Source organism: Bacteroides faecichinchillae JCM 17102 (assembly GCF_000614145.1).
Taxonomy (GTDB): domain Bacteria; phylum Bacteroidota; class Bacteroidia; order Bacteroidales; family Bacteroidaceae; genus Bacteroides; species Bacteroides faecichinchillae.
Map to the genome: position 1 here is coordinate 1 of NZ_BAKK01000014.1, position 57,671 is coordinate 57,671.

General features: G+C 39.5%; 44 protein-coding genes, 1 tRNA gene and 8 pseudogenes (1 of these 53 running past the window's edge). 26 read left to right on the top strand and 27 right to left on the bottom strand.

The window, feature by feature from the left end; translation table 11 throughout:
- Positions 1 to 446: 446 nt before the first annotated feature.
- A complete protein-coding gene (locus tag JCM17102_RS09025) occupies positions 447 to 2,939 on the top strand; it encodes a glycosyl hydrolase family 95 catalytic domain-containing protein (RefSeq protein ID WP_025074878.1) in 2,493 nt (830 codons plus the stop codon).
- A 423-nt stretch (positions 2,940 to 3,362) separates the two neighbouring features.
- On the opposite strand, the gene thrC is transcribed toward JCM17102_RS09025, so the two are convergent.
- The 3 genes from thrC to thrA form a co-directional block, all read right to left on the bottom strand.
- Positions 3,363 to 4,664, bottom strand: a complete 1,302-nt coding sequence (thrC, locus tag JCM17102_RS09030) for a threonine synthase (protein ID WP_025074879.1) — start codon at positions 4,662 to 4,664, stop codon at positions 3,363 to 3,365.
- Positions 4,665 to 4,751: 87 nt separating this feature from the next.
- The gene (locus JCM17102_RS09035; protein ID WP_025074880.1) at positions 4,752 to 5,960 is read right to left on the bottom strand and encodes a cofactor-independent phosphoglycerate mutase; all 1,209 of its coding nucleotides are present in this window, start codon (positions 5,958 to 5,960) and stop codon (positions 4,752 to 4,754) included.
- A 29-nt stretch (positions 5,961 to 5,989) separates the two neighbouring features.
- Complete coding sequence (thrA, locus tag JCM17102_RS09040) at positions 5,990 to 8,425, bottom strand: bifunctional aspartate kinase/homoserine dehydrogenase I (RefSeq protein WP_025074881.1); 2,436 nt, start codon at positions 8,423 to 8,425, stop codon at positions 5,990 to 5,992.
- A gap of 407 nt (positions 8,426 to 8,832) precedes the next feature.
- Between thrA and JCM17102_RS09045 the strand changes: the two genes are divergently transcribed.
- From JCM17102_RS09045 to JCM17102_RS26925, 6 genes and pseudogenes are all read left to right on the top strand, one after another.
- Positions 8,833 to 9,870 (top strand): asparaginase, encoded by a 1,038-nt coding sequence (locus JCM17102_RS09045; RefSeq protein WP_025074882.1) that lies wholly within the window; start codon positions 8,833 to 8,835, stop codon positions 9,868 to 9,870.
- A 158-nt stretch (positions 9,871 to 10,028) separates the two neighbouring features.
- Positions 10,029 to 11,396 (top strand): DNA repair protein RadA, encoded by a 1,368-nt coding sequence (gene radA, locus JCM17102_RS09050; RefSeq protein ID WP_025074883.1) that lies wholly within the window; start codon positions 10,029 to 10,031, stop codon positions 11,394 to 11,396.
- Positions 11,397 to 11,442: 46 nt separating this feature from the next.
- A pseudogene (locus tag JCM17102_RS26920) lies at positions 11,443 to 13,100 on the top strand (NAD(P)/FAD-dependent oxidoreductase).
- A 39-nt stretch (positions 13,101 to 13,139) separates the two neighbouring features.
- Positions 13,140 to 13,529 (top strand): hypothetical protein, encoded by a 390-nt coding sequence (locus JCM17102_RS09060; protein ID WP_033886659.1) that lies wholly within the window; start codon positions 13,140 to 13,142, stop codon positions 13,527 to 13,529.
- Between the two features lie 8 nt (positions 13,530 to 13,537).
- Entirely contained in the window at positions 13,538 to 14,140 is a 603-nt protein-coding gene (locus JCM17102_RS09065) for a helix-turn-helix transcriptional regulator (protein WP_025074885.1), read from the top strand.
- Between the two features lie 161 nt (positions 14,141 to 14,301).
- A pseudogene (locus JCM17102_RS26925) lies at positions 14,302 to 16,672 on the top strand (TonB-dependent receptor).
- 603 nt (positions 16,673 to 17,275) lie between these two features.
- On the opposite strand, the gene JCM17102_RS09080 reads toward JCM17102_RS26925, so the two are convergent.
- Positions 17,276 to 18,175, bottom strand: coding sequence for a helix-turn-helix domain-containing protein (locus JCM17102_RS09080; protein WP_025074886.1), 900 nt, complete (start codon positions 18,173 to 18,175; stop codon positions 17,276 to 17,278).
- A 181-nt stretch (positions 18,176 to 18,356) separates the two neighbouring features.
- On the opposite strand from JCM17102_RS09080, the gene JCM17102_RS09085 reads away from it, so the two are divergent.
- The 6 genes and pseudogenes from JCM17102_RS09085 to JCM17102_RS31470 form a co-directional block, all read left to right on the top strand.
- Positions 18,357 to 19,418 (top strand): efflux RND transporter periplasmic adaptor subunit, encoded by a 1,062-nt coding sequence (locus JCM17102_RS09085; protein WP_025074887.1) that lies wholly within the window; start codon positions 18,357 to 18,359, stop codon positions 19,416 to 19,418.
- A complete protein-coding gene (locus JCM17102_RS31460; protein WP_275564349.1) occupies positions 19,418 to 21,232 on the top strand; it encodes an efflux RND transporter permease subunit in 1,815 nt (604 codons plus the stop codon). The genes JCM17102_RS09085 and JCM17102_RS31460 overlap by 1 nt, the downstream gene beginning before the upstream one ends.
- An 8-nt stretch (positions 21,233 to 21,240) precedes the next feature.
- Positions 21,241 to 22,587: an efflux RND transporter permease subunit gene (locus JCM17102_RS31465; protein ID WP_275564350.1), complete on the top strand. Its 1,347-nt coding sequence runs from the start codon at positions 21,241 to 21,243 to the stop codon at positions 22,585 to 22,587.
- Between the two features lie 35 nt (positions 22,588 to 22,622).
- On the top strand, positions 22,623 to 23,897 hold the full coding sequence (locus JCM17102_RS09095) for a TolC family protein (protein WP_025074888.1): 1,275 nt from the start codon (positions 22,623 to 22,625) through the stop codon (positions 23,895 to 23,897).
- Between the two features lie 771 nt (positions 23,898 to 24,668).
- On the top strand, positions 24,669 to 25,850 hold the full coding sequence (locus tag JCM17102_RS09105) for a TlpA family protein disulfide reductase (protein WP_025074889.1): 1,182 nt from the start codon (positions 24,669 to 24,671) through the stop codon (positions 25,848 to 25,850).
- A gap of 102 nt (positions 25,851 to 25,952) precedes the next feature.
- Positions 25,953 to 26,080 (top strand): annotated as a pseudogene (locus JCM17102_RS31470) (helix-turn-helix domain-containing protein); the annotation flags it as partial.
- Positions 26,081 to 26,186: 106 nt separating this feature from the next.
- Here the strand turns inward: JCM17102_RS31470 and JCM17102_RS09110 are convergent.
- The 4 genes from JCM17102_RS09110 to metA all read right to left on the bottom strand — a co-directional run bounded on the left by JCM17102_RS09110 (position 26,187) and on the right by metA (position 30,531).
- A complete protein-coding gene (locus JCM17102_RS09110) occupies positions 26,187 to 26,702 on the bottom strand; it encodes a GNAT family N-acetyltransferase (protein WP_025074890.1) in 516 nt (171 codons plus the stop codon).
- A 44-nt stretch (positions 26,703 to 26,746) separates the two neighbouring features.
- Positions 26,747 to 27,691 (bottom strand): zinc ribbon domain-containing protein, encoded by a 945-nt coding sequence (locus JCM17102_RS09115; protein WP_051572870.1) that lies wholly within the window; start codon positions 27,689 to 27,691, stop codon positions 26,747 to 26,749.
- 86 nt (positions 27,692 to 27,777) lie between these two features.
- Positions 27,778 to 29,607: a peptidase U32 family protein gene (locus JCM17102_RS09120; RefSeq protein WP_025074892.1), complete on the bottom strand. Its 1,830-nt coding sequence runs from the start codon at positions 29,605 to 29,607 to the stop codon at positions 27,778 to 27,780.
- A 6-nt stretch (positions 29,608 to 29,613) separates the two neighbouring features.
- Positions 29,614 to 30,531, bottom strand: a complete 918-nt coding sequence (gene metA, locus JCM17102_RS09125) for a homoserine O-acetyltransferase MetA (RefSeq protein ID WP_025074893.1) — start codon at positions 30,529 to 30,531, stop codon at positions 29,614 to 29,616.
- A 182-nt stretch (positions 30,532 to 30,713) separates the two neighbouring features.
- Here metA and fdxA point away from each other — a divergent pair.
- A pseudogene (fdxA, locus tag JCM17102_RS26935) lies at positions 30,714 to 30,883 on the top strand (4Fe-4S ferredoxin).
- Between the two features lie 146 nt (positions 30,884 to 31,029).
- Here fdxA and JCM17102_RS09135 read toward each other — a convergent pair.
- The 4 genes from JCM17102_RS09135 to JCM17102_RS09150 all read right to left on the bottom strand — a co-directional run bounded on the left by JCM17102_RS09135 (position 31,030) and on the right by JCM17102_RS09150 (position 35,892).
- Positions 31,030 to 32,223 (bottom strand): pyridoxal phosphate-dependent aminotransferase, encoded by a 1,194-nt coding sequence (locus JCM17102_RS09135; RefSeq protein WP_025074894.1) that lies wholly within the window; start codon positions 32,221 to 32,223, stop codon positions 31,030 to 31,032.
- An 82-nt stretch (positions 32,224 to 32,305) separates the two neighbouring features.
- Positions 32,306 to 33,520 (bottom strand): bifunctional 3,4-dihydroxy-2-butanone-4-phosphate synthase/GTP cyclohydrolase II, encoded by a 1,215-nt coding sequence (locus JCM17102_RS09140; protein WP_025074895.1) that lies wholly within the window; start codon positions 33,518 to 33,520, stop codon positions 32,306 to 32,308.
- 5 nt (positions 33,521 to 33,525) lie between these two features.
- On the bottom strand, positions 33,526 to 35,424 hold the full coding sequence (locus JCM17102_RS09145; protein WP_025074896.1) for an LptF/LptG family permease: 1,899 nt from the start codon (positions 35,422 to 35,424) through the stop codon (positions 33,526 to 33,528).
- A gap of 81 nt (positions 35,425 to 35,505) precedes the next feature.
- Positions 35,506 to 35,892 (bottom strand): START-like domain-containing protein, encoded by a 387-nt coding sequence (locus tag JCM17102_RS09150; RefSeq protein ID WP_025074897.1) that lies wholly within the window; start codon positions 35,890 to 35,892, stop codon positions 35,506 to 35,508.
- A 224-nt stretch (positions 35,893 to 36,116) separates the two neighbouring features.
- Between JCM17102_RS09150 and JCM17102_RS09155 the strand changes: the two genes are divergently transcribed.
- Positions 36,117 to 36,189 (top strand) — tRNA-Met (locus JCM17102_RS09155).
- A gap of 387 nt (positions 36,190 to 36,576) precedes the next feature.
- Here the strand turns inward: JCM17102_RS09155 and JCM17102_RS09160 are convergent.
- From JCM17102_RS09160 to JCM17102_RS09170, 3 genes are all read right to left on the bottom strand, one after another.
- Positions 36,577 to 37,455, bottom strand: a complete 879-nt coding sequence (locus JCM17102_RS09160) for an Rpn family recombination-promoting nuclease/putative transposase (protein ID WP_025074898.1) — start codon at positions 37,453 to 37,455, stop codon at positions 36,577 to 36,579.
- Between the two features lie 81 nt (positions 37,456 to 37,536).
- Positions 37,537 to 37,854 carry a helix-turn-helix domain-containing protein gene (locus JCM17102_RS09165; RefSeq protein WP_025074899.1) on the bottom strand — a complete coding sequence of 106 codons (318 nt, stop codon included), beginning with the start codon at positions 37,852 to 37,854 and terminating at the stop codon, positions 37,537 to 37,539.
- Between the two features lie 4 nt (positions 37,855 to 37,858).
- Positions 37,859 to 38,203, bottom strand: a complete 345-nt coding sequence (locus tag JCM17102_RS09170) for a type II toxin-antitoxin system RelE/ParE family toxin (RefSeq protein ID WP_025074900.1) — start codon at positions 38,201 to 38,203, stop codon at positions 37,859 to 37,861.
- A 529-nt stretch (positions 38,204 to 38,732) separates the two neighbouring features.
- Between JCM17102_RS09170 and JCM17102_RS30890 the strand changes: the two genes are divergently transcribed.
- From JCM17102_RS30890 to JCM17102_RS09225, 9 genes and pseudogenes are all read left to right on the top strand, one after another.
- The gene (locus tag JCM17102_RS30890; RefSeq protein WP_004292428.1) at positions 38,733 to 38,897 is read left to right on the top strand and encodes a hypothetical protein; all 165 of its coding nucleotides are present in this window, start codon (positions 38,733 to 38,735) and stop codon (positions 38,895 to 38,897) included.
- Positions 38,898 to 39,084: 187 nt separating this feature from the next.
- Positions 39,085 to 40,122: a DUF3871 family protein gene (locus tag JCM17102_RS09190; protein WP_025074901.1), complete on the top strand. Its 1,038-nt coding sequence runs from the start codon at positions 39,085 to 39,087 to the stop codon at positions 40,120 to 40,122.
- A 96-nt stretch (positions 40,123 to 40,218) separates the two neighbouring features.
- Positions 40,219 to 40,371, top strand: a complete 153-nt coding sequence (locus tag JCM17102_RS30635) for a hypothetical protein (protein ID WP_159106313.1) — start codon at positions 40,219 to 40,221, stop codon at positions 40,369 to 40,371.
- A gap of 28 nt (positions 40,372 to 40,399) precedes the next feature.
- Positions 40,400 to 40,681, top strand: a complete 282-nt coding sequence (locus JCM17102_RS09200; protein WP_025074902.1) for a hypothetical protein — start codon at positions 40,400 to 40,402, stop codon at positions 40,679 to 40,681.
- Positions 40,682 to 40,786: 105 nt separating this feature from the next.
- Positions 40,787 to 42,393 (top strand): annotated as a pseudogene (locus JCM17102_RS26940) (hypothetical protein).
- Positions 42,362 to 43,354: a zinc-binding metallopeptidase family protein gene (locus JCM17102_RS09210; protein WP_025074903.1), complete on the top strand. Its 993-nt coding sequence runs from the start codon at positions 42,362 to 42,364 to the stop codon at positions 43,352 to 43,354. Before JCM17102_RS26940 ends, JCM17102_RS09210 begins: the two are co-directional and overlap by 32 nt.
- Entirely contained in the window at positions 43,339 to 43,692 is a 354-nt protein-coding gene (locus JCM17102_RS09215; RefSeq protein WP_022401803.1) for a hypothetical protein, read from the top strand. The genes JCM17102_RS09210 and JCM17102_RS09215 overlap by 16 nt, the downstream gene beginning before the upstream one ends.
- A gap of 160 nt (positions 43,693 to 43,852) precedes the next feature.
- Positions 43,853 to 44,536: a recombinase family protein gene (locus JCM17102_RS09220; protein ID WP_022401802.1), complete on the top strand. Its 684-nt coding sequence runs from the start codon at positions 43,853 to 43,855 to the stop codon at positions 44,534 to 44,536.
- A gap of 4 nt (positions 44,537 to 44,540) precedes the next feature.
- Positions 44,541 to 44,774 carry a hypothetical protein gene (locus JCM17102_RS09225; RefSeq protein ID WP_022401801.1) on the top strand — a complete coding sequence of 78 codons (234 nt, stop codon included), beginning with the start codon at positions 44,541 to 44,543 and terminating at the stop codon, positions 44,772 to 44,774.
- Between the two features lie 335 nt (positions 44,775 to 45,109).
- On the opposite strand, the pseudogene tnpC reads toward JCM17102_RS09225, so the two are convergent.
- From tnpC to tnpA, 3 genes and pseudogenes are all read right to left on the bottom strand, one after another.
- Positions 45,110 to 46,695 (bottom strand): annotated as a pseudogene (gene tnpC, locus JCM17102_RS26945) (IS66 family transposase).
- Between the two features lie 80 nt (positions 46,696 to 46,775).
- Positions 46,776 to 47,141, bottom strand: coding sequence for an IS66 family insertion sequence element accessory protein TnpB (gene tnpB, locus JCM17102_RS29590; RefSeq protein ID WP_004294670.1), 366 nt, complete (start codon positions 47,139 to 47,141; stop codon positions 46,776 to 46,778).
- A pseudogene (gene tnpA, locus JCM17102_RS26950) lies at positions 47,125 to 47,558 on the bottom strand (IS66 family insertion sequence element accessory protein TnpA). The gene tnpB and the pseudogene tnpA overlap by 17 nt, the downstream one beginning before the upstream one ends.
- Positions 47,559 to 47,665: 107 nt before the next feature.
- On the opposite strand from tnpA, the pseudogene JCM17102_RS30300 reads away from it, so the two are divergent.
- Together JCM17102_RS30300 and JCM17102_RS32205 are read left to right on the top strand one after the other, a co-directional pair.
- Positions 47,666 to 48,102: pseudogene (locus JCM17102_RS30300) on the top strand (recombinase family protein).
- 3 nt (positions 48,103 to 48,105) lie between these two features.
- Positions 48,106 to 48,288: a helix-turn-helix domain-containing protein gene (locus JCM17102_RS32205; RefSeq protein WP_139262176.1), complete on the top strand. Its 183-nt coding sequence runs from the start codon at positions 48,106 to 48,108 to the stop codon at positions 48,286 to 48,288.
- Between the two features lie 223 nt (positions 48,289 to 48,511).
- Here JCM17102_RS32205 and JCM17102_RS09255 read toward each other — a convergent pair whose 3' ends face one another.
- The 9 genes from JCM17102_RS09255 to JCM17102_RS09300 form a co-directional block, all read right to left on the bottom strand.
- Positions 48,512 to 49,165 (bottom strand): WecB/TagA/CpsF family glycosyltransferase, encoded by a 654-nt coding sequence (locus tag JCM17102_RS09255; RefSeq protein ID WP_004295192.1) that lies wholly within the window; start codon positions 49,163 to 49,165, stop codon positions 48,512 to 48,514.
- Between the two features lie 1,262 nt (positions 49,166 to 50,427).
- On the bottom strand, positions 50,428 to 50,907 hold the full coding sequence (locus JCM17102_RS26955) for an acyltransferase (protein ID WP_275564355.1): 480 nt from the start codon (positions 50,905 to 50,907) through the stop codon (positions 50,428 to 50,430).
- A 395-nt stretch (positions 50,908 to 51,302) separates the two neighbouring features.
- Positions 51,303 to 52,046 (bottom strand): glycosyltransferase family 2 protein, encoded by a 744-nt coding sequence (locus JCM17102_RS26960; RefSeq protein ID WP_275564356.1) that lies wholly within the window; start codon positions 52,044 to 52,046, stop codon positions 51,303 to 51,305.
- Positions 52,047 to 52,086: 40 nt separating this feature from the next.
- Entirely contained in the window at positions 52,087 to 52,809 is a 723-nt protein-coding gene (locus JCM17102_RS09275; RefSeq protein ID WP_004295188.1) for a glycosyltransferase family 32 protein, read from the bottom strand.
- The gene (locus JCM17102_RS09280) at positions 52,806 to 53,786 is read right to left on the bottom strand and encodes a glycosyltransferase family 2 protein (protein WP_004295187.1); all 981 of its coding nucleotides are present in this window, start codon (positions 53,784 to 53,786) and stop codon (positions 52,806 to 52,808) included. The genes JCM17102_RS09275 and JCM17102_RS09280 overlap by 4 nt, the downstream gene beginning before the upstream one ends.
- A 23-nt stretch (positions 53,787 to 53,809) precedes the next feature.
- Positions 53,810 to 54,454 (bottom strand): DUF1919 domain-containing protein, encoded by a 645-nt coding sequence (locus JCM17102_RS09285; protein WP_004295186.1) that lies wholly within the window; start codon positions 54,452 to 54,454, stop codon positions 53,810 to 53,812.
- Positions 54,451 to 55,986: a polysaccharide biosynthesis protein gene (locus tag JCM17102_RS09290; protein ID WP_004295185.1), complete on the bottom strand. Its 1,536-nt coding sequence runs from the start codon at positions 55,984 to 55,986 to the stop codon at positions 54,451 to 54,453. Before JCM17102_RS09290 ends, JCM17102_RS09285 begins: the two co-directional genes overlap by 4 nt.
- 2 nt (positions 55,987 to 55,988) lie before the next feature.
- Positions 55,989 to 57,041, bottom strand: coding sequence for a polysaccharide pyruvyl transferase family protein (locus JCM17102_RS09295; RefSeq protein ID WP_004295184.1), 1,053 nt, complete (start codon positions 57,039 to 57,041; stop codon positions 55,989 to 55,991).
- Positions 57,038 to 57,671 carry the 3' portion of a Coenzyme F420 hydrogenase/dehydrogenase, beta subunit C-terminal domain gene (locus JCM17102_RS09300; RefSeq protein ID WP_017141482.1) on the bottom strand. It continues 491 nt past the right edge of the window, so 634 of the gene's 1,125 nt are visible here — the last part of the coding sequence; its start codon lies beyond the right edge, outside the window; it ends in the stop codon at positions 57,038 to 57,040. The genes JCM17102_RS09295 and JCM17102_RS09300 overlap by 4 nt, the downstream gene beginning before the upstream one ends.

A 57,671-nucleotide genomic window follows, 5' to 3' on the forward strand; every position in this document is an offset into this window, starting at 1 on the left:
GTATTTGCTAACCATACGCGTTATTACAATGTAAATATACTAACTATATTATGAATACCAAATATAATATTAGTATTTTATACTATTTAACTAATAACTATTAGCTAGACAATAGCATATGTAAGCATAATACGCCAGCAAATCTAAAGGAATTGTAATCACAATAATATGATTACTAACAGAAAGACTAACAATTATAAATGGACCGAAGCGTGAGAATAAGAATCTGTTTTGAGTTTATTTACTAAGTTTTGTAAGCATAATCTAGCAGCATATAATTTGTAGCATCGCATTAAGCTGTTATTTTATAATTCGTATACCAGAACCTTCATACTGAAAAGAGAGGGAGGGATCATGATTTTTCTTATATCACCAGCTTATAAATCAAAGCATTTATTTAACTTTGTACAGTTTATAAAGTAAAACAGACTTTTAATACTATGAAAATGAAAAAACTCTATCTGCTTCTTATCAATGCGTGTCTATCTTTCTCCGGGCTTCAGGCAGAAGAACCCGACTACACACAGGGACTTTCTATTTGGTTTGACACCCCTAATACCTTGCAAGGATATGCCGTCTGGTACAATGGAAGACCAGATATATCGAGAACTCAAGATGAACTGGAAGTAGCTGGAAACACCAATACGAATCAAGACCCCAGCTGGGAATCAAAATCATTGCCTATTGGAAATGGTAACATTAGTGCGAATATTATGGGCTCTGTTGAAGCGGAGCGCATTACTTTTAATGAGAAAACACTTTGGCGGGGAGGCCCTAATACAGCGAAGGGAGCAGATTATTATTGGAACATCAACAAACAGTCTGCCCATGTTTTAGACGAAATACGGAAAGCATTCACAGAAGGAGATCAACAAAAAGCAGAGAGACTGACTCAACTCAATTTCAACAGCGAAGTAGCCTACGAACCCGGTGGAGAAAAGCCTTATCGCTTTGGTAGTTTTACAACTATGGGAGAATTTTATGTAGAAACCGGATTGAATACCCTCCATATGAGCGAATATAAGCGTATCTTATCTTTGGATTCTGCTTTGGCGGTAGTGCAGTTTAAAAAAGATGATGTGGCTTATCAACGTAATTACTTTATTTCTTATCCGGCAAACGTAATGGTGATGCGTTTCAGTGCAGACCATCCGAGAATGCAGAATCTGATTTTCAGTTATGCTCCTAATCCGGTCTCCAGTGGAGAAATGAAAGCGGACGGTAAAAACGGTTTAGTGTATACTGCTGCTTTGAATAATAATGGTATGAGATATGTAGTTCGGATCCAAGCAGAAACCAAAGGCGGGCAACTGACAAATGAGAATGGAAAGCTGATCGTCAAAGAAGCAGACGAAGTTGTGTTTTATATCTCAGCAGATACTGACTACAAGGCTAACTTTAATCCGGACTTTAAAGATCCGAAAACGTATGTCGGGGTTAATCCGGCTGAAACCACCCGTCAATGGATAGACAATGCCACAGTTAAAGGATACACAGCTTTGTTTAAACAACATTATGAGGATTATGCCGCTTTATTCAACCGGGTTAAGCTTAGCCTCAACCCTGCCATGAAAACAGATAATTTACCAACCGGACAACGGTTGAAGAACTATCGACAAGGACAACCGGATTTTTATTTAGAAACTCTGTATTATCAGTTTGGCCGTTATTTACTTATTTCCAGTTCCCGCCCAGGCAATATGCCGGCTAATCTACAAGGAATCTGGCATAATAATATAAGTGGACCTTGGTCTGTAGATTATCATAATAATATCAACATACAGATGAATTACTGGCCTGCCTGTTCCACTAATCTGAACGAGTGTATGCTACCTTTGGTAGATTTCATCCGTACATTAGTGAAACCAGGTGAGAAAACAGCACAGGCATACTTTGGAGCAAGAGGATGGACAGCTTCTATCTCCGCCAATATCTTTGGATTTACCACCCCGCTGGAAAGTCAGAGTATGTCGTGGAACTTCAATCCCATGGCAGGGCCTTGGCTAGCTACCCATATCTGGGAGTATTATGACTATACGAGAGATCTGAAATTTCTAAAAGAGACAGGGTATGAACTGATAAAAAGCAGTGCGAATTTTGCTGCCGATTACTTGTGGCACAAACCCGACGGTACTTATACTGCTGCTCCATCTACCTCTCCCGAGCATGGTCCCATTGATCAGGGAGCCACCTTTGTACACGCTGTAATACGTGAAATTTTATTAGATGCCATCGAAGCAAGCAAAGTATTAGGAGTGGATAAAAAGGAACGGAGACAGTGGGAACACATTCTAGCCAATCTGGCACCTTACCAAATCGGACGCTACGGGCAGTTGATGGAATGGTCGGTGGATATCGACGATCCGAAGGATGAACATCGCCATGTGAATCATTTGTTCGGACTACATCCGGGCCGTACCCTTTCACCAATTACTACTCCGGAATTGGCAAAAGCAGCTAAAGTAGTACTTGTACATCGGGGTGATGGTGCTACTGGCTGGAGCATGGGATGGAAACTGAATCAATGGGCACGTTTACAAGACGGAAACCATGCATATACTTTATTTGGCAATCTGCTAAAAAACGGGACATTGGATAATTTATGGGATACTCATCCCCCTTTTCAAATTGACGGAAATTTTGGCGGAACAGCGGGAATTACTGAAATGCTGCTGCAAAGTCATTTAGGCTTTATTCAGCTGTTGCCAGCTTTACCGGATGCCTGGAAAGATGGTTCTATTAGCGGTCTATGCGCAAAAGGAAATTTTGAGATAGCTATGGTATGGGAAAATGGTAAATTGAAAGAAGCTACTATTCTATCAAAAGCCGGAGGTAACTGTACTATAAAATATGCAGGCAAAACACTGTCCTGGAAAACAGTAAAAGAGCGTAGTTATCAACTTAAATATGACGAAATCAAAGGTTTGTTCAGAATCTAATGGGATTCATAAAGTAGAGCAAAATATTTTCTTTGATACTTAATATTTTGATTTAGATTGCAACAAACTATTCTACGTTGCGTATACTTATATTTTTTCGGAGCGAAAAGCTATATAATGGGGGCTTCAGAAGATTCATTTTAGCATCAGTACGAAGCAATTTACAATTGATTATTTTCTCAAAGCATTCTTATCGCTATGAGAAAAAATTCTCACCACTATGAGAAAAAATACTCATTGCATTGAGAAAAAATTCTCGTTACTATGAGTATTTATTCTCATTGCGGTGAGAATAATACTTTGTCCTTATAGACTGTTTTTTGCTACCAACTACTAAGTTTTTAGCTAAGTGACAGTCAATAGTTTCTTGTTATTCAGAGGAGTAAAGTGACGAAAAATTTCCTCCTTATGTATCAGAAGATATCAGATAGAAAGCAAATACTGCTTAAAGCCCACAAACTCCTTCGTCATCGGCAAACTCTTCTTTTCTCCATTCATAAAAGCCTGTAGCTTAGCCGGAATTTCGACAGTCTCCCCAATGATACCCTCTACTGTCTCAAGGAATTTGGCAGGATGAGCCGTTTCAAGAAATACTCCTGTTTCTCCCGGTTTCAATACTTCTGTCAAAGCACGATATCCGCAAGCTCCATGAGGATCGAGCAGATAATGATGTTCTTTCCAAGTAGTTTTCACAGTTTCACGAATTTGCTCATCATTGTAAGTCGCGCCGGAGATTTCAGCAGTAATATCCGCATGAGAATTTCCGTATAAATCAAGAATACGGGCAAAATTACTAGGATCACCTACATCCATTGCATTTGCAATCGTTGCAACAGACGGACGAGGTTTATATTCACCCGTTTGCAAATATTGATAGAAAATATCGTTGCGATTATTAGCAGCAATGAAGCGTTTTACAGGCAATCCCATTTTCTTTCCAAATAGGCCGGCAGTGATATTACCAAAGTTTCCACTAGGCACACAAATGATGGCATTATCAGCTTTTCCGACACGCTTCAACTGAGCGTATGCATAGAAATAATAGAATGCCTGGGGCAGGAATCGGGCAACGTTGATGGAGTTAGCCGAGGTCAGAGATAAATGCTCGTTCAGTTCTTTATCCATGAAAGCAGCTTTCACCAATGCTTGACAATCATCGAAAGTTCCATCTACTTCAAGAGCCGTAATATTCTGTCCTAATGTAGTAAATTGCTTTTCCTGAATCTCGCTAACTTTTCCTTTTGGATAAAGTACATATACATGAATTCCCTCTACCCCCAGAAAACCATTAGCCACAGCACTTCCCGTATCACCGGAAGTAGCAACTAATACATTCACATTTTTCTGTCCTTCTTTCCTGATAAAATAACCCAGTAAACGAGCCATGAAACGCCCACCTACATCTTTGAAAGCAAGTGTCGGTCCATGAAATAACTCTAACGAGTAGATATTCTCCGTAACTCTCACTAAAGGGACATCAAAGTTCAATGTATCATATACAATCTGCTTCAAAACATCTGCCGGAATATCTTCACCAAAGAAAGCATCGGCTACCCGATAAGCTATTTCCTGAAAAGATAATGTATCAATTGTATCGTAAAACTCCTGCGGCAGAGGTTTTATAGTCATAGGCATAAAAAGTCCTCTGTCGTCAGCAAGTCCTTTCACCACAGCTTCTTGTAAAGAAGCCATCGGTGCTTGTTTATTTGTACTGTAATATTTCATTATACTATATTTTAGAGTTCAACACAAATTATACAGATTTACACAGCTACCAAATAGCTGAAAATAATCTAGATAACCCGTTGTGAATCATTTCATAAATTCTTTTATAAACTCGTCTTCTTTCATAATTCCGTAACTACCATTACAAGCAGCCGCTTCATCAAAAGTCTCTACTTCATCAGGTTCAATTCCCGGATACCAAATAAAGAACGGAACTGGTTCGGCAGTATGAGTACGAAGCTCGCAAGGAGTCGGATGGTCGGGCAATACAGCAATGGCAACCGGTTCATCCCAATCCTTCACAGCCTCATAAATAGGTCCAACAGCACGTTTATCCAGATTCTCAATCGTCAGAAGTTTTAAGTCGATATCTCCTTCATGACCAGCCTCATCGCTGGCTTCAATATGTAGATAAACAAAATCATCGGTCTTCAAAGCCTCCAATGCAGCAGCTACCTTATTTTCATAATTCGTATCATAAAGTCCGGTGGCACCTTCTACGGTAATACGATGTAGTCCGGCATAATAACCAATTCCATTAATCAAATCCACAGCTGAGATAACAGCTCCTTTCTTTATCTGTGGAAAAGTCTCGGAAAGTTTAGACATCTGCGGACGATACCCAGGACTCCAAGGCCAGATACTGTTTGCAGGATCTTTGCCTTCTGCTATCCTTTTCTTATTCAATGGATGATCTTTCAGCAACTCCTGAGACTTTAGAATCAAATCATTAATCAAGTCTGCTGTTTCCTTGGCCTCCGAAACTAAAGGCTTTACCATCAACGGGCGGAAAGGTTTCAATGGAACATCATGTGGAGGCGTACAATCCAATTCCTTATTCCCTCCTTTAATCACTAACAAATGACGATACTGTACCCCCGTATGAAAGCGTACTTTGTCATTTCCCAACTTCTCTTGCAGATATTTAATTAAGACATCCGCTTCTTCCGTAGAAATATGACCGGAAGAGTGATTCTTCAAAATATCCCCTTCCACGCAAATCAGATTACAACGCATAGCCATCTCTCCCGGTTGTAGATCAATGCCGATACTAGCCGCTTCCAATGGTCCGCGACCTTCGTATACCTTTGGAAGATCATACCCCAATACAGACATATTAGCTACCTCACTACCCGGATGAAATCCTTCGGCCACAGTCATCAACCGCCCGTTTCGCCCCATTCGGGCCAATTTATCCATATATGGCGTCTTTGCATATTGCAAAAGCGTCTTTCCCCCTAATGACTTCACCGGCCAATCGGCCATCCCGTCACCCAATATAATAATATGTTTCACTTTTACTTAATTTAGAATGTAGAATGATGTTAGACGTTTGCGATACTCATGATATCAGCAAATACTCCGGCAGCCGTTACTCCGGCACCGGCACCGTATCCTTGAATCATCATCGGATATTCTTTATAACGTTCCGTAGTAAGCAAGATAATATTGTTACTGCCTTCCAATCCGTAGAACGGATGATTGGAGTCTACTTCCTGCAAACCGACAGAAGCTTTTCCATTCTCTAGTTTAGCTACAAAACGCCAGTGTTTATGCTCTTTCTCCAAAACCTGTCGACGAGCCTCGAAATCAGCATCAAGACTTGGAACCTTCTTCCAAAAGTCTTCTAACGTACCATCAAAAAAATCATTCGGAACAAAGAGATTCTTTTCAACATCTTCCTGCTCAATACGATATCCGGCTTCACGTGCAAGAATCACCAATTTACGAATAACGTCCTTACCACTTAAATCAATACGTGGATCGGGTTCAGAATAGCGTTCTTCCTGCGCCATCTTTATTGTACGGCTAAAAGGAATATCAGCACTGATTTTATTAAAAATATAGTTCAATGTACCCGATAGTACAGCTTCAATTTTCAGAATCTTATCCCCACTATGAATCAGGTCATTAATCGTATTAATAATCGGAAGTCCCGCGCCTACGTTTGTCTCAAACAAGTATTTTACTCCACGCTGACGAGCAATTGTTTTCAATTCACGATAATTATCATAAGCCGAAGAAGCAGCAATCTTATTGGCAGCTACTACAGATATATTATGTTGCAGGAAGTCCTTATAGAGTGATGCAATCTCTGCACTTGCCGTACAATCTACAAATACCGAGTTAAAAATATTCATGCCAATCACTTCCTCACGAATAGACTGAAGATTGCTGTCTTTTCCTTTCTCTTTCAACTCCTCACGGTAATTAGCTAAATCGAAGCCTTCACGACTAAACATAGCCTTTGCAGCATCGATAACACCTACTACATGCAATTTCAATCCGTTCTCCATCATCAACTTTTGTTGCTGGCTACGAATTTGTTCTACCAAACTTCCTCCTACAGTTCCGATACCGCAAATAAACAGATTGAGTACCTGATATTCGGACAGGAAGAATGAATCATGAATAACGTTCAACGATTTACGCAAAGATTTTCCATCAACAACAAAAGAAATATTTGTTTCTGAAGCACCTTGTGCACAAGCAATTACATTAATACCGTTACGTCCCAATGTTCCAAACAGTTTACCTGCAATCCCCGGAGTGTGTTTCATATTCTCACCTACGATAGCCACTGTTGCCAAATCTCTCTCAGCAAGAATCGGTGAAATCTCACCCATTTCTATTTCCTTAGCAAACTCTTCATTCAATACCTCGCAAGCCAAATCTGCATCAGCATTACGAACACCAATAGAAGTACTATTCTCGGATGAAGCCTGTGAAACGAGGAATACACTAATACCATTCTTTGCCAAAGCCTTAAAGATACGGTAATTGACTCCGATCACACCTACCATACCAAGCCCCTGAACAGTAATCAAACTAGTATCATTGATAGAAGAAATACCTTTAATAGCTTTGCTGTGAGGATTGGAAACTTCTTGTTTAATGATAGTTCCTACTCCTTCGGGATTGAAAGTATTCTTAATTAAAATAGGAATATTCTTATGACATACCGGATAAATAGTAGGCGGATAAACGACTTTAGCACCAAAGTTACAAAGCTCGGTAGCCTCTACATAACTTAATTCAGAAATTGTATAAGCAGTAGAAATGACACGCGGATCGGCAGTCATAAAGCCATCCACATCTGTCCATATCTCTAAAGCATCCGCATCAAGCGCAGCGGCTATAACAGCAGCCGTATAATCCGAACCGCCACGACCAAGGTTCGTCACGTCTCCCGTCATTTTATCGGATGAAATAAATCCCGGCACCAAAGCTACTTTCGGGATGGAGCGAAAAGTTTTCTTTACCAACTCATTAGTCAGTTCAGCATCGATAGTATGCTTATTATGTTTTTTTTCAGTCTTAATAAAAGTGCGCGAGTCAAACCATTCAGCTTCGTCAATCAATTCGGCAACGATGATAGAAGAGAGACGCTCACCATAACTTACAATAGTATCCGAAGTTTTCGGCGAAAGGTCTTTTATCAGATAAATCCCCTGGAAAATATCCTTCAATTCATTTAGCAACTCACCGATCTGACGTTGCAATGCCACTTGCCCTTTCCCGGCAGGAATAACCTCTTTTATCATTTCCACATGACGATAAACAATCTCACGGAACTCACCTTCATAAGCAGAATCCCCGGCTGCTGCCATCTTCGATGTATTTATCAATTTGTCAGTGATGCCTCCTAATGCGGAAACAACTACGATTACCGGCTCACTTGCCGACTCAACAATTCTCTTTACGCTTAAAATGCTGTTCACGGAACCTACGGACGTTCCGCCGAATTTCATTACTTTCATGAAGATACTTATTTAAATGCAATGTCCTGTATATATCTTAAAATACAGTACGATTGGTTGTTTTACGAAAATATTATAAATTGAATTTTGCCTTTTTCCAAGGCGTGAATCACGTAGATACACAAAACTATCCTCAACCCCTAAGGGTCATGGTGCACATGCACATGGATGTGACTGTATGTGGATAGCAATTCATCATTGTCCTTTGTTCTACTATTGTTTCTGATAAGTGTCGCAAAAGTAATAATAAAAACATTCAATCTATCACATTTTTCTATATTTTTCTAATAAAAAGAATCTTTGCTCTTTCTCACTCTCTGAAAGGCCCACGCACTTTTATGACATATTGTTATTAAATATGGATTATATTGCTATATTTGCAGAAAATATAAGCATAAAACCAGCCAATGAATTCACCATATACTTCCGTATTGTTAATATACACCGGCGGCACGATTGGAATGATCGAAAACACCGAAACAGGCGCACTCGAAAACTTCAATTTCGAACAACTGCAAAAACATATTCCAGAACTACACAAATTCAACTTCCCAATCGACACCTATCAGTTTGATCCTCCTATGGATTCTTCGGATATGGAACCGGACATGTGGAGAAAACTGGTACGTATCATTCACGAGAATTACAGCCGTTATCATGGCTTTGTTATTTTGCATGGTACAGATACGATGGCTTACACTGCTTCTGCATTAAGTTTTATGTTGGAAAACCTGGAAAAGCCCGTTATATTGACCGGTTCTCAACTCCCCATCGGAGTATTACGAACGGACGGAAAAGAAAACCTAATGACAAGCATTGAAATAGCAGCCGCACAAACCAAAGAAGGGAAACCTCTTGTACCGGAAGTCTGCATTTTCTTTGAAAACCATTTAATGAGAGGAAACCGTACTACAAAAATGAACGCGGAGAATTTCAATGCGTTCCGTTCGTTTAATTACCCGGTATTGGCGGAAGCAGGTATCCATATTAAATATAATAATGTGCAGATTCGTTCTTATAAAGAGAAACAGAAATTAAAACCTCATTATTTACTGGATACCAATGTGGTAGTACTTAAACTTTTTCCTGGTATTCAGGAAAATGTGGTTGCTACAATACTGGGAATTGAAGGATTAAAAGCTGTGGTACTCGAAACATACGGTTCAGGCAATGCTCCACGAAAAGAGTGGTTTATACGGCGGCTTTGCCAGGCTAGTGCACAAGGAATTGTGATAGTCAATGTAACACAATGCAATGCCGGAATGGTAGAAATGGAACGGTATGAAACAGGGTATCAATTGCTACAAGCAGGAGTTGTATGCGGTTATGACAGTACAACCGAATCAGCAGTCACCAAATTAATGTTCCTACTGGGACATGGTTATACACCAGATGAGGTACGTGACCGCATGAATCGATCAATGGCTGGAGAAATAACGATTTAACGGTAAGAAGGTCAGAGCCATCTTTTTTAACCGAATAATTTTCTCAGCCAGTTTACAAACAATCGATGAGATTTGTTTTGTGTTTTGAGGTATTTATACTTACTTTTGTCCAAAAAGCAACCTGAGCAAGGTTATTTTCTAACCTGAATTACAAAATAATGGCTAAAGAAAAGACAGTATATGTATGCAATAACTGCGGGCAAGAGTCTCCCAAATGGGTAGGAAAATGTCCATCATGTGGAGAGTGGAACACGTATGTGGAAGAGATTGTACGAAAAGAGCCAACGAACCGACGCCCGGTTTCCGGCATCGAGATTCAGAAAGCGAAGCCACTTACTCTCGGCGAAATAGAAGCAGATGACGAGCCACGTATTAATATGCACGATGATGAATTAAACCGCGTATTAGGCGGCGGACTTGTACCGGGCTCTTTAGTACTGATCGGTGGTGAACCGGGAATCGGTAAATCTACCCTAGTGATGCAAACCGTACTCCGAATGCCGGAAAAAAAGATTCTTTATATATCTGGAGAAGAAAGTGCCCGGCAATTGAAGCTTCGCGCCGATCGCCTGTCTGAAGTTTCCAGCGACTGCCTCATTGTTTGCGAAACATCATTGGAGCAAATCTATGTACATATAAAAAATACCCGTCCTGATCTGGTAATTATCGATTCGATTCAGACCATTTCTACAGAAAATATAGAATCTTCTCCCGGAAGCATTGCTCAGGTACGCGAATGCTCAGCTTCTATTCTTCGGTTTGCCAAAGAGACTCATACTCCGGTATTGTTAATCGGACATATAAATAAGGAAGGAAGTATTGCCGGACCGAAAGTGCTGGAACATATCGTAGATACTGTCCTTCAGTTCGAAGGAGACCAACATTATATGTATCGTATTCTCCGTAGCATCAAAAATCGTTTCGGAAGTACAGCGGAATTGGGTATTTATGAAATGCGTCAGGATGGTTTGCGCCAGGTTAGTAATCCTTCGGAACTATTACTAAGTCAGGATCATGAAGGGATGAGCGGTGTTGCTATTGCTTCCGCTATCGAAGGAGTCCGTCCGTTTCTGATTGAAACACAAGCTCTAGTCAGTTCTGCTGTTTACGGAAATCCGCAACGTTCGGCAACTGGCTTTGATATACGAAGAATGAATATGCTATTGGCTGTTCTCGAAAAGCGTGTAGGTTTTAAACTCGCACAAAAAGATGTATTCCTGAATATTGCCGGAGGATTGAAAGTAAATGATCCGGCCATTGACCTAGCAGTTATCAGTGCTATCCTTTCTTCCAATATGGATGCAGCTATCGAACCGGAAGTTTGTATGGCAGGCGAAATCGGTTTGTCAGGAGAAATACGCCCGGTAAACCGCATTGAACAACGTATCGGAGAAGCAGAAAAGCTTGGTTTCAAACGATTCTTATTGCCCAAATATAATCTGCAAGGGATAGATACCCAAAAACTCAAAATAGAATTAGTGCCGGTAAGAAAAGTTGAAGAAGCTTTCCGGGCATTATTCGGATAAAATTAAATAAGCTAGAAAACGTAATCATATCATAAATCGATTATTAATGATCCAAGAATATCAACTCCGCATTCTCCCTGAAATTGCAGCTAACGAACAACTGTTAAAAGAATATCTTGTGAAAGAGAAAGGCTGAATCTCCGTAACATAACTGCTACCCGTATATTAAAACGTAGCATTGATGCTCGCCAACGTACGATTTTTGTCAATCTGAAAGTCCGCATCTACCTCAATGAGATGCCTACAGACGATGAATATGAACATACTATATATAATAATGTAGAAGGAAAGCCACAAGTGATCGTAGTCGGTGCAGGTCCCGGAGGATTATTTGCAGCATTACGTCTTATTGAACTCGGAATGAGACCGGTAATTGTGGAACGTGGAAAAGATGTACGTGAACGGAAAAAAGATCTGGCACAAATCAGCCGGGAACACTTGATAAATCCTGAATCCAATTATAGTTTTGGAGAAGGAGGTGCGGGAGCTTATTCAGATGGTAAACTCTATACCCGAAGCAAGAAAAGAGGAAATATTGATAAAATACTGAATGTATTCTGCCAGCATGGAGCTTCGACTGCCATATTAGCGGATGCACACCCACATATAGGTACGGATAAACTGCCCCGTGTCATTGAGAACATGAGAAATACGATTATCGAATGCGGCGGTGAGGTGCATTTCCAGACACGGATGGATGCTTTAATTATTGAGAATAACGAAGTTAAAGGAATAGAGACAAATACAGGAAAAACATTTTTAGGACCAGTAATACTGGCAACAGGTCATTCTGCAAGAGATGTATATCGCTGGTTAGCAGCCAATAATGTGACGATTGAAGCCAAAGGAATTGCTGTAGGCGTTCGTCTGGAACACCCGGCAATGCTTATTGATCAGATACAATATCACAATAAGAACGGAAGAGGGAAATATCTCCCTGCTGCCGAATATAGTTTTGTCACTCAAGTAGAGGGACGGGGAGTATATAGTTTCTGTATGTGTCCCGGAGGATTCATTGTCCCCGCAGCCAGTGGACCGGAACAAGTAGTGGTGAACGGTATGTCTCCTTCTAATCGTGGTTCACGATGGAGTAACTCGGGAATGGTTGTGGAACTTCAACCGGAAGAGATAGTTAATGACGAACTAAGAACTAAGAATGAAGACTTGACAGCACAACAGGATGAGCAATTGCTTGCTTTTAATCCGTCTCTTACAAATAATCAACTTTCAGTTATCCATTCTCAGATTCTTCCGGTTTTGCATTTCCAGGAAGAATTGGAACGACAATGTTGGTTGCAAGGAGGTAGACGGCAGACAGCACCGGCACAACGAATGCTGGATTTCACTCGTAAAAAGTTAAGTTATGATTTGCCGGAGTCTTCATACAGTCCGGGATTGATTTCTTCTCCGCTTCATTTTTGGATGCCGGAGTTTATTAGCAAGCGACTATCACTTGGATTTCAACAATTCGGTAGAAGTAGTCATGGATTCTTGACGAACGAAGCTGTGATGATTGGTGTGGAAACACGTACTTCTTCTCCTATCCGGATCGTGCGTGACAAGGAAACATTACAGCACGTAACTATCCGCGGACTATTCCCTTGTGGAGAAGGAGCCGGATATGCCGGTGGAATTGTTTCCGCAGGAGTGGATGGGGAGAGATGTGCAGAAGCTGCCGCTCTTTATCAGAAAACTAAAATATAAATGATTAGATATAGAAATAAGTAACACAAAAATAAGATTATGAAACGCTCAATCCTTTTTATCATGCTAGTTGCCGGATTATTAATCGGAAATTACTGTTTTGAGGATGCCTATATTGAAAGAGACCGCCAATCGAAAAGTTACCAACAGGTACTTAATTATGCTTCTACTTACCTATTAAATCATTGGGATGTTGAACATTTTGATTACGAATTAAAGTATCTTAGAGAAAAACATCCACAGTCTTTCCCCAAACATACATTATCTGATGCCTTTCCAAGGAGCTGGAATGAAAGAAAATGGCAGACGTTATATATAGCTAAAGATACAGCTCCTTTACTTGATGCAATTTGTTGGAATTCTACTGACATGCCGGAAGAGTTTCACGTTGATTTTGATAAGATTGATTTCGAAACGTTACTTAAATAATAAAAACTATGAACTATCAACCGGAAATAGCGATTGTAGAAACAAATACTCTCACCTGTCTGGGGCTAAAATCCATATTGGAAGAAATCATTCCAATGGCAATCATTCGTACTTTCCACAGTTTTTATGAATTAATGGATGATACCCCAGACATGTATGCTCATTATTTTATTTCAGCACAAATCTACGTAGAACACAATGCTTTTTTTCTTCCGCGAAAACGAAAGACAATTGTACTGGCAAGTGACAGTCCACAATTCCAACTTTCCGGGATTCCGGTTTTAAATATCTACGAACCCGAAGAGGAGTTAGTAAAAAATATTCTGAAACTGCACCAACATGCTCATCACAACGGTTATCCGGTAAAAGATATGCCACCAGTCCATACAGTTGAGCCTCATCAGGAAATTCTTTCTCCTCGTGAGATTGAAGTACTCGTACTCATCACCAAGGGGTTAATCAACAAAGAGATTGCCGACAAACTGAATATCAGCTTAACAACTGTTATTACACACCGGAAAAATATTACAGAAAAACTCGGAATCAAATCTGTATCCGGTTTAACAATCTATGCAGTGATGAATGGCTACGTAGAAGCCGACCGGATATAAACAGTGAAATCGGTATTTAGATGCAGAATTGTATACGAGTATTTATCAGACATCGTTCAGGATAATCACAGTATGTACTATCCGAAGCCAATATCCTAATAAATGAGGATTGACTAACTAGGATATTTGTCTTTACTTTGCACCCGACAAAATAACTGCAAATGAAGAAAAAAAATATTTTGATTGTCCTCACTCTTTTAACGACAGGGACTGCATGGGGAGAAGATTTCCCGAAAGACTCACTGAAAGTGGTAGATATTGAAGAAATAGTAGTGATTGCCGCTCCTAAAGAGAATCGTAAACTGCGCGAGTTGCCTATGGCTTCAACGCTCCTGTCTCAAAAGGACATGCAAGCCAATCAAATAAAATCAGTCAAAAACCTGTCAGCCATTGTTCCCAATCTATTCATTCCGGATTATGGTTCTAAATTGACTACCTCTATTTATATTCGCGGAATCGGTTCACGCATCAATACTCCTTCCGTAGGACTTTATGTAGATAATATCCCCTATATCGACAAGTCTGCTTTCGACTTCAATTATTGCGATATTGAACGTATTGATATTCTTCGCGGTCCTCAGGGAACACTCTACGGGCGTAACACAATGGGGGGCTTATCAAAGTACATACCAAATCACCGTTCACTTATCAAGGAACAGATATCCGTATGGGAGCAGCGACTATAATGACTACAATGTTTCGTTGACTCACTATCATCGTATTTCCGACAAATTTGCTTTTTCCACTGGAGGATTTTATGAGCATACAGGAGGGTTCTTCAAAAACGTAGCGCGTAACAATGAAAGAGTGGACCGTAGTAATGCAGGCGGTGGACGCTTTCGTGGAATCTACCTTCCAACGGAGAAATTGAAAGTAGACATGACTCTCAATTATGAATATGGTGACCAAGGTGGATATCCTTATGAATATACAGGAGCCATAACAGGAGAAGAAAAGCGTCCGGAATATATTGGTAAAATATCCTATGACAATCGTAGCAGTTACCGTCGTGGACTATTGAATGCAGGAGTAAATCTGGAATACCAGGCTAATCACTTCATTCTTAGTGGAGCCACCGGCTACCAAAACCTGAATGACCGCATGTTCCTTGATCAGGATTTTACAGAAGAAGATATTTATATATTGGAACAAAAACAAAGAGCAAATACGGTCTCAGAAGAAATTACTTTCAAATCGAAACCGGGAAGTAATTGGCAATGGGCTACCGGTGTTTCCGGATTTTATCAATGGCTACATACAAGTGGTCCGGTACAATTTCGGAGGGATGGAGTGAAAACAATGATCGAAAAGAAAACAAATGATATCTTTAGCGGTTTAACAGGCGCTCCTCCAATGAAAATGACTGCCAATAATCAGACTTTAACAGTAGGTGGCAAATTTGACACTCCCATATTGAACGGGGCAGTTTTCCATCAATCCACCTTTAATAATATTCTAACCGAAGGATTATCAGCCACTATCGGATTGCGACTAGACTATGAAAAACTAAAAATGAACTATAACTCTGTCAGCGACCCTTTAAATTTCGATTTCTCAGTAGCAAGCCTTAGCAGTAGTGGTATGGAAGCTATGAGCTCTTTTATTGGCAAGGAATCTACCGACTATATGCAATTGCTTCCCAAGTTCGCTATCCAATACGAATGGAAAAAAGGAAATAACCTATACACCACAGTCTCTAAAGGTTATCGTTCAGGAGGCTATAACATTCAAATGTTTTCCGACCTGGCAACCGGTGCTCTAAAAAATTCAATGTTAGACGCATTAGCTGCCGATCCTAATTTCTCTAGAATGGCAGGTATGATTCAAAAACTAAAAGATAAACTTCCGGAAGTTAGCGAAGCTACCCAATACAAGCCTGAATATTCCTGGAACTATGAAGTAGGAAGTCACCTTACTTTGTGGGAAGGTAAACTTTGGGCAGATCTTGCCGCTTTCTACATGGATACACGCGACCAGCAAGTTTCACAATTTGCCAAAAGTGGTCTTGGACGTATCACTACCAATGCCGGAAAGAGCCGTAGTTATGGTGTCGAAGCCGCCCTTCGCGCCAGTCTGACAAACGCTTTGAGCTTGAACGCCAGCTACGGATATACGTATGCTACCTTTACCAATTACGTGATTATGCAGGAAGATGCAGAAGGCAATCTCGAAGAGAAAGAAAACTACAATGGTAAATATGTACCATTTGTGCCTAAACACACCTTGAATATAGGTGGTGAATATGTTTTCACATGTAACCCACGTTGTATCTTCGACCGAATCGTTCTCCAAGCAAACTACAGTGCTGCCGGACGTATCTACTGGACAGAACAAAATAATGCAAGTCAGTCTTTCTATGGCACATTGAATGGTAGAGTAAATTTCGAAGTAGGTAATGCCATGATCAGTTTCTGGACGCGCAACGCGCTAAACAAAAATTACGCTGCATTCTATTTCGAAACGATGGATAAAGGTTTCAAGCAACAAGGACGTCCGATACAATTAGGAATAGATCTCCGTTGCCGTTTCTAAATCGCTCATACCCTCTGTCATGCTTCATCATATCCGGTTGGCATACAACCAATTACGATGAAGCTTCTTTTTTATAGTAATTTAGAGATGCAAAAACATAGAAAAAATAAACGGATCAAACATACAGAATTGCAGCTATTGAAATAGTGCCAACAAGAGCTATGAATGATAGCTAAATTTCATATCAAAAAAGACGGCGCAATGCAACTAACTATATATCAGAATAATACGTCAAAATATGACTATGACCAAAAGTATTTTCATTTACTAAAAACAAGCCTTATTTGCGAAAAAAACATCGAATAGATTACTATCAAACCTCGTTATGTTTGAAAAAAAGATCGAATAGATTGAAAATGATCTTCCTATAGATTTTAAAAGAATAAACTAATATAATTAGAATCATAGCCTATAGTTAAAGTCAAAGAAGTACTAGAGTCACCTGACTCTAGTACTTCTTCCAACCTGCTCCAGTACTTCAATCGTCCAAGTCTAGTACTTCAGTTACCTAACTCTAGTACATGTTCCCAACCATTCTTGTACTACAATCCAAAAGATTCCATGTCCTAACCATTCAGGACAAAACTTATTAAGAGCATACAACTATTTATTTTTATACTCTTTCGGAGACATCCCCGCACACCGCTTAAAGAACTTCCCGAAAAAAGATTGATTCGGAAAATTCAATTGTTCACTGATCTGCTGGATGGTCAACTTTCCCGATTTCAATAATGTTTTCGCCTCCAGAATCACATAACCATCAATCCATTCTCCCGCCAATTTCTGACTAACCTTATATATAACAGAAGAAAGATATTTAGGAGAAAGACACAGCAAATCCGCATAAAACTTCACACTCCGTTCCTTCCGATAATGCGTTTCCACTGCACTGATAAAATTATAAAAAATCTCTTCCTGGCGTGTACGTGGATACTTCGACTGCAACTCTGCCTCTTTGATCACCACCGGTGCCATCCGATAATACATAATCTGAACGTATGATTGTGAAATAGAAATTCGGAAAGGATGTTCCTCATCCAACAGAGTCTCCTTTATAGCACGATATACCTTCACAAACTCCGGCACATCTTTCTCTTCAAAAGTAAAACAGTATTTTTCCTGCAAGCATTTATAAAAAGACATCACTTGCATTGTCTTCTCTGTAACAGGCATAAAATCATTCCGGGTAGCCACCATGAATCCTCGAAAATCATCCGAAGTAGAAAGTACTTCGAAAATAATTCCGGGGATGATGATTACAAACATATTCGGATGCAGAACATATTCCTTCAAAGCAATTCTAATCTGTAGTTCTCCTTCCAGACAGAATAACACCATAGACATTCTGGCTTGCACCGGAAAACTATTGTGCGGCTGTTGTGCCATTTGTCCTGCAGAAGGTGAATCGATATTATCCAACAATACAATCTTTCCTTCAATAAAAGTAGCCATGTCTATTTCGGCGAGATGTGAGATATCAAGCAAAAAGATATTTTGGTCCATGTTTATATAAAAATTAGAATAATCGACGACAAATTTAATCTATTTGGAATATAAAATCCATATTATTCAACCAAATGACCAAAAAAGCATTCCTTTTTACCTTGAATCATACCTAAATAAGAGAGAATTTTGCAGCCGAAAATGAAATGATTATTTTTCAATCAAACAAAAAGCGACAACAATGAATGTAAAAAGGTGGTTTATGCCAGCAATGATTTTATTACTGGCAGCTTGTAATACCAACAAGGAAGAGAAGTTCGTACGAAGTGTAAAACTAGTCCAACCAGTAGCGTTAGGTAATGTATCTTATAAAAGTTTATCGGGAACAGTAAAGGAATCGCGGGAAATTAGCCTAGGATTCAAAACCGGCGGACAAATTGATAAGATTTTAGTAAAAGAAGGTGATTTTGTACGTCAAGGACAGACTATTGCAATGTTGGATCAGGAAGATTATCAACTCGGCGTAGACGCTTATCAGATTCAATACGATCAGATGAAAAACGAAGTGGAACGTATGAAACAATTGTACGAGGCAAAGAGTCTTAACGGAAATGACTACGAAAAGGCAGTCGCAGGACTGGAACAGCTTCGGGTACAATTACAGATAAATAAGAATAAACTGGAGTACACAACTCTAAAGGCCCCAGTTAGCGGCTATATACAAACGGTAAATTACGAAAAAGCGGAAATGGTACAAGCCGGTTCGCCCATTGTCAATTTGCTGGATGTTTCTAAAATTGAAGTAGAAGTTGATATCCCTGCCAGCCTATATATGCAGCAGGATAAGTTTTCAGGCTTCTCTTGTGCTTCTTCGCTGTCACCAAATGTCAGCCATCCTCTTACGCTCATCAGTATTAACCAGAAAGCAAGCAGTACACAACTTTATAAAATGCTCTTGTCTCTCACCGACAATCACTCTACCAAACTTACGGCGGGTATGAACGTAGTGGTAAATATTTCGCTGACAGATGCGCAACCGAACATAACCGGATTTACCCTTCCGGTAAACTCAATTTTTAGCGAACAGGAGAAGAGTTATGTATGGGTATTAGGAAATGATTCCACCGTCAGCAAACGTGAAATAAAACTGCAAGGAATAGATACCACAGGAAAAGCCATCATCACAGAAGGTATTCAAGGTAATGAACAAATTATCAAAGCGGGAGTACATTCACTCACCGAAAACGAGAAAGTGCATGTGCTTCCCGAATCAGACAAAACCAATGTAGGAGGATTATTCTAATGAAATTTGCCTTAACCGAATATTTCATCAAGCGCCCGACACTGTTCTGGTCGCTAATGGCAGCTCTACTCATTGCAGGAGTACTATCTTTCGTGCAAATGCCGAAACTCGAAGACCCCGCTATCGGAGTAAAACAAGCGATGGTCGTAATCGTATATCCTGGAGCCACAGCACACGAAGTAGAATTGCAAGTTGCACAAGTCATGGAAGATGAATTGCGCACGATCCCTAACGTAAAGAAAATCAGTTCGGAATGTACCAAAGGAATGGCACAGATTACTGTTGAATTTCAGGAAACAGTACTGATGACAGCTATCGAACAGCATTTCGACCAACTCCGCCGTAAAGTAAGCGGTGCCGTAAACAAACTACCGCAAGGATGTTATGAACCAATTGTAATTGACGATATGATGGATGTCTACGGCATGTTCTATGCACTGACTTCCGACGGTTACGAATATCCGGAAATGTACAAGTACGCCAAGATGATCCGCCGAGAATTACTTGGTGTCAAAGGCGTAAAGAGAATCAACATTTATGGTAACCGGGATGAAGTAATCAACATTACCTTATCAAAAGAAAAGATAGCCCGCAACGGTATTATCCCGACACAAATCATGAGTGTGCTGCAAGACGCTACTAAAACAGTGGATGCAGGAAACTATCAGGACGGTGACCAGAAAATACAGCTACGAATCACCAATCGCTCACAGAGCGTGGAAGATGTCAAGAATCTGATTGTCCAGACTTTAGACGGAAAGCAAATGCGTATCGGTGACATTGCAGAAGTAGAGCGTACTTATAAAGATCCGCAAGAAAATGGCTTCTTTGTAGACGGTGAACAAGCATTGGCTATTTGCATCTCTATGGAAAATGATGCTATCGTGCCGGACGTTGGAAAAGCAGTGGAAGCCAAACTGAAAGAAATCATGCCCAATGTACCGGTAGGAATGGATATGGAGAAAATCTTTTTCCAACCAGATAAAGTAGACGAAGCAATTAGTTCCTTCATGGTCAATCTGGTGGAATCCGTTCTTATTGTTATCATTGCCCTCATCTTCACAATGGGCCTCCGAAGCGGATTGATTATCGGTATCGGTCTGATATTGACTATTGCCGGCTCCTTCCCCATCCTGCTGATGTGCGGCACAACGTTGCAACGTATTTCGTTGGGTGCCTTTATTATTGCAATGGGTATGCTAGTCGATAATGCCATTGTTATCATCGATGGTATCTTGGTAGACCGAACACGAGGGCTAGGACCGAAAGTCTATCTTTATCGTATTTGTAAAGCAACCGCTATGCCGTTATTAGGAGCAACTCTAATTGCAGCTTCTGCGTTCCTGAACGTATTCTTATCCAAAGATACCGCCGGAGAATATGCCCGAGACTTATTCCTTGTGCTTTGTGTCAGTCTGCTCGTCAGTTGGATATTAGCACTGACTCAAGTCCCGATGTTTACCAAATACATATTGCCACTTCATGTACGCAAAGTAGGATATGAAGAGCAAATTGGCAAGATGCAACAGGCCGTCAGAAAGATTATCATCAAACTAATTAATTATAAAAAGCTGACTATAGGTATCTCAGTGGTAGTGTTGATAGCCTCATTCCTCGGTATGACCAAGATCAAAAATTTGTTCTTTCCTGACTTTAGTTACAAACAATTCGTCATCGAATATTTTACCCCTTATCAAACTAATCCTGAGCAAGTGAAACTGGACTTACTGGAAATGAGCAAACTGGTGAAGGAAAACCCGAACGTAGAACGAGTAGCCGCTTCAATGGGAAGTGCACCTGCCGCTATTGCCTAGTTCGTCCAATGACAAGTGGTGGAGGTTGTTACGGGGAGTTGATTATCGACTGTCCCGATTATGAGACAGTGGTAGAAGAACTTCCCAAAATACGCCAACAACTGCGCGAACGTTATCCCGATGCCTATATCCGTGCACGTAAATACAACTTCTCTATATCAAGCACGCACACTGTCGAGGTGGAATTTACAGGCCCCGACCCTGCCGTGCTCCGTGATCTTGCCGGACAAGCTGAAGAGATTATGCGTAAATGCAAATATGTAGATACCTATTCGGTACAAAACAACTGGAAACCGACAGGCAAAGCACTGACCGCTCAATACATGGAACAAGAAGCACGCCGCTCGGGCATCAGTCGTGCTAATATTGGGAACGCATTACAGGCAGCTACCGACGGAATGGTTTGTGGTGTGATCAATGATCAAGACCAGCAGGTAATGCTCAACTTCCGTATTCGTAATGCAGACGGAAGTAAGATTCAAGATCTGAACGATATTCCGGTATGGACAGACATTAATATTAAGGTGGACGATAACGATATCAACCAACTGATTACAGGTAGCAAAAGCTCCGAAGCCATTCAGGATGATATGTATAAAAGTGCACCTATGAGTAATGTCACCCATAATATCGACCTTGGCTGGGAAGAACAGATGATACTTCGCGTGAACGGTTCGCGTCATATTGAAGCAGAATGTGATCCGGACTATACACAATGGGAAGCGACTCCAGCCAAAGTGAAAGCAGATATTGAAGACCAAATCAACAAGATTAAGTTACCGGAAGGTTATACTATGGGCTGGTCAGGAGAAATTGCCAAACAGGGTGATTCCATGGAAGGGTTGATGAAGTACGGACCAATTACTCTATTCATCATTCTAACCATCTTATTATTGCTATTTAGCAACTGGAAGAAAGTGATTCTCATCTTGCTTTGCTTTCCGTTCGTTCTCTGCGGTATCACTCCGGCATTGCTCCTAAGCAAACAGCCATTCACATTTATGGCAATTATCGGGGTGATGGGATTGATGGGAATGATGATTAAAAATGCCATCGTTCTGGTGGACGAAATTACACGTCTCACCAACGAAGAGCAACAGCATCCTTATGATGCGGTAATCAATGCGACAGTCTCACGTACTCGCCCAGTTATAATGGCCTCTGTTACCACGATTCTTGGTATGTTGCCATTAGTCACAGACCCAATGTACGCTTCGATGGCGGTCACCATTATGAGTGGTCTTGCTATGGGAACCATTATTACACTGGCACTTTTGCCTCTGTTCTATACGGCTTTCTTCCATATCACACCACCTCGTACACGACCTAAAACAACTAAAACTACTAATGAATAAAAGAATATCCCTGAGTATATGAAAAGGACTATTTTATGGATAGCATTGGGCTGGCAGTCAATCTGCCTGCCTTCGCCCAACTTCAACTTTCTCAAGCAGAATGCCGGAAAATGGCATTGAAGAATAATGAAGAAATGAAGATAGCGGAAAACTCTTACAGACAGGCAAAACTAGATAAAGAAATCGCCTTCGCCGCATATCTTCCCGAACTAGAAGGTTCATTAACTGGTATCTACCGCAAAGATATGGACCTGATGGGTGCAGAACTGCAAATGCGTGGAACATATCTGGCAGGACTCACCTTGACCCAGCCCATATTTACCGGTGGAAAAATCGTTGCTTCCAACAAACTTGCCAAAATTGGTGTAGATTGTGCAGAAGAATCACTCCGAAAAACGGAGATGGATATTATCGCCGAAGCTGATAATGCTTATTGGACATACATTGCTGTGGGGGAAAAAGTTAAACAACTGGAAGCTTATCAAAAGCAGCTGGACGAATTGTATCATCAAATAGCCAAGAGTGTGGAAGTCCAAATGGCTACTCAGGCTGACCTGTTACGGGTAGATTCCAAACGTAGCCAGATACTTTATCAATTGAAGAAAGCTAAAAATGGAGTTGAACTTTGCCGAATGTCTTTATGTAGTACATTAGGAGTTGATATTCATACCACCATCCAAGCTACTGAGACAAATATAGAAATCACCTCACCTCAGCAATTGGAAAGTAGCATTCTTATGCGTCCCGAATACAGATTACTGTTAAATCAGGTAGAAGCCCAAAAGCAGCAAATCAAAGTGGCACGTGCCGATATCCTCCCGACTTTCGGAATTTCCGCTCAATATTCTTACTACGGTAATCTCAAACTTGCCGGACAAGCGGAAGACGGAACGCCCTTCAAACAGGAATATAAAGATGGATCTCCCATGCTAATGGCATCTATCAGCGTTCCTCTTTTCAGATGGGGAAAAGGGCTGAAAGGAATAAAGAAAGCTAAACTGAATTACCAAAATGCTCAGTTGGACTTGCAGAGAAACGAACGTTTACTCAATATAGAACTGCAACAGGCTATTCAGAATATAGCAGATGGTTACAATCTAGTAGAAACTGCCAATATCGGAATGTCACAAGCAGCTGAAAACTTACGTAATATGCAAAACAGTTACGATGTAAGCATGTGCACATTAACCGATTTATTAGATGCACAGGCACAATGGCAAGAAGCATACAGTAACCAGATTGAAGCAAAGACTCAGTATAAGATTTATGAATCGGAATATATGAGAGTTTCGGGACAATTAAAACCTTAGCAGTACCTCTATACATCAGATGCAAACTTATCATAGTCTATCAGTTCACCAGAGTTCCGGCTAATAGAGATCAGACTATGATTAAGTTGCAACTGATTTGATCTCCAAAAACTACTTTTCTTTGACTTTCTATTTAGAAAAAGGAACATTAGAAAGAATCTCACATTATTATAGTACCACTCACTTTTCATTGTAATATCATAGAAAGTCAATGATTACATAAAAGACCTTAATTACCCATATAATTAGAAAGAAAAAAGAGAAACTTTCATCTTATTTCTCTATTTTTGTACAACCGTACATTTATAGATGTATGATTTACATAATCTTATTTTTTATATCAATCTGTCCGGCCATCCTTTTCGGACAATCCCAATGGAAAAAATATCTTCTCTCAGTGGTGATATAGAAATACCGAATGGTGATAATCAGCAGATTTATGGCTTACCAAGACTGGTATGAGATTTAATAAAGAACAGCCTTATAATCATATTAACAAACACTTTATAATATACTAATGAAGAAGTTACTATTACTATTTATTACTGCTACAACGTTAAGTTATGGGGCAGAAAAAACGTCTATTGAGAGATTAGTTTACGGAAAACCCAAGACTCAGTTATCTTTGTAGCACCGCCGATAGAGGGCATCACATTAGGATTTACGGATACATTATATGCTACAGAAGGGAAAAAAGCGACACTGCAACTGGAGATAAATGATTTATCATCTGTCTATTTACAACATGGGAAAACATTTTGTAATGTCATCGTGGAGCCAGGTAAAAATTATTCCATATGTTTCGATTATGGAGCTGATCCTATCATTCAGATCAGTGATCCTGTACAGATGTTGAGAAACAAAGTATTTCGGGATAAGAATTTTTATAAGTATGAATTTGTGAGAGATTATAAAGCCACTCCACTTGATACGATTGGTGCCAAGATGCGCGCTAACTTCGATGCTTTGCTAATGGCGGATAAGAAACAATTTGAGAAATTAGAGATGAGCCAGGCTATGAGAAAGTTCATAGAACTGGATTTGGAATTATATTGGATGGGATCAATGGCTAAAGTGATAAGAGCAAATTTTAGTGATTGTTCCAGAAACGAAAAGCAGATGTATGACGATTATATGAAAGAGTGGTCCAAAATATACAAAGATTATCCACTAACAACACAGATGATACCTTCACAATACTTTGAACCCTATGTAGAAATAGCCACAGCTCTCAAATCAGCAACAGACGGAAAAGTTTGTAACTTTAAAACCGCTCAGGAATATTATGACTATTTATTCAATAATGTGCGATTAATAAAAAACAAAAAAGTAAAACAAGCATTTTGGGCACAAGCTTTGTTTATGGAAGCCTTAAACAACAAACGATTTGAGAAGATACTGAAGAAATATATAAATGAATTTCTGACTACATACCCTAATGAAGGTTTCAAAACGACTTTCATTCCATTTATAAAAGCAATAGACCATTTCTATGCAAAAGCTGATAGCGATTTCGATAAGAATGTTTCATTTGTGGAAAATGGAGATAGTATTAAGACATTCCAAGAATTACTAGCAAAGTTCAAAGGAAAGCCTGTACTTGTGGATTTTTGGTTCAGCACTTGTGGACCATGCGTGAGTAATTCTAAAAAATTTGGAAAAGAAATGGAAAGATTTACTGAGCAGAATGGTATTACATTACTTTGCGTTTCAATAGATCAAGATAAAGAGCAATGGCATAATGCCATAAAATACTATGAGATTGGTGGTAATCACATCAAAGCATGTAAGAGGCTACACGAAGATATTTATAAAGCCTATAGTATATACATGTTTCCACACTATATGCTTGTAGGTCCCGACGGTAAGATACTGATTAACAAGTTAAAGGACCTAAGCGAAGGTGACGATTTCTACAATCAAATCCATGATGCATTAGAAAAAAAAGAATGATGTTTCATTGATTAGAATTATCTTAAACCGGAATAATTTAACTCATTCTGGAATAGTTATGAACTAAATGACAAAAGAATTATTTTTAGGTATAAGAAGAAAAGAACAAATAATTACAATCCGATTGAAAAGATCAGCGAACTCTACGAACGTCTTTAAAAGAAAAAGACGAAAAATATGCTACTTTAGAGCAACGGTTGCAAAATATTGAGCAAAGCATGCAAAAATAGAGTTTCTTTTTATCACTCTTATGCAGATCAATATAAAGCAATACAAGTTAGGAACCTAAATGCTAAAATATTCCGAAGTATTCAATCACTCTGAAAGAAGAATATATTATTTGCCTTCTACGCTCATACTAGGAGGTAAATACACCTGATAAGCAATACGTTCTGTACCATTTTTCACGTAAATAATGCCACAACGCTGAAAGCCATGCTTCGTCAAAATGTGTTGCATCACTTTATTATCACGATGTGTATCCACACGAATATTACCACAACGTTGAAAGCACCAATCTAAACAAGCTTCCGACACCCCTCTTTGTTTACCGCTTGTTGCCATTCGATGAATCACTCCGTAAGGTTCATCATTGAGCCAAGCACCATCATAGATATGCTGATAGGTAGGATCTTCTCCCAATATAAAACAAAAAGTTCCTAGAATTTCACCTTGTTCATCCGTACAAACAAAACTATGACCGTCTTCGATTTCTTGGCGAATCAAAGTCTCGGAAGGATAACCATCCATCCATTGAGTAGTATTTCCATTTGCACGCATAAAGGTACGTGCATAATCATAAATATTCATTACGATAGGAAGATCTTTCGGTTCAGTAGCGCTGATTCTCATTATTCAATCGATTATTAAAATGTAAGGATTAGGTAAATATGACATCATTCATTGATCGCGCCACAATGTGGACACACACCTTTCTCTTTTATTTTCTCTCCACAATGACCGCATCGATATCTATAACCAATATTTCGATGTACTTTCTTGGCAAATACCCAGACGAAAAATGCCAGGAATAAATAACCAATATAAATATGAGTCATCAAGATAAAGAAGAAATAACAGAAAATGCAACAAGACATCAGTCCCAGCAAATAGAATATAGCTGTTGCCGGAGTTAATTGACGGAACAGATCATCGAGTACCGCCAAAGCAACAATCAAGAAAAGCCAGATACTCAACAAGAAAATAGAAAGTATAAAAGGAACTTTAAAAGGAGATAACGTCGGATTATAATAGAAATGTTCCCACGTTCCCGGAACGAAAACTTGTACCGATTCATAAATTGTGGCACTAAAAGCCATCAACAAACACAAAAACAACGGATAAACACTGGCAATATCATTGAAGTAAACCAACTGCAATTGTTTACGACGAAAGACACGGAACAGATATACCCCAACAAACAATGCAAAGATAATCACAAAATAGGAAGCATGAGTATTACTAAAAAGGTGAATCGCTTGCGAAATACTATCGGTAGGCGCAAAAGCTTTTTTCAGTTCCGTCTCCCGTATCCAACCTTGTTCATCCTGTGTATGCGCCAGTTTCACCCAGACAGTATCTATACTATCAGCAGGATGTACAGCAAATTCGGCTACTACAACACGATCTCCCCTATATAATGTGATGTACTTTTCTTTAATAGGTAAACACTCCAATATGGAAGAATCTACCATTACTTCTAGGTTTGTATTCCAAGTATAATGCCGTTCGTAAAGATAATCCAAAGAGTCTTTTATTTTCTGCGGAATCTCCTCCGAAGACAGATCGGGACGGGAGTAAAAACATGATGAAAGAAATAACAGACAAAACAGCAAATTCATTACATAACGGCAAAAATTGGCACTAGGTTTCTTCTTCAACGAATCAACCTTCGTGACACTCTGTGCTACTCTGTAGTGGAATATGCTCATTGTGCAGTTTTTACTTTCATTTGACAATTCTTACAATCGAACTCAAGACAGAAGCGCTTTCCATCGTTCGATACCAGATAGTAAGGCTCTTTATAAGGTGATCTCTCCCGTTGATGAATAGGACACCAACCCATACTATAACGCAAACAATGTTTACAAAACATCAATATAGCATCTTCTAGCTGTGTTTTTTCGTAAGCTTCAGCAACACGTTGCACTCCATGATCCTGATAAAAAGAAACAGCACGTGTATTCATCACATTTCCCAGATAGGTCAAAGTGGTTTGAGGAAAAGCATGAGTAGTTTGTTTCCACACTGCCAATTCTTGACGATAATTGATCTTTCTGGCAGCAATCAGCTTTTCTACCGCCTGACGACGAAAATCAGCTAGCACAGAAGCCGGAAGGAACCAATTCTTCGCAAAAGAGATTTCTATCTTTTTCGCTTCAAATGGGGTATTACCCAATTTGCCCAGTTGCGTCTTCAGATTCTCCTCCTGTGGGGTACGAGCCGGTTCTTTGTCACGGTGAATGGAAAGTGTAATGCTATTATCGTCTTCATCGGTGAAAGTCAAAGAGAATCCGAAATTATTATCAGCAAGAAGGATATCAACGGCTATCTTGCGCTCGGCCGATTTACGGGAAAGCAACCGTTCAAACTCTTGATCAAAATTACGATAAAGGACAGTTCGGGGTTTGATACGCGGCATTTCCTGTGGATAAAGTTTATTACCATCCACCCGGTTGATACGAAATCCCTGCAAACGTCCCTGTTCATCTATATAGCAAACACCATCTCCATTGTTAAATGATTTCAACCCGGCAACTGTCAGATAATTACTACGGGCTTCTTTCATTGTTCCCATCTCCTCTCCTAATGATTTCGGTGTATCAAAAGAAAAGATATCCCGGTCACGACCATGCAAAAAGTAATGAGTAAATCCCCGACTGAAACTTTTGTTCAATTGTGGCTGAAATTCAAAACGGGATGTCCCCGAAGAAGCACGTACATATTCGGAACGACGGGCAAAGATGGCATCCAGTTTTTGCCGATAGGCAGCTGTCACGTTTTTCACGTAAGAGACATCTTTCAAACGACCTTCTATTTTAAAGGAAGAAGCACCAGCATCCAGAAGTTGTTCCAGTTCATCGCTCTGATTCAGATCTTTCAAAGAAAGCAAGTGCTTATCTTTTACAATTACCTTTCCTTCGGCATCGACCAGATTGAAAGGCAACCGACAAAATTGCGCACATTCTCCACGATTTGCACTACGTCCGAAACAAGCTTGACTAACATAGCACTGCCCACTGTAACTCACACAAAGAGCACCATGAACAAATATCTCTAAAGGAACTTCCGGACAGGTTTCATGTATCTTTTTAATTTCCCGAATCGACAATTCACGCGCCAACACTACCTGACGAAATCCAGCTTTCCACAAGAATTTAACCTTTTCCGGTGTACGGTTATCCATCTGCGTACTGGCATGAAGGGGAATTGGCGGAAGATCCAGTTTCGTAATTCCCATATCCTGAACAATCAGCGCATCGACTCCAATCCGGTATAAGGCATGAATCATTTCTTCTGTCTCCTTCAATTCTTCTTCTTTCAGTATCGTATTGACAGTGACATAGATACGGACGTTATACAAGTGAGCATGATTTACCAATGTTTCAATGTCTTCCAATGAATTCACTGCAGCAGCACGAGCACCAAATTTAGGTGCCCCGATATAGACAGCATCCGCACCATGATTGATAGCCTCGATACCACATTCCAGATTTTTCGCCGGAGCCAGAAGTTCTATTTTACGCTGTTTAACCATTCAGTATTATTCGATATCATTAATATTATAAGGAGTCTCCTGATAAACAAAGTAGTTCAACCAATTGGAAAATAAGAGGTTGGCATGAGCTCGCCAACGCACCAATGGGCCTTTTTCTGGATCATTATCAACATAATAATTGCGAGGCATTTCAATAGGTAGCCCTTTGTTTAAATCACGACGATATTCCGTATCCAACGTCAAAGGAGAATACTCCGAATGTCCGGTCACAAAGAACTCACGCCCACCGCGAGCCACCACCATATAAACGCCTGATTCTTCAGACTCTGAAAGCAAAGTAAGTTCAGGAACTTTCAGAATGTCTTCTTTCCGCACTTCCGTATGACGACTATGAGGCACATAGAAGCAATCATCGAATCCACGAAAAATCGGATGCAATGGTTCCAACACACAATGCTCAAAAATACCAAACATTTTCTGATCCAAAGAATATTTGGGCACTCCGTAATGATGATACAGTCCGGCCTGAGCCGCCCAGCATATATACAGAGTAGATGTGACATGTGTTTTCGCCCAATCAAATATCTCCGTTATTTCATCCCAATAGGTCACCTCTTTGAAGTCCATCTGTTCTACTGGTGCTCCGGTTATAATCATACCGTCATATTTTTCATCGCGCATCTGGTCAAAGTCCGTATAGAACGCTTTCATATGCTCTACCGGAGTATTTTTGGATGTATGACTCTTGATCTTCATAAACGAGATCTCCACCTGAAGAGGTGTGTTTGAAAGCAATCTAACCAAATCTGTCTCCGTTGTAATCTTCAACGGCATTAGATTCAATATGACAATCCGTAGCGGACGAATATCCTGTTGCGTAGCACGGGAAGCATCGATCACAAAAATATTTTCTTCCTTTAGCAATTCTATCGCAGGGAGTCTATCAGGTAAATTTAAAGGCATATTATTGCTATGTATTAGTAATTTGTCTGCAAAAATACGAAAAATATAGCACAAATAAGACGTGTCTCTTATTTAGAAGAAGTACAAATTAAATCATTTTAATCATAGAATCATATCAAGTAACAAATAAAACGCTTATTTTTGCCAAACGAATTAGTACTAATAATTTAAATCTTAAAAAAATGGCTTACGTAATTAGTGACGATTGTATTGCTTGCGGAACTTGTATCGACGAGTGTCCGGTTGAAGCTATCTCTGAAGGTGATATCTATTCTATCAACCAGACGTATGTACTGACTGTGGTACTTGCGCAGACGTTTGTCCGTCTGAAGCTATTCACCCAGCTGAATAATACAATCTACTCAAAAAAGTGAAGGCTGCTTTCTACGGAAGGTAGCCTTTTTTTATGGATGGATGGGTACACTCAAATAACAAATGCGACGGAGCATTTTCCTTTCTGGAAAACTTCCGCCGCAGTAATTTTATTTCGTCTGTCGATTATTTCAATTTAGCCAACGCTTCCTTGATACGGCAAATAGACTTTTCAATGTTCTCATCACTTGTAGCATAACTCATACGAATGCAGTCAGGAGCACCGAACGATGCACCGCCTACACAAGCTACATGAGCTTCTTCAAGCAAGTACATAGCTAAGTCATCTGAATCTTTAATTGTACGCTCACCACAACTCTTACCAAAGAAGCTATCGCATTTCGGGAACAAGTAGAAAGCACCTTGCGGTACATTTACTTCAAATCCCGGCACTTCTTTTGCCAACTTAACGATTAAGTCACGACGACGTTGGAAAGCCTTCTGCATTTCTTTAACTGGCTCTTGTGTACCTGTATAAGCAGCCTCAGCAGCTTTCTGTGATACAGAACAAGGACCTGAAGTGTATTGACCCTGTAACTTATTACAAGCTTTCACCAACCATTCCGGACCGGCAATAAAACCAATTCTCCATCCTGTCATGGCGTATGCTTTAGAAACACCATTTACAATCACTGTACGTTCCTTCATTTCCGGAAATTGAGCAATACTTTCGTGTTTACCGATATAGTTGATATGTTCGTAGATTTCGTCAGCAATTACTATTACTTGCGGATGTTTAGCCAATACAGTAGCCAATCCTGCTAATTCTTCCTTAGTATATACAGATCCAGTCGGATTAGACGGAGAACAAAGAATCAATGCCTTCGTTTTCGGAGTAATAGCAGCTTCCAACTGTTCCGGAGTAATCTTGAAATCCTGTTCGATACCTGCTGAAACAATCACAGGAGTACCTTCTGCCAATTTCACCATTTCCGGATAACTCACCCAATAAGGAGCTGGCACAATTACTTCTTCACCCGGATTTACCAACACCATGATTGCATTACAAACAGATTGTTTTGCACCATTCGCACAAGAAATCTGAGCGGCAGTATATTCCAGACCGTTCTCTTTTTTCAGTTTCTCAACAATCGCATTACGCAAAGCGGGATAACCCGGTACCGGAGAATAGCGAGAGAAATTGTCGTCTATAGCTTTTTTCGCAGCTTCTTTGATGTGGTCAGGAGTATTGAAATCTGGTTCTCCTACACTTAAGTTAATAACATCAACGCCTTGTGCCTTAAGCTCATTACTCTTTTGAGACATGGCAAGTGTCGCCGATGGCGACAAGCTGTTCAAACGATCTGATAATTGATTCATTTTGTATCTATTTTATTGTTATTGAGTGAAATTCGTTGCAAAATAAGAGATTTTATTTGATATATGAAAACAAAACAGCAATTTACTTATTAAAATGTAATATATGACCCATTCTCTCTTTTTTCGTTCTCAAATACCGTTCATTATACTGATTAGGAACCGTTTCAACAGGAACATTTTCGACAATCTCCAATCCATAGGCCTCCAAACCTACGCGTTTTACAGGATTATTTGTCAAAAGCTTCATCTTGTGTACTCCTAACTCTCTAAGAATCTGCGCACCTACCCCATAATCACGTTCGTCAGCCAAATGCCCCAGACAAATATTTGCATCCACTGTATCCATTCCGTCCTCTTGAAGTTTATAAGCTCTCATTTTCTCCATCAAACCGATGCCACGACCTTCCTGATTGAGGTAAACAACAACTCCTTTTCCCGCCTGGTCGATCATCTCCATGGCTTTGTGCAACTGTTCACCACAATCGCAACGTCTGGAACCGAAGATATCACCTGTTGTGCAAGATGAATGTACACGTACCAGAATAGGCTCGTCTTCCTTCCAAGTACCCTTAAATAAAGCTACATGTTCCAAACCATTTGATTTCTGCCGGAAAGGAATCAGACGAAACATACCATGCTCGGTCGGCATACTTACTTCTACCCCTTTTTCTACAATGGATTCTTGTTTAAGACGATAAGCAATCAAATCGTTAATAGAGATCAACTTTAATCCATGTTCATCTGCCAGCTTACGAAGCTCCGGCAAACGTGCCATCGTACCGTCGTCGCTCATAATCTCCATCAAAGCACCAGCTGGATAAAGTCCGGCAAGACGTGCCATATCAATCGTTGCTTCTGTATGTCCGGCACGACGCAACACTCCTTTTTCTTGTGCATAAAGCGGATTAATATGTCCCGGGCGGCCGAATGTAGACGGTGTAGAAGCAGGGTCTGCCAATGCCTGAATCGTTGCAGCACGATCATTAGCAGAAACGCCGGTTGTACAGCCTTCTAACTTGTCAATCGTAATGGTGAAAGGAGTACCCAATACAGAGGTATTGTCACTCACCTGATGTGGTAAGTCCAATTCTTTACAACGAGACACTGTGATAGGCGCGCAAAGTACTCCACGCGCATACTTTAACATAAAGTTTACTTTCTCAGGAGTTATCTTTTCAGCAGCTATAATTAAATCACCTTCGTTCTCACGATCTTCATCATCCACTACTATAACGAACTTGCCTTCTTTGAAATCGGCAATCGCATCTTCTATTTTATCCATTTTAATCTCTTCCATAACATTTATTTATTAATATTCTGTATGATGAATTGAATTTGTTCATTGTTCTTAATGATCCGCTCCATATCTTTAGATAACCGGACACGAAATGCCCAGATACGGAAATAAAAGAATAAACCAATAGGGAATATGACTCCGGCAAGCAGATTCATCCAATATTTATGGAACGGACGTATATGAGCCGAAACGGGAATAATGGGATAATTGTTTAATGTATTCACTAAAGTAACCGACTTCGTGTTGGACATTTCTTCTATTAACGATTCTAGTTGCTCGTTGATAGCCACCACTTCATCGTCCTTCTCACCCACCATCCATAGTTTGAAATAATTTGGTGCTTTAGTCAAGCGATTCTTCGCCATGTAAGCTTTGCACTCAGTAGTAAGGCGGTCTAAATCTCCTGGTAAACGTTCATAATCAGGATCATTAATTACTACTTCCTTCTTAAACAAATGACGCATACTCCGGATACCGACAATCTTCTTGAACCAATTAATATAAGCATCGGCATTAAGCACCACTGAATCTTTATTCGATTTGTAGGTAAGGAAAAAACCTAAAGGAGCCAGAATAGCACTACTGGTCCACATTCCCATCCATACAACCCATTTTCCGTCACGTGCCATCTTATAACCTGTATTATCTATAATGTAATAGATAATAAATACCATTACAGACACAATCACAGGCATACCAAGCCCCCCCTTACGAATGATACCACCTAAAGGAGCCCCGATGAAGAAGAACAGTAAACAGGACAATGATATGGTAAATTTCTTATGCCACTCGGTCCGATGTCTACGGATACGGGTATCATTGTCTGACATCTGGAAAGTCTTGAAAGAGATATCATTAGATATATTCTCTGCTTTACCTGCTGCTGCTGTAATCACCTTCTGTTTCTGCGCCAACGATGCTATCTCATAAAGACTGTCTACATTATATGTACGAATATCCGCTTCTTCTATCTTTATTGTATCTTCCTTACTCAACGTGTAAGATGGGCGGAAATTACCCTGTGATACTTCCGTATAATATTGCCGCCCGATGCTATCACCGACCAACTTCATTGAGTCAATAGAGGCTTCCAACTGTTTCATATCTTTGGCTGAGGACTGCTTACCCATAATATCACTGTCCACCATATTAAAGTCGGAATTAAACTCAATGATCGAATGTTTTTCACGAAATGATTCACGACGATAAGGCACATTCTGCGCTTTCACATTCTGTGCTTTCAAATTTTCAAACAAGTCACCACTATATAAATGTAGCCAAAGATGTTGCTTATCAGCTGTCATCTCCATACGGCCGGAGTCTGCGTAGATAATATGTGCATTTTCAAAACCATCGCGCAGATTATAGATCAACACATCATATAGCATACCGGTTTTTCGATCCTTCTTGGCAATCTTCAGGTTGTAATCCGGTATTTCAGAATAGAACACTCCTTCCGGAATATCTACTTCCGGAGATTTTTGTTTCATCGAAAGAATCAGAGTCCCCAGTTTAGCCTGAGCGATAGGTCCGACAACATTCTGAAAATAAAAGGAGACGCCCACCAACCCGCAGACAAAAATTGCAAGCGGACGCATGATTTTAAGCAAGGAAATACCAGCTGCTTTCATTGCAAGCAACTCATAACGTTCACCAAAGTTTCCGAAAGTAATCAAAGAAGCCAACAACACAGCCAATGGCAATGACAATGGCACCAACGTTAAAGCAGAATAAAAGAAGAACTGAGCCATAACACTCATCTCCAATCCCTTTCCAACTAATTCGTCAACATATCTCCATAAAAACTGCATCATGAAAATGAAGAGACAGATGAAGAATGTACCGATAAAAAGCAGAAAAAAGCTCTTAACGATAAATATATCTAATTTCTTTATGCGTAGCATCTTAAACAGGTTCTTCGTGCATTTTAAGATGCAAAATTAGTATAAAAAAAGTAGCCTAGGAAATTTTTAATTGAAAGTTAACTAAAATCCACATGTTCTTCGCAATTTAGTCACTTGCAACTCCCACAATTCTTTCATATCATTTACTTCATCCGGTTCAGCAAAATCAATTATTTCCAATACATAGTCACTTGTCAGTTCATTATAAGTCATCTTTATTTCGAAATAATTACGCTCGTTATCGTCGTCCAGCCAACGGAAACGGATAAAGGAAAAAGCACGAATTGCTATAATCTCGGCATTTCTTTGTTCCGTTTTCCCCCAATGAAACTCTACAACTTTGTCGTCGGATACCACTCTATCAGCAAACCAGTCCTCCAACCCGGTCGGTGTACTAATAGCTGTCCAAATAATATTTTTAGATGTTGCATTTAGCAAATACTCCAAATGAATTTTCTCTTTTTTCATAGCAATTTCAAATTGTATTGAGTGCGCCAAGATAAATACTTTTTTCTAAATACATAGTATAAATCAAGCACTTTATTTAAAACTTCTTTCATCTTTAACCCTCAAACTCCTTAATTAAAAGAGAAAGTAAGGTTTTGTCATATAGAAAAAACACAAAAAAGTACTCAATTGTTTTGGAGGTTATAAAAAAACAACTATCTTTGCACCCGCAATCGAGAAATGATGGCGGGATAGCTCAGCTGGTTAGAGCGCATGATTCATAATCATGAGGTCCCCGGTTCAATCCCGGTCCCGCTACGAAATAAATCATTGAAATTGAGACTGTTGAGAGGCTTCCACTCTTGGCGGTCTTTTTTATTTCGAATTCATGGGAACACGGCGGGAACACAAAAAATCACCTTTAAGCCCCATTTTATTTGCTGATAATCACAATCCATCTTGTTTCAATTTAGTAATACTAATAAAAAAGTATGTATATATAGCCACTATACAATTATCATTCTTAGATAAAAACTAGAGAATATATAAAATTTTAAGGCAGGGAACACAAACGGGAACACAAGTCTAATAACCCAAAGCAAAAATACTAAAACATGAACACTAAAAAAATCACTAATACATCGAAAAAGGGCAATGCATTTAATACCATGACATTGCCCCTTCAATAGATAAATATAGCAAATACTACAAACACTCAATTTCATCTTGAGACAATCCAGTAGCTTTTGAGATAATATCAATAGCAACTCCTAACTTCTTTAAATTACGAGCACTTTCTCTTTTTTCTTCTTCACGACCTTTAAGTAATCCTTCTGCCCTTCCTTCTTCACGTTCAGTATTGATATTATCACGAAGGATTACAATATTATCCAGATGACGATAATAGGCAGCAAGCTCATCCTTAGTCATGCTATCCAGTTTCAACCTTTCACGGGCCTCCTCAAGACCGGGAGCTGTAGCACTGGAAGGTATCTCTCCGGTATTCAGGTAGTAGATCCATTCTTCCAGGGGACTTTTGGCTACCTGATTGAAACCGTTTACTTTCAGGATATAATATTCAGGATATAGCTGACTTACCGTATCCACCTTGAATGTCTGCTTCTGGAATGGAGTGAGTTCAAGAAGATCGTTGGTGTGGATGCCTCTGAATTCTGTCTTCCCATGATAAACAAAATCAGTTCCATGTCCCAGAGAGAAATAGACAATATTGACGCTATATACCTTACGAACCTTGTCATAGCTTTCTCCCCTATTGATATACTCGGTCACCAGCTTGGAAGTGCCGAACAACATACGCTGGAAGTAGGCGTATTCATTATTGTTCTGTACCTCTATCAACACCAGTTCACCCTTGGAATTCTCGGCAAGCATATCGACACGGTTATACTTGTCATACTCATCCTCCTGATTGCTTTCACTTTCCAGGAGTCGCTGAATAATGATTTTCTCACCCAATAACGTAGTGAGCAGACCTTCAAGGACACTGAAATTGGCCTTGTTCCTGAGCAGACGTTTCATAGCCCAGTCAAAACGGATTATCTGATTTTTATTGTTGCTATTCATAATTGTCTAATATATTGGTTACTACAAAGGTAAACAAAAAGATTCAGAATACCAAAAGTGACACTATTCCCTTTTCACATATCACCAGAGAGCGACCTTTCCCAATGATCCTAAATCCAAATTGGCTGAATTTACTCCCATAGCTTTGAATGCTCTGATTATGGTTGAAAAAGTGACGCTCTTTCCACTTTCTATTTTTGAGATCTGCGCTCTTTTTACTCCCATCAACTCACCAAGCTGTTCCTGTGTCAGATTCCTGGCTTCTCTGGTTTGCTTGATTGCTTCACCAATTAGAAAATTATTGATGTCATCTTCATATTTGTTACGTACCGGAGTACCTTTTTCACCTATCACTTTATCCAACGCTTCTTCTTCCGTATAAAATTTCATTTCTTCCATATCTTCACTTTTTAGAATTGAAATATATCTTTCTTATCTCTTTGGCTTTTGCTATTTCTTTGGATGGGGTTTTCTGGGGCTTTTTGATTATACCATGAGTCGTTATGACCAGAGTTTCCTTGTCAGTGTCCCAGAAAGCGAATAACCTATATGAAATTCCATTGTATAAAGTTCTGAATTCCCATATATCATCCGCATCATCCAGTTTCTTGAAAAGCTCCTTGTCAATCACATACTTGCTTTTATTTATATTGTACATGATTTTAGCCTTCGCTTTTTCGTCAAGACTGTTTAAAAACCGGATAGTCTCTTCCGAATATATTATTTTGAATTTTGCTTTTGCTTCCATGCCTGTTGATTAACCTACTGCAAAAATAATGAATAGTTCCAATTTAGGAAACAAAAAAAACAATGAGAATATCAAAAGCAAACTGATTTTTAACTTATTCATGATAATTCTTTCTCATGTTCTCTCCATTTCCAAAGCCCTTAAACCCTTATATATGATAAAAAACTTGGAGCATTATTCAGCACTGCAATGAAGAGTGCGTCAGCTTCAAGCATTAATGATAAAAACAATTACCGGGTCACACTTATTTTCAGAAGATGGATAAGTTGGAGATTCGATGATGCGTAGCAATTTCAGTATGTGGACAAGACATAAAGTTCCCCACGAAAGAATGTATGCCGCATGATAGGCCAAGTAAATGCGAGGAGCTATTTACAACGGTTCAACTATCACAACCAGTCGAAAGACCGGTCTATTTTTTTCTTCTCCCCCTTCCTTGATTTCCCCTCAAAGCCTTATATATGAGAAAAGTATATAAGAGAAATTGAGAATAGAAATAACAATATTAATAACTTAAAATTTAAGAGACATGGGAAATTTAATTAAAGGATTGAAGGTCGCAGCTTATGTGGCCGAGATTATCGTGGCAGGTTCAGTAGTAATCGAGCTTGCGGAGAAGTATAGTGGCAAATTCGGAAAAAAGAAGATTGCCACGGGTGAAGTCAAGGCCGTTGATGCTGCGACTGAAAACTGATAGAACGTCTGATGAATGGATTATGACAAGAAAGCAGACGTGATAATAACGGTATTGGAGGTAGCAACTTCAATACTCAAAGGGATAAAGAAGCTAAGAGGTATATTCATAAAAGCAAAGAAATGACACCTCTTGGCTTTTTGTTTTTTCACCGCATTTTATTAACCGACTAAAAAATAACAAGAGTATGGAAACAATGACTAATGAACTTACTATCATTCCAAGAACAATCGGAATGGTAACAAGAATGATGGATGCAATTGGTGTCGAAGATGCTGTAATCGTATCTGAAGAAGAACAGAAAGAGCATCCTAATTTTATTGAGAGCAACACTTCGGGAATAACACTTGAAGAACTTGAAAGGAACTGTATTGTACCCAGCTTCGGAGACAACCAGCTAACAATCAGCCACCAGAAATTTATCCACCAGGTAGAAGATGCCGCAAGAATGTATTTTACCGGAGAGAACTTTGGAAACACGGAAATCAGAGTTTCACATAAGATTTTAGGCAGGGTTCCGGGAGCATTGACCAAAAGGAAGGAGGAACTTAAACCGGAGGACGAGACCATCTACTACCAGAGAATGGCCTTCTGTTTTCATATCCGTTCCATGAGCAGAATGATGAACGGAGAAGAAGTCAATTTATGTATCGGAGGTGTAAGAAGTCTGAATGAGGAAAACTTATACGCCCGAAAATCACCCGAGAAATTCAAGATCTTTATCGGGTGGAGGGTTCGTGTGTGTTCAAATCTGATGCTGACCAATGATGGCTTGACCGGACGACTGGAAGTGATGAGTGACACTGATATATACAGTTCAGCACTCAGACTGTTTCAGGATTTTAAACCGGAGCAAAATTTAAGACTTCTTGAAAACCTGGGAAGAACAAAGATTTCACAGGAACAGTTCTGTCAGATAATAGGAAGATTGAGATTATATCAAGCTTTACCCGCTTCACAACTTAAAGAATTGCCAAAGGTGATTTTAGGTGACTCCAATGTCAATGCAGCTACGAAAGGCTATATAGAGAATCCAAATTTCGGATTGTGTGGCAGAGAGAATATCACTTGTTGGGATTTGATGCAGCTTCTTAATGACGCCGCCAAACAATCCTACATAGACAAGTTCCTGGAGCGCAATCAGAACTGTACTGATTTTTCTGTAGGTATCCAGAGAGCTTTAAACGGTGAAGATACTGAGAATTACGGATGGTTTTTGAGTTAGACCTGAAAATAAATTAACTCACAAGGGAGAAAGAACTAAAATATAACAAACCGGTTCTTTCTCCCTTTTTGTTGAACCCTTTGACAGATATATGATATGGAAGTGAATGATATTATGACATACATAGACAGATTGCTGCAAGGCTGTTCTGATAAAAGATGTGCCGAGATTCTAAAGGAAGTAACGGAGGAATGTCAGTCACGTATAGATGAATGTAGGAAAGGTGCTTATTCCAAATCATTGCAATAGGAATAATATATAAACAATAATGAATATTATGGAAAGATACGAATTGGAAAACAGCAGGGAATTCAAGGCTGCAAAAGAACTTGAACATGCCCTGAACGACTATGGGTGGAATGAGAAAAGGTTCGCTATTGCAGTTACCACATTCCACAGGACCCTGCAACAGACCTTATTCAGAAGTATGGTTGAAGTGATTAAGATTATGGGAAGTGAAGATTACGGATATGACCTGAGAAACAAGGCTTCGCATGAGATTTGTAAGAAGATAGTGGAATCGGGAGTTCTGGAGGACGAGACGATACCATTCATCTGAAACGGTTGAGAGATACCAAGACTAATATTCCGGGGAGGGATATTTCCGATAAAAAGGAAGTATCCCTCCTTTTTTATTTACCGACAATTTAAAATTCAGAAGATTATGTTATACTATAATTTTTATGGTTATGAAGAATTCAAGGCCCGTTTCGGACTTGAAAAGAGAGAAAATGGTGTGGCGGTAAGAAAGAACAGGATATTGCTGGCCCACCTGAAAAATCCTGTACTACTGAAGTATTGCAGGGAACATGACGACTATGCCTGCTACATATATATGATATGGCTGCCCTGCAGAAAAGAGTGGTTGAAGCCGTTATCGGGTCGGGCAAGAATGATGAAGAATTACCGTATGAGGTGGAACTGATAGGCAAGACATACCATTCCGCCAAATATAGGACTGACGAAGCCAAAGGCCTGTGTGAGGATCTGGATAAAAGTTCGGTCCGCTATGTCAACATTGAACGTAACCGGGTTTTCAAGATGAGAGCCGGAAAGTTCATGAGGGAGCTTATACTTGAAACAGGGATAGGGAAACTACTCTCGCCTTGTGTCGTAAACTGGATTGCAGGGGATGTTTTCACCCAGCAATGGTGTACTTATACTCATGGGAAATCACCTGATATGGAACTTCATGTCAACAATGATTTTGGGAGAATCTATGATAGTAACTATTGTAAAGGGAGTTTCGGTTCATGCATGGTGGATGAGAACAGGACTTCGTTCTATCATGATTCGGTAAAAGCCAAGGCTGCATACATAATAGACAAGACGGGGCTGATTGTAGCCAGAGCCATTCTTTTTACCGATGTTACGGATCAAGACGGCAAGAAATGGAGGCTGCTTGAAAGACAGTATTCCTCGGAAGGTGATGATGTATTGAAACGGTTACTGATTGACAAGCTCATTCAGGAGGATTATATAGACGGTTATAAGATTGTGGGCGCGTCCTGTCATGAGGCGAACGCATTCGTGGACATTGACGGCAGTTCATTATCCGATAAAAAGTTTGAGATAGACTGTAATCTCGAATTGGAAGACACGCTTTCCTATCAGGATTCCTTCAAATGGTACAGTTACAGCCGGAACAAGGCCTATAACTACGAAAACTCCGGGACCTCATACAACCTTGATACAACAGACCTTAATCTTTATGGGGATGATGATGAAGATGATGGGGAATGGGATGCTTACCACCAATACTATTGCGATGATACAAGGCTCTGTTATCGGAATGGAATAGAAATCTGGGTGGATTCAGACAACCTGGATGATTTTGTATGGATAGAATCAAAACGGGAGTATCACCATGAGAACGATTGTGTATGCTGTGACAATTGTGGAGAGAACCTGCTGAAAGATAATGCGGAATACTCCGAGGTGACAGAAGAGCATTATTGCTGCAAGGAATGTATGGAGAAAGCGGAAAATGAGTTCAAGCGGAAGAACTGGTATTATTCCGAGTATGATGAAGCATGGTATGAGAACCTTGATGATATAACCCGGATCAATATCTGGAATGAATCGGAAGGTATCTATGAGGAGAAGTCCATTAGTATAGACACATTGGATGGATTGATTGAGAATGAAGATGTATGGGAGTTCGGTGAGGATGTATTTGATAAAGTAAATCCGAGCACCAACCTTCCATACGGTTATAAACTTAAAAAAGAGATGAGTCATGAATATGCAATTGTTGAAGAGGCTGTATAGTATCTACAGCCCGAGCGGAAAGGAACAGAAGATGGTGAAGTTCCTCTGTTCCTACATAAGACAACTTCCCGGAAACATATCCGTGTCAAAGGATAAATTCGGGAACCTGTATGTAGTAAAGGGAGAATCAGAAAGTTATCCCTGCCTGGTGAGCCATATCGACCAGGTTTCACACTGCAACCACTCAAAGGATTTCAAGGCGGTGGAGACCAGGGAAATCATATTCGGTTATTCGCCCAAGAACAGGAGGTTTGAGAATCTGGGAGCCGATGACAAGAACGGAGTGTTCATCTGCCTTGAATGCCTGAAGAAGTATGATGCTGTTAAAGTAGTGTTTTTCAGAGAGGAGGAGAACGGATGCAGGGGAAGTTCTGAAGCGGTGATGTCCTTCTTTGATGATGTGAGGTTCGTTATCCAGCCTGACAGAAAGGGTAATTCGGATCTGATTACAAGTATCGGATATTCTGACTTGTGTTCCGAAAAGTTTATAGAAGCCCTTGAACCTGAAAACTGGGGGTACAGGGAGGGGAACGGCTTGATGACCGATATCCTGACCTTGAAAGAAAACGGACTTGGGGTTTCCTGCATCAACGTCTCATGCGGTTACTACAATGCCCATTCTGACGAGGAGATAACAATAAAGAAAGACCTGCTGAAATGCCTGATGTTTATAGAACATGTCATAGAGGATTGTACCGGTGTATATCCTCATGTACTGACTGATTCATATTTCAGCCCCTATGAGCTTGAGGACGAGGTTTACGATATGCTGAACCATGACCCGACATTAACCCCTGAAGACCTTTATGACATGTATTCCACCAATTTTCCTCATTTCGGACTGGAGGATTATAGAAGGATATGTGAGGATTACCGGATGTTCTGGTGTGATGATGAAGAAGATATATATGAAGAAAAAAGTATGGACTTAAAAACTTTGGAAGTATGGAAAGAGACATGAATTACGATTTGGAACTGGCCAGGTATATCTGGTCAATCCTGAAATCCAATCCCCCGGTCCTTATGTCCTGGGGAGTTGAGATTGAGACTGTAAAAGTAATAACGTGTGGCATTGAATTCAAGGTCAACGGATTCAAGCACACCGGAAAAGTTCAGATAGTCTTGAATGAAGGTGCGGACCTGTTTGAAGTCTGTCTGATTGGTGAGGATGGAGGAATCAGGGACAAGAGGGAGGACATCTACCTTGACATGCTTGTTTCCGTGGTGGATGGACTTGTGGAGAAAACCGACGATTATGAAAAGAGGATTGCTGAAACATATAATATTATAAGGTATTAACAGTTCTCTGAGAAATCGGGAAATGTGACAACGGGCTTTCTGTGAGGGAGTAGATTTTATAGGGACTCGAAATCTCATGGAAAGCCTTTTTTATAAATCAGCTTAAAGGTTATTGAACGGTCGTTTAGTAACCGGGAAGAGCGTTAAATAAGTGTTAATTATGAAACGGAAAAATTATGTAGCCTATCTACGACAGTCCACGATGAAACAGGAAATCTCGGGACTTGGCGTGGAGGCACAGAGAGAAATAATACGGAATTACCTGAAGGACAGAAAAACGGTTGCTGAATATATTGAAACAGAGAGCGGCCGTAAATCTGACAGACCTAAACTTGCTGAAGCTTTGGAGTTATGCAGGAAAACAAATTCTGTCCTGATTGTTGCAAAACTGGATAGGCTGAGCAGAAATGTGGCCTTCACCAGCAAACTGTTGGAGAGTGATGTCGAGATCGTATTTTGTGATTTTCCGGAGGCCAATAAACTTGTACTACATATCATCAGTAGTATAGCAGAGTATGAGGCGGGATTGATCAGCCAAAGAACGAAACAATCCCTGAAAGCCAAGAAATCAAGAGGATATAAGCTTGGTAAATCTGAAAACCTATTGAACAAACTGAATCAAGCGGTAGAGAACAGCAACAAGACTAATCATCAGAAAGCCCTTGACAATCCCAATAACAAGAGAGCCATAGCATTACTGAAAAACTTGGTAAAAGAAGAGCGGAGCTTATCTGAAATGGCGAGAATTCTGAACAGTGAAGGATTTTTAACTTCCAAGGGATGTCAATTCAGAGCATCACAGGTGAGTATATTATTGAAAAGGTATAACTTAAAAGAGGATTGAAACTATGGAACCCAAGTATGTATTGATTCTAGACTTTTGTGTCGGTTGTCTGAATATCATAAAGCTGACGGACGAAGAATTAAGGGAATCAGAGGAATATGAGGACTTTGAATCTTTCCTTTCAACCATCGAGGAGAGATACGGATTCAGACTTAACAGTTGCCAATGGATGGTTACAGAAAATCTGGACATCCATTGCTATCAGAACGGGGAAGAGACAGGCCCCAATCTGTTATAGCCAAATAAGGAAGAGAAACTGAGGTAATGCTTGGTTTCTTTTTTTCTTTCTTCTGGAGTAGTTGGAAATGATGGTAGTAGAAGAAAAATATAATCAGGTTAAGTTGTTTTTCTATCTGTCATCCACCATATTCTTAACCGGATGAATAATATCGGCATGGCTTTATATTGTAAGCGACTGCTCAACTACATCTTGTGTATTCGATTTTTTATTGAGGTGCACTCCATTGTAAGTGCGTCTCGATTTTTTCATATGCCAACTTATCTCAGGGTTGTTATTGAGTGTCAATCTCGCTTTTTCCCGTTTTTTCCTGCATTTTCCCGGAACTGTCCCGATTATTTTCTCCATACATCCGGTAGCAGTTCCTTCAGGTCTCTGTCTGATTTGGGTGCCAGATAATAGGGGAGTTTACTGATCACATCATTCAGCCACTCTCTGGGGTTGACACCACGTTCCTTACATGAGCCAAGCAAGGAGCAGATTATAGCCGTATTCTCAGCAGCTTCGTGATTTCCGCAGAACAGCATGTTCTTTCTTGATATGACCAGTGGCCTCAGGGCATTCTCACAGCGGTTGTTGTCTATAAAGATTCTTCCGTCATGGAGATACGGTTTCATTCTTGGCAGCAGGGAGTAGGCATAGGCTACGGCTTTCCCTATAAGACTTCGTTTTAGAACTTTAGGGTATGTGTTTTTAAGCCAGAGTTCAAAGCTGTCAAGTATCGGCTCGGATAGACGTTGACGTAATTCAGCACGTTTTTCATACGGGAGTTCCTGTTTATCCGCCATGTATTCCACATTATACATATCCTGGATAAATTTGAGTCCCTGCATGGCATATTCCGGATTTTCTTCCTTGCACAGCTCTATATGCCTGCGGATATGTGCGAGACAGCCACACAGGCACACGTCCTCTCTATCCTCAAAGGCGTCATAAATAGGATGGCCGTCACTTTGGAGATATCCTTTGAAGTTTTTCAAAAGCCTGACCGCAACTTTTTGTGAACGCGATCCGTTGTCGTAATGGAAGAAGAGCAGACGCGGCACAGCCGCTCGGACTATCCAGATGTATTCTTTTGCGGCTTTATGCCTCTCATGGTTTATAACCGGAAGCGTGGTCTCGTCAACCTGGAGGTAATCTGCGGCCAGTACTTTCTTCCTGAGTTCCAGATAAAGTGGTCTGAGAAGTTCGCAGACCGGTCTGAACCAGCCGTCCAATGTGTTTCTGGACAGTTTCACACCCAGATGTTCCAGCTGTTTCACTTGTCGGTAGAACGGGACATGATATTCGTACTTCTGTAAAAGGACCTCAGCGAGCATGGAAGCCCCGGGCATGCCTTTATATATGGGCATCAGTGGCATGGGAGCGGTTATTACAGCCTTTTCTCCGTTGTCAACGGCCTCCATTTCATTTTTCAGGGCATATGTGGGACGTACCGTGTCTTTCACATAGAGGTAGCCGGGTTTCATCTCAAGGGTCCTGGTATGTTCCTCGCCTATCTTGACGTATCTGCTTAAATCGACATTCTCCGGTTCGATGACGACTGTTACAACCGGAAGGTTATTCATGACGACCCGGTTACGGCGTGGCGTTTTATTGGCGGCCCGGGACTTGGGGACGGTAATCTGTTCAGCCGCCCTGCTCCGGGCCTCTTCGATTTCCGCCTCTATCTGTTCCAGGTCGCCATAGTCAAAAGGGAGCTTCGGGTCTCCGTTATCGACAGGCTTGCATTTCTCACTCATCTTTCCGAACACCTTCCTCTTCAGCCATGCCAGGGAGCGTTCAGCTCAACTATCGTACCCCGGAGCTCTTCTATGGTCCTTGCCTGGGCCGAGATGATCTCACTCTGTTTACGGTTGATATCCAGCAGCTGTTCCATTGAGGATTCCACAGCTTGTCCGGTTGCATCTTCTTTTGCCATTCAATATCCTTTTTTGATGATATAAAGATAGCGAAAAGCTATAAGAAAAACAAGCCTTCAAGCTGTTTGTTTACAACTGTTTACCAATGCTTTTTCAAATTGGAAAGCCGTCTTTGCCTGCCTTTGCTGACATCTTCATTGATGCCTTCCACCATAACGACCAGGTCACTCCAGGTCATGGGGTAAGAACGGGTGGCAGGATCATAGGCGGGTATCTTGAAGGTGCCTTCTTCAAGCAGTTTCTCGTAAAGGACCAGACCGCCCGGTTCGGCATGGAGCAATTTTATCTTGGTCCGGAAACGGTTGTAGAAAATGAATACGTCCCCACTTCTGATGTCGCCTCCCATCCTCTCATGCACAAGGCCGCAAAGAGTGAACATACCTTTCCTCATGTCCGTATAACCGGGGCATAGGAAATATCTCATGCTGTCATTTAGGCAGAACATTGGCATTATATATTTTAGAGATCAGATTCAGGGCAGCTTCACAGCCGGAAGACCCTTTAAACTTCAACTTCAATCCGTTGGGTAATTCCAAGGATATTTCAGAGCTGTCCTTTCCTTTCAAGGGAAAGGGGACGCTAGGCTGGGGAGATGGCAGGGGAGTCTCGTGAGATATACCGGGGGATGGCGTGTCGCCATTGATTACTATGGGGACAAAGCTGTCTTTAACCCCTAAGCGGGAGCTTCTGCCAATAACTCCCGCTCCGTTATACCGTATTTTTGTTTCCAAAGATAGAATCTACTACGGCTATAACCTTCATTCTCACAAAAATCAGCAATGGACAAACCACTCTGCTGCTGACGGAAAAGAACGGAGATAAATTTTTCTCTGCTCATCATGTGTTTACGTCGCTGCATCATAGGATATTATTTTTTTGTAGCAAAAGTAAGGAGGGAAAATGAACTGTAGAAGATGTACTTACTTAGGCGCTTACCCTAATTTGAGCGTTTACCAAAGTATAATTGACATGGAAAATAGCAGGGTGGTGATTTATGCCAGAGTAAGTTCCACTACCGACAGACAATCCACGGAGCGTCAGGTATCGGACTTGAGGATGCTGGCTGAATCGAGAAAATATACGAGGAGAAAATATCAGGAACAAAGAAAAATTCAGAAAGAGCAGTTCTTACAGAGTGTCTTGAATACTGTTTCTCCGAGGGTATAGGAACACTACTTATCAGCGAACTCTCCAGACTGAGTAGAAACGTTGATGAGGTGCTTAAGAATGTGATGCTGTGTAAGGAGAGAGGGCTGAACGTCCATTTCCAGAAAGAGAACCTGAGCATATTCGACTCCACGGGTAGGGAGCATCCATTCCTTACTATCTTCATCGCTATTCTCGGTACTGTAGCCGCGATGGAGAGGGAGAATATCAGCTTCCATCTTCAATCGGGTAAAGCATAATATATAGCTAAGGGAGGCAAGGTAGGCAGAAAAACCGGATATCGTAAACCGGAGGAGGACAAGCGCAAGCAATATGCCAGTGTACTCAGGTTACTCGGCAAGGGTTATCCGATGAAGATGATAGCCGGTACCGAGGGAGTGAGTGTAAGTACGGTCCAGAGGTTGAAGAAGGAATTTGGGCTGTAGAGGTAAAGGAGACTGTGACGGCCTCCCTTTAGTTTTTTCTTTTTTTGCTCTATAAAGAATACCCCGAAAGCTACATAAATGTACATCAAATCAAAAGACGGATAACAATCTTTCATTATACCTTCCAAAGTCTAATTCTCTAGAAAACAACAAAGAGGAGCTTCCTAATTCTACGCCTAGACAGAAAGCCCTTCCTGCAATTAAATGAAATCTAAACAAGCTCTTAACGAATTTTATTTTTTATAAAATAAAAAGGAAACAAGAATGTGGCTTTCAAGTAACGTTTCCTTGTATGTTTTTCCTTGTAAAAACGGTACAAAAATCTAAAATTGAATCTATCCATCCATTGAGGATAATATTGGATACTTTTTATACTCAATTGTGAAAAGAAACCTCCGCATGTAAATCCAATACCTTGATAACCATTCTCTTTCAACTGCAATAAAAAATGTTCTTGTAAGGGTACTCCCATTCCGGCAATTACATAGTCAGGATTAAGATGGAGAATTTTTTTACATTCTTCTTGTATTTCTTCTTTCGACGAAAAATACCCGTCCCTATAGCCTGCTATTCGCATTTTAGGATATTGTTCTAATAAGATGCTCACCGCTTTCTCTATCTGTTCTTGCTGTGCACCTACCAAATATACAGTTTTTTTCTCAGATAAGATATGTCGAAACAGCAAATCGGCAATAGAGGTCATATCAAAACTTCGTCGTTTGATTTTTTTATTATATAATAGCCTGATGGCGGTAGCCAGGATAGAGCCATCAACCATTACCGCATCAAAACGGGTGAACAAGCTTTCATCCTTTAATGCTGTCAGATAAGAGACAGGATTTAGAAATGTATATATCTTTCCACGACTTACCAACATATCTTCTGTCAACTGTTTATTTGTGAGAAGTATTGATTTTATTAATGGGGAATAATTCCTAATTTTTGTCTTCATCTTTAACTGTCACAATCTATATCATTTTATTCGTGCATATAAGTATTCTCCATACAAGAACCAAGATATATTCAAAAAACAATTAGGTAAAAATGTTTCGCATATTCCATAGACCGAATACATAATTAAAATGGCCACTTCTATCATTCTATTGTTATCATACATATACTTGATTACAGCCTTATTAACAAATACCCATAAAACAAAAAATAACGCTCCCTCACAAATTAGCATATCGAGATAAGCAGAATCCAAAACGTAATAATCATCACTATTACCACTCTCATAGATAGGTTGTCCAAACAATTTTATGTCATATAGGTTTAAAAAATAATTACCTTGATATATTCTGCCTTGTACCAATTTATCCAACCATATCAGAATGAGACTGTCTCCATATTTAAATGCCGAGAGCCAAGATACTCCTGCGCATATTGCCGGTGATAATATACAACTGTATCTAACAAATTTCAGACGACTGATATATTCACTTCTCAATATTATAAGCGAAAACACAAGAACCAACATGGATACGAACCCCGTCCTTGCACCTGCATATAAATACATCAAATAACTGGAAATCAAAATGCACAATATATGCCGAAAAAAGAGATTGTTTTTTTTAATTAAAAGGTATAGACAAGTTACAGCCGTAAAAGATACATATAGAATATTACTACGTTTCATTATCGTTCTCCATTCCCCGTTTATGAATCGAATTACTTCTCCTCCATGCCTGCTCAGATAACAAGCAATAAATAGAAATATTAATCCAACTATGAAAGATATCTTATAGACATTTCGGTTCATGTCAACGTCTTTCATTAAAATCAACATGGCAACAGAAAACAAGAAACCTTGCTTTTCACAAGTAAATACAAGAATTACAGAATAGACCAATAATAAAGCAAATAACCGGGCAAAGTTTTTGCTATATCTCCTTTTTTGTGCGACAAATAGTATAAAAAAAACAAAACATATTGCCCCTGCCATCATTAACAACCTACTTTCTGCTGTTATATTAAGCAGTTTAATAGCCAATAGAGGTAAAAAGAATGCCAAAAAGCCAATTTCATTTATAGATAACCTCATTTTTTATAAGTCCAAAAACAATTCTTATGACCTTGACACTTTCCATGTGTTTTTACTCAAAGATAATATGCCTATTGGAAATCTGAATAAGCCGTTTATAAGTTCTCATCATAATGAACTATATCATCCGACATATCCCTCCAAATTCCGGCTTTTATTAATTTAGCTGGCCTTCCTGCATACAATCCTCTTTCATTATTTGAATAGTCCTTATTTAGAATGGAGCCTAAGGCACAAACGCTATATGATGGGAATTTTGTTCCCGGAAGTACTACACACTGCGATGATATCCAAGTATTTCCACCGATATCTACCATATCATATCCTTTCCCCTTCCAAGTACCATCTTCGTTTTTTAATCGGTGCAAATTAGAATCCATTATAGTGACATTCCACCCGAATCTGGTTTTCTCTCCAATGCTTATCCGGTAATGACAGTCTATTTTTAGAGAGGAAGCATTACATACATTATCTCCAAATTCCAATATAGCCTTGGGATGTGCTATTTTTATTACAGAGCCCGGACCTACAGTAAATTTTCCATGGAAATTACTGTTCCAGCCTCGTTCATCCAAACAAATCCATGCCCGTTACTTAGTCCTCCATTGAATAATCCCAAGCGAATCATTCTGAAATAGATTTGCGGAGCATCTATAATAATTTTTCCTTTCAACGACCAAAAGTGGGGTGAATATAGTATGATGGGCAATTTTATGGCTTGCCTGATAGGCAAGTAATGAAAATTAAAATATAAAGAATATGGTAAAGACTTTAACATAGACCATATCCTCTTAAATCGGTATAGGGTCATTTCGATGATTTTAAACCATGTTTATAAATCAAGGCTATTGCTTTCCGCTTCCATCTTGCAACCAAACGTTTCCATAATGGCCCATATAATCCTCCCCATATTCTATTGAAATACCGATAAAACGACGCCAGTACATAAGCTTTCCGTAAATTCAAATCTTTAGAATACAGTTGCAGGATCTTGTTTTACGTAAAAATCCTCTACAATTATGGTGGCTTCATATTGATGAACTAGACTATGAATATCTTGTGTTGCAACAAGCGACATCGTATTATAAGTAATATGATGGTACAAGGGCACATCTATACTGATAATATTTTGAACATGGAATAGGTATTTGATACAGAATACATAATCTTCGGCTACGTTGTAGCCTACCGGAAAAAGAATAGAATTCTCAGTTGCAATTGACCGTCGAAAGAAAAATCGCCAAACAGCTCCCCAATTATTACCTATTACATCTTTTAGACACTCCTTTACCGATTTATATTTATAATGATACACCGTTGCACAACGAGATATACCTTCATAATAGAATCCAAAGGAAACGATGTCCGCTTTGGAAGAACAAGCCGTTTCGTATAACAACCGTATTGCATCCGGCTCTATCCAATCGTCACTATCTACATACCATATATATTCTCCCTTGGCTTCTACCAATAAACGATTCCGTGCAATAGAAACACCCGAGTTCTGCTGTGCGGAAATGATTCTTACCTGCTCCCATCTGTCAGGATGTTTTTCCAAGCATTGATGTATCAAGGAAACACTTGCATCGGGCGAACAATCATCATAAAAGATAAATTCCACATCATCAAATGCTTGGCTAAATAAAGACTCTACACATTGATTTATGAATTTCTCGCATTTATATACAGGAACTAAAATGGAAACTTTAATCATATTATTTATGTACAGATTTGAGAATAGCATGATATGATATTCATTTCTTCAAGAGAGATTTCAGGAAAGGATACTTTGCCGATAATGGCAACCATAACCATAGTAACATTTTCTTCCATATTGATTGCCAAGTTCCGGCGAAATGGTGAATACAATACGTGTTTTGGGTAATTGATATTTTCTTGGTTATATAATTTTTGGGACTAAAATAATCGGGTGGAAGAACACAAACATATTCTTGTGAATTTACAAATTCAGATACTTCATGAATAAACTGTAAGGTGTAAAATCTATCAATTACTTTTGTTAAGATGGAAGGAAGTACGGCGGTTTGTTCTGTTCCATTGTCACCAATAAAATTGCGGTTATCATAATAACTCAGGCATTTCATTATCCATGGCGTTCCCTTTTCAGCTCCCATAATCGCGGCTTCTATTCCTTGTGGGCTGTTTTCCTTGCATACAAAATAAGGCAAATACAACAAATCATCAAATGGCTTCACGAGTTCCACATCACAATCAAGATATATCCCCCCTTCTGTAACCAGTGCATAGAGCCGAATATAATCGGTTGCAAAAGCATATTTCTTCTGTTCAAAAGCTTGTCTGACCCAAATGCTCTTTTGTAAAGGGAAACGTTCTAAATTCCACTCGATGAACTCATAGTCAGGAAGATATTTTCTCCAACTTTCTGTGCAATGCAGGAACTTATCCGGCATGGCATTCTTACTTAACCAACAATAATGAATTTTTTTTGGAATCATATATCTTCTAGTTTTGAGAGCTTATTTTTATTGGGAAATATACGTTTCAATTTATTATATATTCTGTAAGCAATGTCTTTATATCCCAAAGCCGAAAAAATAATAAAAGATTTCATTTTTATGCTAATCGGAGAACATAAAAAGAGGATAATCTTGTTTCTATATTTTTCTTTATATTCAGAAGCGGAAAATAAATTGTCTGCAAAGAATTCATAAGCAGTGGCAGACAAACACGCATTATATAGTTTTGGACTTGTTTGATATAAGTCATCTTTATAGTAGTTAAATCTAGTTGTTCTTACTGCTACAATGTCTTTTTTTTCTCTTCTTGTTAATGAATTCAAATTAGAATATAGATTATAATGATAATAGGCTTGCGGTAAATAAGAAATTGTTTTCATTTGACATATTAATCGTATAAGTACACAATTATCCTCTCCATATTTTAACTCTTGAGGGAAATAAATTCCATGGTTTCTATAGCAGGATAAACGTATAAGCCGATTGCACAAAGACACTCTTTGTTTATAATAAACCAATAAGTCGAATAATATGGATCTATTACTTAAACCTGACGGTTGCTGATTTTCGTATTTCGTTTTATCCTTATATTCTAAATAAAAATCGCAAAACACCATATCTGCATTATCCTTTTGGGCTCTTTTATACAGCTTTTCCAGCATATCCGGTTCTATCCAATCATCCGGATCAACATGAATGGTATATTCCCCAAATGCATTATCTATTCCACATTGACGTGCAGAACTTACCCCACCGTTTTCCTTATGAAATACTCGGATACGCGCATCCTTTTTTGCATACTCATCGCATATCCTGCCGGAATTATCGGGGCTGCCATCATCAATAAGTAATATCTCAAAGTCCCTAAAAGTTTGATTAAGCAGACTTTGCATGCAATAGTGGAAATAGGCTTCCGCTCTGTAAACTGCTACAATAATGGTAATCGGGGGAGGCATAATTGGAACGTATTTATTAAATGTTATATTTTTCCTCTTTTTAGAAATCTCATCCAGTTGAATTGATCATAAATCCGCAATGGAAGTATCTTACGAAAATAATACAGACCAGTCACCCCATCCTGATTCTCATAGCCTTTTATATAATAAGCACATTTGATTTGCGGATATGCCTTATGGGTCAAAGCCACTTTATTCTTGTAAGGCAAATGGTCAAACCGTTCCAGATCTTTTATGGTACAACCGTCAGTTTCCACAAAAATAAAGAACATCCGTTCCCGGTTGATACGGTTTTCTCTTCTTCTCCAGATTTCCTTGGCCTCTTCCAACGTATTGTAATGGATAAGGTGCAAACACACTTTATTTCCCAATAATGCTACCGGATATGGGAGACTGGTATCTATTGCTTCAATATCCGCATTAATATAGTGCTCCAGATTGGATATGTAATTGACATAATCAGCCGGAGGTATCATCAAGTTCACCGTCGGACTGTTAAACGGCAGCCTAAAATCTGACGCGACAAATGCTCCTATGCAATTGTTGCAAAAGATGGAAATTTCCTTGTCCACTCTTCCAGCCAATAGCTGGCAGCTGTCGAGTATCAATTGACGTATTTTTTGTTTGGCGCGATTCACATAATGTGAAAACATTTGATCAGAAATCATGTTTTGTGTCTGGTTATTATTAGAAATCGGTAGAACAAGTTTCTGAACTCTTTGCAGAACACAGCAAACAGGATAAAGAAAACCAAAATACTATATACGAATAATAATATACTATTGTATATCCATTCTGTAAAACTATAATAAGGGGGCATAAGGTGCTTTGTCGTGATTTGGCAAATGCCAGCTGATAACAGAATCAGAAATATCACCTTGCCCATAAGTTGAATGTGGCGCTTTATCGGAATTTGAAATCCACGACTGTATAAAAAATAAGGTTTCCAACATATGAGGAACAATAATCCAGCTACTCTGCCGGCAAGAATACCGGGTAGCCCCCAGTAGTATCCCAATAAAATGGAAAAGGACAAGTGTAACGCCCCCTCTACGACAGGTGAAAAAACATCCTGAAATAATCCGTATGCAGACAAGAACGATTCAAAGCTGTTTGCCAAAGACAAAAATGTACTCAGTATCAATATATAAAAAGAAACAGAATCCAACACATATTCATTGCCGAGCCATAACGAGATAAATGGAGTGACTTGTTGTAATAAACAAAAACAAATGACAGCTGACAGCCAATACCGGGCAGTAATGTATTCTGCAAAAAAAGCATGTACCTGCCTGGGGTGTTTTTCTGCTACCAGATTTCCAATGCCGGCTCTCATGCTTTCGAACAAAGCAGAAAACAAGATTGTTATATTTGAAATAATTGCGAGATAGTTTCCGTAAACTGCAACCATTGTCAATGATAAACATGCATAAGTTACTAAAGGTATGGTTTGATTGACAATATAGGAGGAGACTTTATGGAAAAACAATTGTTTGGTTTTCCGGGTAACTTCACTATATTTTCGAAATAGGAATTTCCCTTTGGTCAAATCTGTATGAAGCCACGGATAACTTCGCTTAACTGTCCGGTGTAGAGATAAACAAGAAATTAAAGTCCTGCCTAATTCGACAACAAGCCAAAAGAAATATCCATAATGCAGATATTTTATACCTACAATCTGGATAATAACACCTAAAGCTTCCCAGCCTTTTATATTATAGGTTATTTTATATATTTGCTGGTCTGCACTTAATAAAATTTGTGCGTAATTAATGATATACCCGAGTATCGCCCCTATTAACAAGACCCCGAATGAGCCATAGGCATACCACAATGGCAGTTTCATCTGTGAGAATATCCATGGGAAAAACGACATTAACACTATGCTTCCGACCAGTATGACATATGTCACACGCTTGTATAACCATCCTTGTAAAGAAACTATTTCATTTACCGTTTTACAGTCGGATTGAGCTAATGGGATATAAAGAAAATAAGAAACTGCACTTCCTATTCCTAACTCTGTCAGATTTAATAAATTTAGAAGACTGGTCAGAGCAGTGTTTAGCCCCAGTACTTCTATACCAATGTGGTCGATAAACACCTTTCGCGAGAAGAAACGAAGAACAAGTATTAAAATAGAGAAACATAAGGAAACACGTATATTCCTTATGCTCTGTTTGGTGCGATTGACGAACATTATCAGGATAGTATATTATCTCTTAAATATTCCATAGATTTATTGCGCAGTTCTGCAAGGTTCTGTCGTATGGTGGTATAGTCTATTTGCATGGCAATGGGAGAAAAATCCTTATCTGCCAGCATCTGTTTGCCATTGACAAGTGACAAGAGATTCACATAACGTTCGTCTAATGAATCGTAAGACCGAATGGCGTACAAAGGCTTCTCGAAAATCAGGGCTAAAGCAACTCCATGAAATGAATTGGTGATAACATATCGGGCAGATTTGAAATAGGATAGGAATGTTTCCGGACTGACGATATTGGCAGATAAGTCTGTAACTTCGTACTTTAACAATTGTGCCAATTGGTGGGCTTTTCTTAAAATATCCCGATTTATTTCTTCACTATTCCTAAACCTCATCAAGTAAACTACCACTGACATCCTTTTTTCCTCTACACTTCCAAAACCATTCCAGTAATCAAACGGCAACAATAGTGTGGGATCCAGCACCGTTTCACCTTTTACCCCCACCATATCATATATCAGCTTGCCAATTATTTCCTCCCGGAAAGACAGAGAGGAAAAAGCCTCAAGGCAATGTCTTATTAGCGTTTCTCCCATTTGATATAATGAATCTTGGGTAGAACTGATGGCATAACCTACTACTCTGCTATGGAAGGGGCGGATAAATTGTCCCCAATAAACTTTATCCGTCTCTTTTGTGCAATGAAGGCTCCATAACTGATCGCTTCCTATAACGTAGCAATCAAATGGCGGAATAGTGTCTTTATCACATTTCTTTGTCGTATGCAGATATTTTTTGCGATAACGGTGATAATATATGGCGCGTAATATTGTATCTCGTATATAACGGAAGTGCAAATGTACAACCATCGAAAAAAAACATTTCCAATTGAATACCTTATAATACAGATTTTCTATATAAGGCTGTCTGTAATCTATCACCCATACCTCATGCTCCATCTGCGCCAATGTTTGCTGTAAGGCATAACATTGCAGGACAGCCCCATAACTATGTGCACGATGAAATGTCAATATCCCTATTCTCATGAAATGCCATATTTAATAAGATTGGTTATTCTCACAATTTTTTTTATAATTTTCAAAACAAGCATGACTAAAACAATTCCACCGGAACGATAGCTCCATTCCAGAAGTAGGTGATAGTGGGGAATAAATGTTGGATGTATCAAATTGGGTTGTAGACATTCCTCTATCCCTACCAGTTGGAATTGCACGCTGTCTTTAATTTCATCAAATAGCTTTTTGCCTTTTAGAGTGTTGCATAATAGCAATGAACATCCTTTATTGTCTGCTCCCATCAATGGATGGTTTCTTTCTATTCCCCAAAAATCCCCAATGGTTATGTCTGAAGGACGTTTTAGACAGGCAAAAGGACAAATACCACATGAGGGACGCAACAAACTGTCTTGATAAATGGAAAAATAGGGATAAATGGTATATCCGTCATTGAAACAAAAAGATTCCCGGTGGGAATGCCATCCGAAACTCTTATCCCTAAAATTGACGGATATAATTCGTTTCTTGTATTTGCCTTCCAAATACCTCAAATAATCTCTCCACATATAGGGACTGGCCACTCCATGACACACCAGATCAATCAAGTACAATTTTTTTCGTAATGCACTGTTCACGTAGAAATAAAGTCCTGAAGTTTGG

Coding starts and splice junctions, on each gene's coding strand:
- JCM17102_RS09025 (WP_025074878.1), top strand. CDS start 447: ATGAAAAAACTCTATCTGCTTCTTATCAATGCGTGTCTATCTTTCTCC.
- thrC (WP_025074879.1), bottom strand. CDS start 4,664: ATGAAATATTACAGTACAAATAAACAAGCACCGATGGCTTCTTTACAA.
- thrA (WP_025074881.1), bottom strand. CDS start 8,425: ATGAAAGTAATGAAATTCGGCGGAACGTCCGTAGGTTCCGTGAACAGC.
- JCM17102_RS09045 (WP_025074882.1), top strand. CDS start 8,833: ATGAATTCACCATATACTTCCGTATTGTTAATATACACCGGCGGCACG.
- radA (WP_025074883.1), top strand. CDS start 10,029: ATGGCTAAAGAAAAGACAGTATATGTATGCAATAACTGCGGGCAAGAG.
- JCM17102_RS09060 (WP_033886659.1), top strand. CDS start 13,140: ATGAAACGCTCAATCCTTTTTATCATGCTAGTTGCCGGATTATTAATC.
- JCM17102_RS09065 (WP_025074885.1), top strand. CDS start 13,538: ATGAACTATCAACCGGAAATAGCGATTGTAGAAACAAATACTCTCACC.
- JCM17102_RS09080 (WP_025074886.1), bottom strand. CDS start 18,175: ATGGACCAAAATATCTTTTTGCTTGATATCTCACATCTCGCCGAAATA.
- JCM17102_RS09085 (WP_025074887.1), top strand. CDS start 18,357: ATGAATGTAAAAAGGTGGTTTATGCCAGCAATGATTTTATTACTGGCA.
- JCM17102_RS31460 (WP_275564349.1), top strand. CDS start 19,418: ATGAAATTTGCCTTAACCGAATATTTCATCAAGCGCCCGACACTGTTC.
- JCM17102_RS31465 (WP_275564350.1), top strand. CDS start 21,241: ATGACAAGTGGTGGAGGTTGTTACGGGGAGTTGATTATCGACTGTCCC.
- JCM17102_RS09095 (WP_025074888.1), top strand. CDS start 22,623: ATGGATAGCATTGGGCTGGCAGTCAATCTGCCTGCCTTCGCCCAACTT.
- JCM17102_RS09110 (WP_025074890.1), bottom strand. CDS start 26,702: ATGAGAATCAGCGCTACTGAACCGAAAGATCTTCCTATCGTAATGAAT.
- JCM17102_RS09115 (WP_051572870.1), bottom strand. CDS start 27,691: ATGAATTTGCTGTTTTGTCTGTTATTTCTTTCATCATGTTTTTACTCC.
- JCM17102_RS09120 (WP_025074892.1), bottom strand. CDS start 29,607: ATGGTTAAACAGCGTAAAATAGAACTTCTGGCTCCGGCGAAAAATCTG.
- metA (WP_025074893.1), bottom strand. CDS start 30,531: ATGCCTTTAAATTTACCTGATAGACTCCCTGCGATAGAATTGCTAAAG.
- JCM17102_RS09135 (WP_025074894.1), bottom strand. CDS start 32,223: ATGAATCAATTATCAGATCGTTTGAACAGCTTGTCGCCATCGGCGACA.
- JCM17102_RS09140 (WP_025074895.1), bottom strand. CDS start 33,520: ATGGAAGAGATTAAAATGGATAAAATAGAAGATGCGATTGCCGATTTC.
- JCM17102_RS09145 (WP_025074896.1), bottom strand. CDS start 35,424: ATGCTACGCATAAAGAAATTAGATATATTTATCGTTAAGAGCTTTTTT.
- JCM17102_RS09150 (WP_025074897.1), bottom strand. CDS start 35,892: ATGAAAAAAGAGAAAATTCATTTGGAGTATTTGCTAAATGCAACATCT.
- JCM17102_RS09160 (WP_025074898.1), bottom strand. CDS start 37,455: ATGAATAGCAACAATAAAAATCAGATAATCCGTTTTGACTGGGCTATG.
- JCM17102_RS09165 (WP_025074899.1), bottom strand. CDS start 37,854: ATGGAAGAAATGAAATTTTATACGGAAGAAGAAGCGTTGGATAAAGTG.
- JCM17102_RS09170 (WP_025074900.1), bottom strand. CDS start 38,203: ATGGAAGCAAAAGCAAAATTCAAAATAATATATTCGGAAGAGACTATC.
- JCM17102_RS30890 (WP_004292428.1), top strand. CDS start 38,733: ATGGGAAATTTAATTAAAGGATTGAAGGTCGCAGCTTATGTGGCCGAG.
- JCM17102_RS09190 (WP_025074901.1), top strand. CDS start 39,085: ATGGAAACAATGACTAATGAACTTACTATCATTCCAAGAACAATCGGA.
- JCM17102_RS30635 (WP_159106313.1), top strand. CDS start 40,219: ATGGAAGTGAATGATATTATGACATACATAGACAGATTGCTGCAAGGC.
- JCM17102_RS09200 (WP_025074902.1), top strand. CDS start 40,400: ATGGAAAGATACGAATTGGAAAACAGCAGGGAATTCAAGGCTGCAAAA.
- JCM17102_RS09210 (WP_025074903.1), top strand. CDS start 42,362: ATGAATATGCAATTGTTGAAGAGGCTGTATAGTATCTACAGCCCGAGC.
- JCM17102_RS09215 (WP_022401803.1), top strand. CDS start 43,339: ATGGAAAGAGACATGAATTACGATTTGGAACTGGCCAGGTATATCTGG.
- JCM17102_RS09220 (WP_022401802.1), top strand. CDS start 43,853: ATGAAACGGAAAAATTATGTAGCCTATCTACGACAGTCCACGATGAAA.
- JCM17102_RS09225 (WP_022401801.1), top strand. CDS start 44,541: ATGGAACCCAAGTATGTATTGATTCTAGACTTTTGTGTCGGTTGTCTG.
- tnpB (WP_004294670.1), bottom strand. CDS start 47,141: ATGTTCTGCCTAAATGACAGCATGAGATATTTCCTATGCCCCGGTTAT.
- JCM17102_RS09255 (WP_004295192.1), bottom strand. CDS start 49,165: ATGTTGGTAAGTCGTGGAAAGATATATACATTTCTAAATCCTGTCTCT.
- JCM17102_RS26960 (WP_275564356.1), bottom strand. CDS start 52,046: ATGATTAAAGTTTCCATTTTAGTTCCTGTATATAAATGCGAGAAATTC.
- JCM17102_RS09275 (WP_004295188.1), bottom strand. CDS start 52,809: ATGATTCCAAAAAAAATTCATTATTGTTGGTTAAGTAAGAATGCCATG.
- JCM17102_RS09280 (WP_004295187.1), bottom strand. CDS start 53,786: ATGCCTCCCCCGATTACCATTATTGTAGCAGTTTACAGAGCGGAAGCC.
- JCM17102_RS09285 (WP_004295186.1), bottom strand. CDS start 54,454: ATGATTTCTGATCAAATGTTTTCACATTATGTGAATCGCGCCAAACAA.
- JCM17102_RS09290 (WP_004295185.1), bottom strand. CDS start 55,986: ATGTTCGTCAATCGCACCAAACAGAGCATAAGGAATATACGTGTTTCC.
- JCM17102_RS09295 (WP_004295184.1), bottom strand. CDS start 57,041: ATGAGAATAGGGATATTGACATTTCATCGTGCACATAGTTATGGGGCT.